Here is a 55,949-nt window from a genome sequence, read left to right as displayed (position 1 = left end):
ACATGCCCTGCATGCCCCAGCTCGTGATGCCACGGTCGCGCTTGAGCGCCTTCATCACCAGGTGCCCCAGGCTGCCCGCCACGCAGGCCAGCAGCGCCATGCCCAGCGCCTGCCCGGGCTTGAAGGGCGTGATGAAGGTGAGCAGCGTGCCCACCAGCCCGCCCACGCCCACGCCCGCCAGCCAGCTCGCCCACTGGAAGCTCTGGCTGACCTGCGGCGCCACGGGCTTGTGCGGAAAGCGCCGGCCCAGGAGATGCTGCACCACCATGCAGGTCTGCACCACGAAGACGAGGAAGAACACCAGGAAAGCGCCCTTGTCGCGGTAGCCCGGAAAGTCGAGCAGCAGCAGCGCGGGCACATGGCTCATGCCGTACACGCAGACCATGATGCCCCACTGCAGCTTGGCGTTGCGCTCCAGGAAGCGCTGCGGGTCGTTGGCCAGCGCGCTCACCACGGGCAGGGCCAGGAACACGTAGACGGGGATGAACACCGTGAACAGGTCGAAGTGCTTGCTGCCCACGATCCAGAACTGCAGCGGCAGCACCACGAAGAAGGCCAGCACCAGGCTGCGGTGGTCGCCCCGGCGCGTGGGCGAGAGCGTGATGAACTCGCGCAGCGCGAAAAAACCCACGATCGCGAAGAGCACGGTGGCCACGGTGTCGCCCAGCACCCAGCCCACCCAGAACACGGTGGCCATCATCCACGAGGTCTTGAGCAGGCCCCAGAAGCGCTTGGCCTCCAGCGCGCGCGCCTCGGATTCGGGATCGTCGCCCGCGTGCTCGCGCAGGTTGCGCACGAAGGCCCAGACGGTGACGATGGACAGGATGCCGAACACGACCAGGAACAGGGCCCCGATCTGCTGGGTGGCGGTGAGGTTGCGCAGGAAGTTGTTCATGTCCGTGCCGCCCCCGGGGGCGCGGCGATAGGCGAGGGCAGGGGCTTGGGGATCGTCATGGTCAGACTTCCCGCAGCGCGATCACGGCGCGGCGTGCGCGGTCCAGGAACGGACGGCGTTCTTCACCCGCTTCGAGCTGGACGGGTGCGCCAAAGGTCACGGAACACAGGATGGGCACGGGCACCACTTCGCCCTTGGGCATCACGCGCTGCACGTTGTTGATCCAGGCGGGCACCAGCACCACCTGCGGGAACATCTGCGCCAGCTTGAACAGGCCCGACTTGAACGGCTGCGGTTCGTCGCCATGGCCGCGCGTGCCCTCGGGGAAGATCACGATGGAGTCGCCGCTCTCCAGCGCGCGCACCAGCGGCGCCAGCGGGTCCGACTCGGGCAGCGCGGCGCGCAGCGCCTCGGGGCTGGGCGGGCGGGGCGGGGCTTCGGGCGAGGGTCGGGGCCGCCGGCCATGGCGGTGTCGGCATCGGCCGGGGCCGCGGGCGCGCCCCGGGCTCCGCCGCCACGGCCGCGGTCGGCCGCGCGGGCGTGGCCTGCCGGTCCACATAGACGGCGTTGAACACGGCCGTGGTGATCCATTGCCGCAAGGGCGTCTTGGTCCAGTAGTCCTTGGCCGCGATGGGGCGGGTGATGCTGCGCAGCTCCTCGGGCAGCGCGGCCCAGATCAGCACCATGTCGGCATGGCTCTGGTGGTTGGCGAAGTAGATACGCTGTTCGGCCTTGGGCGGGCAGCCATACCAGCGGGCCTGGGAGCCGGTGAGAAACCGCACGATCCCCAGCAGAAAAAGACTCATCAACTTGGCAAGCATGGCGGGGATGATACGTGGCGTGCGCCCTGCGGCGTGCGCCGCCGTGGCGGACTGCGGGCGGGCGGCCACCCCCGCTGCACCTACACCCAGATGCGGTACGCCCAAAACGCTTCGTCGCCGTAGATGCCGTCATACAGTGCCTGCGGTGCGTAGCCGGTGACGCGCCGGGTGACGCGGCACAGGTGCGACTGGTCCGAGAAACCTGCGCCCGCCGCCACATCGGCCCATTTCACCGTGCCGTGGACAGCCTCGGCCGCGATGGTGTCGAAGAACGCCTGCTCGGCCTTGCCGAAGCCGCGCAGCTCGCGCAGCGGCAGCCCTGCCCAGCGCTTGATGCGGCGCTCCAGCTGGCGCAGGCTGCGGCCTGGGGCCGACACGGCGGCGCGTTGCGCGAGGTGCATGGCCCAGTCGCCATAGCGCTGCGCCTGCAGCGCTTGCGCGGGGCGGCAGGCTTGCCAGCGGGGCTCCAGAAATGCTTCCAGGCACGCCATGCGGGCCGCGTCGTCGGTCTGGTGCTGCACGGCTTCGCACATCGCGATCCAGTCGGACGGCAGCACGGTTTGCGCGTCCACCATGCGGTCGGTCAGCGTCTCGGGCTCCAGACCGATGAGCTGGTGCAGCGCATCGGGCATGAACATCACCATCATGGCGTGGGTGGGATGGGCGCAATAGCTGGTGCTGGGCCGAGTGTGCGGGCCCGTCAGCACCCAGCGACCGGGGTAGGCCTCGCGCGGGCTGTGCAGGCCGGGCATGGTGTCGGGGCGCTCGGGCACCAGGCATTCGCTGCGACCCTCAAACCACCAGCTCAGGCTGCACAGGGGCGTGGCCGGAAAGCGGTTGATGCGTTGCTCGTCACGGAGCGCGTAGCCCAGCGTGCTGCGTACCATGGCACCGCGCAGGCAGGCCGACAGGCTGGCGCGCGGCAGCCACAGCTGGCCCGAGGGGATCAGCCCCTGTGGATGCCGTGCGGAAGGTGGGACCAGGGTTGCCATGGGGCGCGAGTGTAGGCCAGGGGCGATGTCGAATTCGTTCAATACCCGGCTGCTGCTGCATTGCACCATGCACGGCATGAACACCACGACCACCACTCCCGCCGCGACCGCTCCGATACCCCCCGCCACCGCCCAGGCCGCACGGCCTGGCGGCCCTGCCCGCCGCTGGTGGGGGCTGCCCCTGCTGCGCGACATGCGCGCCGACTACCTGGGCTTTGTCGTGCGGCTGCAGCGCCGCCATGGCGACCTCACCCGCATGCGCCTGGTTCATGAGGATGCATGGGACCTCATGTCGCCCGAGCTGGTGCGCGAGGCGCTGGTCACCCATGCCGACCCGCTGATCCGCTGGGAGCGCGGCATTGCCGTGTTCGAGCAGGTGTTCGGCCAGAGCGTGCTGGTCACCGAGGGCGACACCTGGCAGCGCCAGCGCCGCATGCTGATGCCCGCGTTCAGCCCCAGGCGCGTGGCGGGCTACGCGCAACTGATGACCGATGCCGCCCGCAGCGCGCTCGATGCCGCCGTGCCCGCCGGCCAGGCCGAGGCGCTGGTGCCCATGGACACATTGTGGACCGGCGTGGCGATGGACGTGATCCTGCGCACGCTGTTCAGCGAGTCGGCAAAGGCCGATGCGCGCGACGCCGCCTGGGCCACGCAGACGCTGTCGGAGACGGCGTTCCGCGAAATGTTCATGCCCTTCACGCTGCCCGACTGGCTGCCCCTGCCCGGCAAGTCCGCCAAGCGGCGCGCGCTCAAGGCGCTCCGGGGGCTGGTGCAGCGCCACATCGATGCGCGCAGGGGGGAAGAGGGCGGCCCGGCGGGCGCTCCGCCGCGCACCGACCTGCTGCACATGCTCCTGGCGCTGCGCGACGAATCCACGGGCGAGCCGCTGTCGCCGCAGGAGGTCTTCGACCAGTGCATGGTCAGCTTCCAGGCCGGGCACGAAACCAGCGCCACCACGCTGCTGTGGTGGAGCCGCCTGATGACCGAACACCCCGAGGCCGCGCAGCGCGCGCAGGCCGAGGTGGACAGCGTGCTGCCCCCGGGCCAGACGCCCGGCCCCGAGCATCTGGCCCGGCTGCCCTTTCTGGCCGCCACGCTCAAGGAGGCGCTGCGCCTGTACCCGCCGATTGCCGCGCTGATGACCCGGCGCACCACCGCGCCCATCACGCTGGGGGGCGTGGCCGTGCCCCAGGGCGCGATGCTGCGCATCACGCCTTGGGTGCTGCACCGGGATGAACGCTGGTTTGCCCAGGCCGACCGGTTCGTGCCCGAGCGTTTTCTGGACGATGCCCCGGCCATCCCCAAGGGTGCATGGATACCGTTCGGCGTGGGCCCCCGCGTGTGCATTGGCCAGCACTTCGCGATGCTGGAGATGACGCTGCTCGCGGCCATGCTGCTGCAGCGCTATCAGCTGCGGTTGCCTGGTGGGGCGCCCGCGTGCGCGCCAAGGCTGCACGTGACCTTGCGGCCTGACGGGCCGGTGATGGTGCGGCTGGCGCGGCGGTGCTAGGCGCGCCGCCCGGGCGGGTGCAGGGCCAGGTGCCCCCAGGCCCTGCGGTGGCGCAGGGCCCGTCCCGTCACGGCAGCTCCGCGCTGCCCATGCGCGCCAGAATCGTCCGCGACCGGCCCGCCAGATACGCGGACCCGGGTGTTTTCTCGAATCGCTTGGGGGCCGGGAGCATCACCGCCAGGCGCGCGGCCTCGCCGGCGGTGAGTTTGCTGGCGCTCTTGCGAAAGTAGTGCTGCGCGGCCGCCTCGGCGCCGAACACGCCTTCGCCCCACTCCACGCTGTTGAGGTAGATCTCCAGGATGCGCTGCTTGGAGAGCAGTTGCTCCAGCAGCAGCGTCAGCACGAACTCCTGGCCCTTGCGCAGCAGCGTGCGCTCGCCCGAGAGCAGCAGGTTCTTGGCCAGTTGCTGCGTGATGGTCGAGCCGCCCCGGATCTTCGGGGCGCGCACGGGGCGGTCGGGGGCGCGGGCCTGCGCCTTGCTGGCCTGGGCCTCGGCCTTGGCGTTGCGCTCCCAGGCCTTCTCGATGGCCGCCCAGTCCACGCCGTCGTGGCTCACGAAGCCATCGTCTTCCGACGCGATCACGGCGCGCTTGAGCGAGTCCGAGATGCTGGCGTAGGGCACCCATTGCTGGCGCCAGCGCACCTGGCCCGTGCTGGACAGCTGCGCCCAGGCCTCGGAGCGCTGGAAGCTGGTGGATTCCGGGTCGATGGCCACCATGGCCGCGATGCGGACCACGAAGAACAGCTGCAGCGCCACGAAGGCGAGCACCACCAGTCCCAGCCAGCGCAGCACGGCTTTCATCGCAGCGTGTCCTTGTTCCGTGGGTTCAGTCAGAGGGCGGATTGGAGTTCGGCCAGCACCTGCGCCGAGGGCGGGCGCACCCCGCGCCACAGCAGGAACGCTTCGGCGGCCTGCTCCACCAGCATGCCCAGGCCGTCGCGCGGCACGGCGCCGTGGCGCCGGGCCCAGTCCAGAAAACCCTGCGCTGCGGGGCCATACATCATGTCGTAGGCCAGGCAGCCCGGGCGCAGCACGTGGGCGGGCACCGGCACCTCGGCACCGGCAAGGCTGCTGGCCGTGGCGTTGATGATGACATCAAAATTGGCATCTAGCGCTTGTGGGGTAATCGCTAGCAGCTCTGATTTTTGTAGCAATGCGAGCGCGCTGTGCGATTGCACCAGGGCCTGTGCCTTGGCCAGCGTGCGGTTGGCCACGGTGATGTGGCGCGCACCGGCCCGCAGCAGCGGACCCAGCACGCCCGCAGCGGCGCCACCGGCGCCCACCAGCAGCACATCGCGCCCCGCCAGGGAAATGCCCGCGTTGCGCGTGATGTCGGCCACCAGGCCCAGGCCGTCGGTGTTGTCGGCATAGATGCCGCCGTCGGCGCGGAAGGTCAGGGTGTTGGCCGCACCGGCCAGTTGCACGCGTTCGCTGCATTCGGTGGCGAGACCGGGCGCCTCGGTCTTGAAAGGCACGGTGACATTGCAGCCGCGCCCGCCCTGGGCTGCGAAGTCGCGCACGCCCTGCGCAAAACCATCCATGGGCACCAGGCGGCGCTCGTAGGCGATGTGCTCGCCCGTCAGTTCGGCGAAGCGGGCGTGGATGGCGGGCGAGCGGCTGTGCGCCACCGGGTTGCCCATCACGCAGTACAGGTCGGGGGCGAGAGGCGAAGGTGTCATGGGAACAACAAGGGCTGCATGCAGGGAGCGGGGTCAGGCCGGGGCTGCCGCGGAACGGGCTTTGCCAGGCGGCTGGCGGCGTCGTCCTGGGGGGAAGGCGCCGCAGGCGACTCAGGGGGGTTACCGAACACTGGTTTCCAGGGTTTGGTCCCGCGTGAACTTGAAGCGCGCCACCATGGCGATCTGGTCGGCCTTCTTGCGCATGTCGGTGCCAAAGGCGCCAAAGGGCCCTGCGGCGCGGGCAATGGCCTCGGCGCGCCGGTCGAGTGTGGTGTTGCCCGAGCCTTGCACCACCTCGGTCTCCAGCACGCGGCCGTCGTGGTTGACGGTGACGATCATCGTGAGTTCGCCGTACAGCTTGCGCCCGCCCTGTTCGGGGAAGTTCTCGGTGCCCTTGTCTTCCACCTTGCGGCGCAGCGTGTCGTAATAGGCGGCGTAGGCTTCCTCGCGCGTGGCGGGGCTGATGTAGCGCTTCTTGGGGCGCGAGTTTTCTTCGTTGATGCGCTTTTCGATCTCGGCCAGCAGCTTGACGAGCTGGCGCCGCTTTTCCTGCTCGTTGGCCTGCTCGGCGCTCTGGCTGGGCTTGCGCGGGTCGGGCTCGGGCAGGGTGGCCAGCTGCTTGCGCAGCTGGGCCAGCAGCTGCGCCTGCTGCTCCTGCATCGCATCCATCTTGCGCTGAGCTTCCTCGAAATCGTCGCCAATGGCCGTGAGCGCCGAATACGGCAGGGGGCTGGTGGCGCGGCCCTTGTCGGCATCGCCGCCGCCCGCCAGGTTGGTCTGGGCGATGGCCTGGGCCTTGTCGGGGCGCTCGTTGGACTTGGCGTTGACCAGGATGACTTCGAGCGGCGTGTCCTGGAACACGCGGTTGAAGCCTTCGGGGTCGATGAAGCGCACCGAGATCAGCGCGGCGTGCACGGCGATGGACACGCCCAGCGCCAGCTGCAGCGTGCTGAAGGTGCGAAGGAAGGCGGGCAGTTTCATTTCAGGGATGCCCCCGGATCCAACGCGGCCCCCTCGGGGGGCCGCGGCCAGACGGGGCCGGGGAGCGTGGGGGCCATGTTCACGGGGTGGGATTATCAGCGGTGGCGGGTTCGGCCTCGTTCACATCCACGGCGATGGCGATGGGCCCCGCCACGGTGTCGTCTTCTTCCTCGGCGTCCTCCACCGGGCCGTCGTCGCTGCTATCGGCCGGGTCGTCCAGGCGCTCGATCACGGTGCCGTGGATGTCCAGGGTGATCTCGTCCACCTCGCCCAGCTTCACCAGGAGGCGCGCGCCGCGCGGCAGGTTCTGCGCGCCCAGCACCGGGAAGACCAGCGGAATGTCGTCCGCCCGCACCAAAAAGCTGCCGCTCGGGCCTTCCTTGAAGACGGTGGCGTTCAGCTCGGTGATGCCGTGCTGCTCCACATACTTGAGCGTCCAGAAGCGTTCCATGCCGGCCTGGTAGCCGTTGTAGGCGCTGTAGGCGCCGTCGAAGCTGCTGATGATGGAGAACAGGTCGGCGTCCTTGGGCTTGAAGGGCGCGGCCAGCGCGGCGGTCTTGCCGTGGCGGGCGCAGGCAATGATCTGCCACTGGTTGACCAGGTCGGTGTAGCGGCGCAGGGGCGATGTGGCCCATGAATACGCCTTCACGCCGATGCCCGCATGCGGCAGCGCCTTGGTGCCCATGCGCACCTTCACGCCCGGCGCCATGCTGGCCTGGCTGCGGTAGATGCCGGGCACGCCCAGCTCGGCCATCCAGCTGCCCCAGGTGCTGTTGGCCACGATCATGGCCTCGGCCACGATGAGGTCTAGCGGCGCGCCGCGCTGGCGCACGCTGATCTGCACTTGTTCATCACCCGTGGGCTCGGCGCCGTTGTTGCCGACCAGGCGGAAGTTGTAGTCCGGCCGGTTGAAGTTCTCGGGCTTGCCGCGCACGACTTCGCGGCGGGCCTTGAGGCTCTTGGCCAGGCGGTGCAAAAATGATAGCTGGGGACGCAGGTCGGACAAGCGCTGCGGGCCGTTTGGATGCTCGAACGCCGGGTTGGACAGCCATTCTTCGGTCACCACCGCATCGAGCTGGTCGTGGCGCAGGTTGGCCACCACGTGCACGCGCTCGAGCTTTGTCTCGGAGCTCTTGAACTCCAGCGTGGCCTCGTCGATGGTCACGTACAGCGACACGGCCGGGTTGGCGCGGCCCTCGTCCAGCGTGTAGGTCTGCACCACGTCGTCGGGCAGCATGGTGATCTTGTAGCCCGGCATGTACACCGTGGACAGGCGCGCGCGGCCGAGCTGGTCGATGGCGCTGCCCGGCTGGATCGCCAGGCCGGGCGCCGCGATGTGGATGCCCAGCACCACGGTGCCCGTACCCAGGCCCTGCACCGACAGCGCATCGTCGATTTCGGTGGTCTGCGAATCGTCGATGGAATACGCCTGCGCGGGCGACAGCGGCAGCTCGTCCGCAATGGCGGGCGCCGTGACGGCCGGAAAGCCCGTGCCCTTGGGGAAGTTCTCGAACAAGAAGCGCTTCCAGTGGAACTGGTAGGCCGAGTCGATGGCGCCGGCCTTTTGCAGCAGGTCGAGCGGCGCGGTGTGCGTGGCGCGGCTGGCGTCCACCACGGCCTTGTATTCGGGCGCGTTCTTGTCCGGCTTGAACAGAATCTTGTAAAGCTGGTCGCGGATGGGCTGGGGGCACTCACCGCGCCCGAGCGCTGCGGCCCATTCGTCGATCTGCGCGAGGACGGCCTTTTTCTTCTCGATGGCGGCCAGCGCCTGCTGCAGGATCTCGGCCGATGCCTTCTTGAAGCGGCCCTTGCCCGCGCGGCGGAAGTAGTGGGGCGCGTCGTACAGGCGGAACAGGGCGCCGGCCTGCTGGACCAGGGTGGCGTTCTCGGAGAAGTAGTCGCGCGCCAGGTCGGCAAAGCCGAATTCGTCTTCGGGCGCGAACTCCCAGGCCAGGTCCAGCTCGATGGTCTCGGCCACGGCCTGGGCCTGGGCGACCAGCTCGGCGGGAGCAGGTTTCTCGAATTTCAGGAGGAGGTTGGCGGCCTTGACCTTGACCCGTTTGCCCGAGTCGAGCTCGACCTGGGCGGAGGTGTCGGCTTCGGACAGGATACGGCCGGCCATGAACTTGCCGGCTTCTTCAAACAATGCATGCATGGCCGGCATTCTCCCATGGGCGCCGGGCGCCGATTGTCAGATCTCCAGGACCAGTCCGGGAGCGAACGCCTTGTTTTCCACCACGCCCTGGGGCGCGTAGCCCCGTGGATTGGCGACGACGCGCGTGGCGCCGATGGTGTAGTCGAAGCTGTCGTGCACGTGGCCGTGCAGCCACAGGCGGGGTTGCCAGCGCAGGATGCGCTCCTCCAGGTCGGAGACGAAGCAGGCATTGAGCGGCGAGCCGGCGAACTGGCTGGCAATGCTGCCGCGCGCCGGCGCGAAGTGCGTGACGACCACGCTGGGACCGTCAAACGGCTCGGCAAAACGCTCTTCCAGCCAGGCGACGGACTGGTCGAAGAGCATCTGCGACACCGCGGGGGTGAACGGCTGGGGAAATTCGGGCGCCACGCGGATGCGGGTGAAGTCGCGCACCAGCTCCACGGCCTTGGCCAGGGTCTCGTCGCGTTGCTGCGCCGAGTCAAAAAGCCGGTAGTCCGACCACAGCGTGCACCCCAGGAAACGCACGCCGCCGTGGCGCCACTCGCCACGTTCGAGCACCCGCACGCCGCTGCCCTCGGCATGCGCGCGCAGCTGCGCCATGGTGGTCACGAGGTCCGAGCCGTAGAACTCGTGGTTGCCCGCCACGAAGACCGTGGGCAGTCCCAGCTGCCGTGCCCACGCCATGGCCTGCGCGGGCCGCTGCAGGTCTCCGGCCAGCACCACCACGTCGGCGTCGGGCACGGCAAGGGCCAGGGGCTGCACGGACAGGTGCAGGTCGGAAAGCAGGGCGATTCTCATGGGGTGTGCGAGGAAGTTGCCTGGTGGAGATGTTACCGGCGGCCCGGGAGCTCCCGCCAGGCGGGAGGACGGCAGGGCAGGTGCGGGCAGGCGGCGGCGCGCGGGGTCCGGGGTGCGAAACCAGCCCCTATGATCCAGGGTCCTTCATGATGGCACGGTTCTATCGACATGCTTTTTGATGCCATTGCCGCACCGCTGGCGTTGCTCGCAGTGGTCTTGCCGTTCCTCTTCGCCTTCACCGACTCTCCGATCTCCAATTTCTGGCCCGTGCTGGTGTCGTGGGTGTGCGTGGCCGTGCTCCTGCTGCTGGGGGCCTGGTCGGTGCACGCGGAGGCACCCCGGCGCGGAGGGCGCGCCTGGTGGGGAATGCTGCTGGCGGGCGGGCTGGGCGCGGCCGCGGTCGTGGCCAGCGCCATCGGACTTGTCCAGTACGTGGCGGGCGATGTGGGCCTGGGCCCCTGGATCCACGCCTCCGTGCCCGGGCAGGCCGTGGGCAATCTGCGCCAGCGCAACCAGCAGGCGACCTTGCTCAGCCTGGGCACATGGGCCTGGCTGTGGTGGGCGCTGCATGCCCGGCCGTCCCACGCAGGGGAACGCGGCGGGGAAGCGCCGGGCCCGGGGCGGTGGCCGCCATCCACCGCGCTCGCGAACGTGCTTGCCGTGGCAGCGCTGGCGGGGATCGCCGTGGGCGAGGCCGCCACGGCGTCGCGGACAGTCGCCGTGCAGTGGCTGCTCATCCTGGGGCTGCTGGTGCTGTGGCGGGGGCCCGGCAGGGGCAGCGCGCTGCGCATGGGCGCGGTCGGGCTTTCGATTTTTCTCGCGGCCGCATGGCTGCTGCCCGAACTGCTCTGGCAGTTCCAGGGCGTCCGTGCAGATGCGCTGTTCCATCGCTTCACCGATGGCGCGCACGCGTGCACCAGCCGCCGGGTGCTGTGGTCCAACATGTTCACCCTGATCGCGCAAAAGCCCTGGCTGGGCTGGGGCTGGGGGGAGCTGGACTATGCGCACTACATCACGCTGTTCCCCGGCGAGCGCTTTTGCGTGCTGCTGGACAACGCGCACAACCTGCCCCTGCACCTGGCCGTGGAGCTGGGCCTGCCGGCGGCCCTGGCGCTGTGCGGGGCGTTCGTGGCCTGGTGCGTGCACGCCCGGCCGTGGCGCGAGACCGATCCCGCGCGCCAGCTGGCCTGGGGTGCCCTGGCGATCATCGGGCTGCACAGCATGCTGGAGTACCCGCTGTGGTACGGGCCTTTTCAGCTGGTGGCCCTGCTGTCGGTGGCGCTGCTGGCCTGGCCGCGGCGGGCGGCGGGCGGCCCCGCGCCGGGGGCGGGGCTTGCGGGGCTGGTGGTGGCCGTGGCGGTCCTCGCCGTGTGCGGCGTTGCCGCCTGGGACTACCACCGCGTGAGCCAGTTCTACAAGCCCAGCGCGCAAAGGGCCCCGGCGTACCGGGATGACCTCCCTGGCCGGGTGTCCTCTTCCGTGATGTTTGCGAGCCAGCTGGACTTCGCGCGCCTCACCACGATGGCGCTCTCGCGGGACAACGCGCAGCAGATGAATGCCCTGGCCCACGAGCTGCTCCATTACTCTCCCGAGCCCCGCGTCATCGAGGCACTGATCGAAAGCGCCGTGATGCTGGGCAAGGACGATGAAGCCGCGTTCCACATGAAGCGCTACCGCATCGCCTACCCGGACGACCATGCCCGCTGGATGGGGGCGGGTGGTGCCGGGGCGTCCCGCGCCCGCTGAGCACAGGCGCCCGCGTGGCGCTGGTGGTCAGGCCAGGCGCAGGAACTGCGCCACCTGGGGCAGGTGGTCGCTGAAATTGGCGAGGGCGTGTTCGCCCCCCTCCTGCACGATCCGCCGCGCATGCGGGTAGCGCGCCGCCATTTCCCGCCAGTCCAGCACTTCGTCGCCCTTGGCGATGATGGCCATCTCCGGGGCGGCGGGGGGCTGGTCCGAAGTGTCCAGCGCCCGCAGCTCGCCGATGTACTCCGGCTGGAAGTAGAACCGCTGTGCCGGGTCGTGCCAGGAGGTCTGCTCGCCGATGTGGCGCTCCAGGTCGCGCGCCGGGTGGACGGCGGGGTTGAGCATCACGCTGGGGCAGCCCTTGTGGTGCGCCACCCAGCTGGCATAGAAACCGCCGAGCGACGAGCCGACCACCGCCATGGCCGCGCCGGGCCAGTGGGCGATGCCCTGCGCCACCAGCGCCATCGCCGCCCGGGGCGACGGCGGCAGCTGGGGGCACCAGAAGGTGACGCCCGGATGGTGCAGCGCCACGTACGCCGCCATCTGCCGGGCCTTGGCGGACTGGGGAGAGGAGCGAAAGCCGTGCAGGTACAGGAGGTGGGTGGTGGTCATGGAGGGGGAAAACGACAAGGCAGGGGAATCACTGCTGCAAAGGGCGGTGGCCCAGACATAAGATGCGTGGCATGGGCGCCACACGGTGGAGCCCGCAGCCTTGATCCCCACCATGACTGATTTTGCCCCGCTTTCCACCGCCAAACGCTGGGCCCTGGGATCCGCCGAGAAGCCGCCCGCTTCATTGGGGAGGTTCGAGCTGAAAAGGCTTCTGGGCCGGGGCGCCCAGGCCACGGTGTGGCTGGCGCTGGACCCGCGCCTGCAGCGCGAGGTGGCCATCAAGCTCATGCGCCCCGTGCAGGACCAGGACCCGTCGGTGCTCGAACACTGGCTGCGCGAGGCCCGGCACGTGGGGCGCCTCGCGCACCCCTTCATCGTGCCGGTGTTCGAGGCGGACGTGCAGGGCCGCCAGCCCTACATCGTCTTCGAGTACGTGCCGGGCAGGACACTGGCCGAACACCTGGCGCAGCAGGGGCGCTGCACGCCCCACGATGCCGTGGCCCTGATGGTGGACGTGCTCGACGGCCTGCAGGCTGCGCACCAGGCGGGCATCGTGCACCGCGACCTCAAGCCGTCCAACATCATGATCGACGCCCAGCGCCACGCCCGGGTCATGGACTTCGGCATGGCGGCGCCCATGCAGGCCGCGCCGGATGCCCAGGTGGCCAGCGGCACCCCGGCCTACCTGGCGCCCGAGGCCGCGGCGGGCGCGGCGCCCGCGCCCGCCATGGATGTGTATTCCGCGGCGCTGGTGCTGGTGGAGATGCTCACCGGCCATCCGCTGGTCCACCAGAAGGACACCTGGCAGGCGCTGTACCACATCGCCAATGAAGCCCTGCAGTTGCCGCAGGACCTGGGCCCGGGCGTGGACGACGGGCTGCGGGCCATCCTGCAGCGCGCCATGGCCCGCGAGCCGGGCGGGCGCTACGCCTCGGCGGCGGAGTTTCGCGATGCCCTGCGCGCCTGGGCCGCGCCCGCGAGCGCGCCCACGGCGGCCAGCAACGCCACGCTCGACTTCCTGCTGCGGCGCATGCGCCACAAGAGCGATTTCCCGGCGCTCTCCGATTCGGTGGCGCGCATCCAGCGCGTCGCCAACTCCGAGGACGACAGCATCAGCGACCTCACGCACGAGATCCTGAAGGATGTGGCGCTCACCAACAAGCTGCTGCGCCTGGTCAACAGCGTGCACTACGCCCATGCGGGGCGCGGCACGATCAGCACCGTGTCGCGGGCGGTGAGCCTGGTGGGTTTCAACGCCGTGCGCAACATGGCGCTCAGCCTGGTGCTGCTGGACCACATGCAGGACAAGGCCCATGCGAGCCAGATGCGCGAGGAGTTCCTGCGCGCCATGATGGCCGGCTCGGTGGCGGCCGAACTGTGCGCATCGGCCCAGGCGGCCGAGGAGGCTTTCATCGGGGCCATGTTCCAGAACCTGGGGCGCATGCTGTGCGAGTTCTATTTTCCGGAAGAGGCGCGGCAGGTGCGCAGCCTGCTGGCGTCGGGCCGCGTGGAAGGCGGCGAAGAAGCCGCGGCGCTGCAGGTGCTGGGCCTGGGGTTCGAGGACCTGGGCGTGGGCGTGGCCCGCGTCTGGGGGCTGCCCGAGAGCCTGCAGCGCTGCATGCGAAAGCCCCTGGGCTCGCCGATGCAGCGCGCCCCGGAACAGGGGGTGGAGCGCCTGCGGTGGGTGGCCATGGCGGCCAACGAGGTGGCCAGCACGCTGCTGCTGAGCGAGCCGGCCGCGCTGGAAGGGCGCCTTGGCCAGATCGGCACGCGCTATTCGCGCACGCTGGCGTTGTCCGCCGACGCGATCTCCGATGCCACCCTGCGTGCCCGCCACAAGCTGGTGGCGCTGGCCGAGGCGCTGGACCTGCGCGTGGAACCGGGCACGCCCGCCGCGCGGCTGCTGAAGCTGCCGCCCCCGACGGGCGCCGCCATGCCGCAGGACGACCCTCTGGGCTCGCACGAGCTGCGGGCCAGCGAAACCCAGCCGCTGCCCGCGGTGCTCGAGTCCCAGGCCGGCGGCGCGGTGTCGGTGGCGCAGGTCAACGAGGTGCTGGCCGCGGGCATCCAGGATGTCACCAACGCCATGGTCGAGAGCTTTCAGCTCAACGACGTGCTGCGCATGATCCTGGAGACCATGTTTCGCGCGCTGGGGTTCCGGCGCATGGTGTTTTGCCTGCGCGAGGCGCGCACCGACCTGCTGACCGGCCGCTTCGGCCTGGGCGAAGGCAGCGAGGCCGCCGTGCGTGCCATGAAAGTGCCGCTCAAGGCCCAGGGAGACCTGTTCGCCGCCGTCTGCCTGCGCGGCGCCGACACGCTCATCAACGACGCGACCGAGCCCAGGATGCAGTCCCGCCTGCCCGAGTGGTACCGCACGGGGCTCAACGCACCCTCGTTCCTGCTGCTTCCGCTGCAGATCAAGGGCCAGACCTTCGCGCTCATCTACGCCGACCAGTCCATGGCCGGGGGCATCGTCGTGGACGACAAGGCCCTCGGGCTGCTGCGCACCCTGCGCAACCAGGCGGTGATGGCCTTTCGCCAGGCGGGGTGAACGCCGCCTGGTGCGGGCGGGCCCCGGGGCCACGATAATCCCGCGATGGCCGTTGTTTTTGAGAAACCCACGCTCGCCCAGCGTTTTCTTCCCCTGTTTCGCGGGTTCGACCTGCCGCTGCTCCTGGTGGTGGTGCTGCTGGCATGCGCCGGGCTGCTGGCCATGTATTCGTCGGGCTACGACCACGGCACGCGCTTCATGGACCATGGGCGCAACATGCTCATCGCGGGGGCGATCCTGTTCATGGTGGCCCAGGTGCCGCCGCAGAAGATCATGGTGTTCGCCGTGCCGCTGTATGCGGCGGGCGTGGCGCTGCTCGTGGCGGTGGCGCTGTTCGGCATCACCAAAAAAGGCGCGCAGCGCTGGGTCAACGTCGGTATCGTCATCCAGCCCAGCGAAATCCTGAAAATTGCCATGCCGCTGATGCTCGCGTGGTGGTTCCAGAAGCGGGAAGGGACCCTGCGCCCGCTCGACTTTGCCGCCGCGGGGCTGCTGCTGGCCCTGCCGGTGGGGCTGATCATGAAGCAGCCCGACCTGGGCACCTCGCTGCTGGTGCTGGCGGCGGGGCTGTCGGTGATCTTCTTCGCGGGCCTGTCCTGGAAACTGGTGCTTCCGCCGGTGCTGCTGGGGGGCATTGGCGTGCTGGCGCTGGTGCTCCTGGGCGACCAGCTGTGCGCGGACGGCGTGCGCTGGTCGGTGCTGCATGACTATCAGCAGCAGCGCATCTGCACCCTGCTGGACCCGACGCGCGATCCGCTGGGCAAGGGATTCCACATCATCCAGGGCATGATCGCCATCGGCTCCGGGGGCATGTGGGGCAAGGGCTTCATGGCGGGCACGCAGACGCACCTGGAGTTCATCCCGGAGCGCACCACCGACTTCATCTTTGCCGCGTTTTCCGAGGAATTCGGCCTGGCGGGCAACCTTTTTCTGCTGGTCTGCTTCCTGATGCTGGTCTGGCGCGGGCTGTCCATCGCCGCGGGGGCCACGAGCCTGTTCGGGCGCCTCATGGCCGGGGCGGTCTCCATGATCTTCTTCACCTACGCCTTCGTGAACATGGGCATGGTCAGCGGAATACTGCCCGTGGTGGGCGTGCCACTGCCCTTCATCAGCTATGGCGGCACCGCCATGGTCACGCTGGGCCTGGCACTGGGCATCCTGATGTCGGTCGCCCGCGCCCAGAAGCAGGAACCCAAGGACGCGCGTCCCGCGCTGTAGCGCCCCGTGCCGGGGCGGCGTGGCCCCGGATGAATCTTGGCAAGGCCCAGGGTCTCTGCCCGGGCGTTGCGTGGGCCGCCGCAAGAGGGTACAAACCGGCAGGCCAACTGTGCCTTGGCCTCAGAGCAACCGAAGGGATTCCCCATGGCGGCGAAGTTCGAGCTGAAGAAGTCGAAGAACGATAAATTTGTCTTCAACCTGCTGGCCACCAACGGCCAGGTGATCCTGACCAGCGAGCTGTACGAATCCCGGGCCAGCGCGCTGGGCGGGATCGAGGCCGTGCGCAAGAACGCGCCCGAGGGCGGCCGGTTCGGACGCCTGAGCGCCAAGGACGGATCCCCTTACTTCACGCTCAAGGCGGGCAATGGCCAGGTCATCGGGCAAAGCCAGATGTACTCCGGCGCCAAGGCGCGGGATGCGGGCATCGAATCCGTGCAGGCGCACGCCCCGCAGGCCGGCCTGGACGATCAGACGGCAGCCTGAGCATCGGGGTGGCCGCGTGATGCGGCATAGGGACATACCGCCTCGTGCCCTGCCGGGCATGGCCGCGCGCCTAAAATGCCCCGATGACTTCCCGCTCCACCACTGCCGCGCCCCAGCGCGCGGCCACCAGCCAGCGCATCGACGTCGCTCGCGAACTGCTGCTGACCCCCTTCGGGCTCGATGAGAGCCATCTCGCACGGGCATTGGCCGAGATCCGCACCCACCAGGTGGACGATGCGGACCTGTACTTCCAGTACACGCGCAGCGAGGGCTGGAGCCTGGAAGAGGGCATCGTCAAGACGGGCTCCTTCAGCATCGACCAGGGGGTGGGGGTGCGGGCGGTCAGCGGGGAAAAGACGGCGTTTGCCTACTCGGACGACATCTCGCAGGCTTCCTTGATGGATGCGGCCCGCACGGTACGATCCATTTCGTCTGCAGCGCAGGCGGGGAAAGCGCGGGTAGCTACTAAAAAGATAGCTGCTGGCCGCAGCCTGTACCCCGGCGTGGACCCGATCGCCTCCCTGGACAGCACCGCCAAGGTGGCGCTGCTCGAGAAGCTGGAACAGCGCGCGCGCGCGAAGGACCCGCGCGTGGCGCAGGTGATGGCGGGCCTGGCCAGCGAATACGACGTGGTGCTGGTGGCCCGGGCCGACGGTACGCTGGCGGCCGATGTGCGCCCCCTGGTGCGCCTGTCGGTGACGGTGATCGCCGAGCAGAACGGCCGCCGCGAGATGGGGTCCGCTGGCGGCGGAGGCCGCTTCGGCCTGGCCTACTTCGACGACGAGCAGATGGGCCGCTACGTGGACGAAGCGGTCCATGCCGCGCTGGTGAACCTGGAGTCCCGCCCCGCGCCTGCTGGCGAGATGACCGTGGTGCTGGGCCCTGGCTGGCCCGGCATCCTGCTGCACGAGGCCATCGGCCATGGGCTGGAAGGCGACTTCAACCGCAAGGGCTCCAGCGCATTCAGCGGGCGGATCGGCCAGCGCGTGGCGGCCAAGGGCGTCACGGTGCTGGACGACGGCACCATCGCCGACCGCCGCGGCTCGCTCAACGTGGACGACGAAGGCCACGCCAGCCAGCGCAACGTGCTCATCGAGGACGGCATCCTCAAGGGCTACATCCAGGATTCCCTCAACGCACGCCTGATGGGCGTGGCGCCCACCGGCAACGGACGGCGCGAGAGCTACGCCCACATCCCCATGCCGCGCATGACCAACACCTACATGCTGGGCGGCGACAAGGATCCCCAGGAGATCGTGGCCAGCATCAAGAAAGGCCTGTTCGCGAGCAACTTCGGCGGCGGCCAGGTGGACATCACTTCGGGCAAGTTCGTGTTCTCCGCCAGCGAGGCCTACTGGGTCGAGAACGGCAAGATCCTCTACCCCGTGAAGGGCGCCACCATCATCGGCAGCGGCCCCGAGTCGCTCAAGAAGGTGACCATGATCGGCAACGACATGCGCCTGGACAGCGGCGTGGGCACCTGCGGCAAGGAAGGCCAGAGCGTACCCGTGGGCGTGGGCCAGCCTACCTTGCGCATCGAGGGGCTGACGGTGGGCGGCACGGCCTGACATCCGCAGTATTCCTGGTAGCCACGGCTCATGCATGCGCAATTTAGTGGTTTGCTTGCGGTTGGAGTAGCCTTGCCTGATCGGTCAATATCGGCATCCGGCCGCGTTGCATTTTTAAAAGAAGGCATGAAACCCGGGGGGGCGAATAGTAGCAAGGCTGCTGATTTCCTGAGGCGCCTGGCTTGCCTTTTTGGGCTGCTCCTTCCCGCTATGTCTGCGCATGCTCAAACATGCATGACGCAGACTGCCAATCCGTCCGCGCCACCCAGGCAGCTATATGTCGTTGCTGGACAGTCGAATGCTGTTGGATTGGCATCTGTCAAGGACATTGATTCCAGGTATGCCCAAGAGAATACTACTTATTCCAATGTAAGTATTTATGGAATTTATGGTGCGCCTCCTGGGGTGGCAGGGAATGACGACGCTGCGCGATCCCGGGCGATCAATTGGAGTTACTTTGCCAGATGGAGAGTCGCAGGCCCAGGCTTTGGGTATAAAAATCTGGCTGGCAATTCTCAATTATTCCCATTTGGTACAAAATCCACGGACTTTTTTGGCCCGGAATTGTATCTTGCTCATTTCTTAAACAACAAGCCGCCACGCGATCATTATATTGCCAAATTGGCGATTTCAAATACATCGTTGAACTACACTGCATCTGCTGATAGCTGGATGCCCGGAGGTCGCTTGTATCATGAATTGCTGGCAGTGATTGCAGATGCTTATAATTCCAAACGGGCAAATGTGCGGCTCAGGGTGGGAGGGCTCTTTTTCATGCAAGGCGAAACTGATGCTTTAAATGAGGTATGGGCGAAAAATTATAAAAATAATCTAAAAAACTTTATTACAAGAATAAGGCGGGATGTGAGTGATATGGGATGTTCCGATGAAATGGAATTTCCTGTGATTATTGGTAGAATCCAAGACAATCCTGCCTGGACATATAGAAAATACGTGAGATCCGCTCAGATGGATGTGGCGCGGAGCTTGCCGCAAGTGGGCATTGTGGACACGGACGATTTCGCGGAGCATCTTGTGGCCGGAGGGGTTCACTTCAATGAGTATGGTCAATTTCACCTGGGTGCAAGAGCGTATCAGGCGCTTGTGGGCAGGGCTGCGACAGGAAGCCTTCAGAGTGTGGTGTGGAAAAAAGCGAAATCCAAACACGAGAACTTGACCCCCATCGCGGAAACGCTCGAGAGAGCACATTGCTGCAAGCCTGGTGATTTGATCGACAGGCAGCTTCAGAAGTACTTCCCCTGGACATACGGATATGGCGGGGCATGCCGAGGCTACGCATGTGCCCCAGCCTATTGAAAGGCCATGTGTAAAATGCGCACACTATTTATGTTTGCGGCACTTGTTCTGGTATTTTGATATAAAGGCTTGTACGTTGTGAATATATTGGGTATATCATCATACTACCATGATAGTGCCGCCGCGCTGTTGCAGTCGGGTCGGATAATTGCTGCGGCGCAAGAAGAACGGTTCACGCGGCAAAAGCATGATGCGCAGTTTCCCAGGCATGCTATTGAATATTGCCTGCAAGAAGCAGGGGTGCGCTCGCATGATCTGGATTCCATCGTATTCTACGATAAGCCCATTTTGAAATTCGAGCGCTTGCTGGATACGTATCTAAGCTATGCACCCCGTGGATTTCAATCATTTGTCACTGCGGTGCCGATATGGTTGAAAGAAAAGCTGTATTTAAAGAAAACTCTCAAGAGGGAGCTTGCCGGCCTGCTGTCGTGCAAGGAATCCGACCTGCCGCCGATCCTGTTTGCAGAGCATCATGAATCGCATGCGGCTTCTGCGTTTTATCCGAGCCCGTACAAGAAGGCTGCGGTATTGTGCCTGGATGGGGTCGGTGAGTGGGCAACGACGTCCGCCTGGCTGGGGGATGGTCCAGAATTGACTCCCTTGTGGCAGATCAATTTCCCGCATTCCCTGGGATTGCTGTATTCTGCGTTCACCTATTACCTTGGGTTCAAGGTGAATTCTGGAGAATACAAGCTGATGGGTTTGGCGCCATACGGCAAGCCAACGTATGTCGATCTGATTTTTGATAACCTGATCGATGTCAAGGAAGATGGGTCATTCCGCCTGAATCTGGAGTATTTTGATTACTGCACGGGCCTGCAGATGACCAATCGAAAATTCTCCGATTTGTTTGGTGGCCCGCCCCGTGGTGCCGAAACAGCCCCGACCCAGCGCGACATGGATATAGCTGCGTCCATACAGGTGGTGACGGAAGAGGTTGTACTGAAGTTGGCGAGGCAGCTGCAGAAAGAAACCGGCGCGGAGTACTTGTGCATGGCGGGGGGCGTGGCGCTGAATTGTGTTGCGAATGGGCGGCTGCTGCGGGAAGGCATTTTCAAGGACATTTGGATTCAGCCAGCCGCAGGGGATGCCGGCGGAGCGCTGGGTGCCGCTTATGCCGCCTTCCACAAATTCAGAAAAGAAGAACGGAAGTATTTCAACGGAGTGGATCAGATGCAGGGGTCTCTATTGGGGCCCAAGTTCGCGCAGCTGGATATTGTTGAAAAACTGGATGCTCTGGGGGCAAGCTACACGGTCTTGGATCAGACGGGCCTGTACGAGACGGTTGCAGGCTTGCTCGCAGATGAAAAGGTGGTGGGTTGGTTCCAGAACAGGATGGAATTTGGACCAAGGGCGCTGGGCGCCAGATCCATATTGGCGGACCCCCGTTCGACGGCGATGCAATCGCAACTGAATCTGAAGATAAAATTCCGCGAATCATTTCGCCCGTTTGCACCTGCCGTCAAAGAGGAAAATGTAGAAAAATATTTTGATCTTGACCGGCCCAGCCCCTACATGTTGCTTGTTGCACAGGTGAATGAAGATATTCAACGAAAACCCGATCAATCCCTGCAAGGCCTGGCGCAGCTGCATCAGGTGCGTTCGGATATTCCTGCGGTAACCCATGTGGATTATTCCGCGCGGGTCCAGACGGTGAGCAGGACTAGCAATCCAGAGTTTTACCAGCTTCTGAGCGCTTTTGAGCGCCAGACGGGGTGCTCGGTTCTGGTGAATACCTCTTTCAACGTCCGGGGCGAGCCCATCGTGTGCACGCCGGAGGACGCCTATCGCTGTTTTATGGGAACAGACATGGATTATCTCGTATTGGGCAATGTACTGCTGTCCAAGGATGCGCAGAACAATGCGTTGGTAGGTCAGCGCAAGGGTGCGCTCGCCCTGGATTGAGTATTCTTCATATGATGAAACCAGCTCTGGAAAAAAGCATGAATGAGCGCAAGCAGGAGCTGCGCAAATTCGGCTATGTCATGGGGGGCTTCGTTGCCCTGATTTTCGGCTTGCTGCTTCCCTGGTTGTGGTCGGCCAGATGGCCCCACTGGCCCTGGATCGTTGCGGGCATATTTTTCCTGGTAGCTACTGTTTTTCCTGTTGCGCTGAGCCTGGTTTATAAATACTGGATGCGCGTCGGCGACGTGCTGGGTTGGATCAACACCCGAATCATCCTGGGCATTGTTTATATTTTAGTATTTTTTCCGCTAGGTTTTTTGATGCGTCTCCTTGGCAAGGATACGCTGCAGAAGAAGTGGAATGGCGATTTGCAGACATATCGAATTAACAAGATGCCCCGAAAACCTGAACACATGGAGCGCCAATTCTGATGCTGGAACTTATCAAGGAGCTTATTTTATTTTTCCGCGAGCACAAGAGGTATGTGTTGATTCCCGTGCTGGCGGTCCTGTTGCTGCTGGGGGCTCTGCTCGTGTTCGGTCAAGGCTCGGTAATAGCTCCGTTTATTTATACTTTATTTTGAATGATGAAGAAATTTCTATATTTCTTCCTTCCTTCATTTCTGCTGTGCTCGCTGGTGGCTGTCGGATACTGGGCAGGAGGGTATGTCGCGGCGGGAAAATTCGAGCGAACCATTCGCTGGGTGGAACAAGGTGAAACCTTGGCGGGCGTGTTGTCTGCCACCAAGCTGACAGACGAGCAACGCAACAACTATCGCAATGCCTATAGCGACCCGTCTGTCGATACCGGCAAGATCAGCTGGTCGGTTCCTAATCAGCCCACGCCTTTTGTAGGGACGGCCCCGACACCGGGGCAGCACCACAATGCCCATATCAACTCCTGGCAGATGCGGAGCCAGCAGGAGCTGGTGAATCCGAAGCCCAATGGGTCCTATCGCATTTTCCTGACGGGGGGGTCAACCGCTTTTGGTTCTGGTTCTCCGAGCCAGGAACAGACTATTGGCAGTATTCTTGGTGATCTTCTCAATGCGAATGCAACGGAGAAGGACAAGGCCCGCTTCGAGGTTTTTACGTTCGCGAACCCCGCATGGTCTTCTACCCATGAGCGCATTGCCATTGAGAACTATCTTTCCGAGCTTCAACCAGATCTGGTCATCTCCCTCTCGGGAAATAACGATGTTTTCTGGGCTGATGCGGGGCGAAATGTGTTGTGGTTCAGCGCATTCGCCGATGACTACTACCGGTCTCTGGTGAACATCGCCCTGAAGGTGGCTGGAAGGCAGGAGTTGCCCGAGTTGGTCAATGCGCGTCCGGCCGCTCAGCCGGTGTCGCCGCAAATCGTAGCCCGCCGGATTGAAAAGAATGCACGCTTGGGTGCGTATGCACTGCAGGAAAGTAAAGTGGATTGGGTATTTTTCCTGCAGCCCACTCTTTCCGTGACGAAGAAGGATCTGACCCAGCGTGAAAGAGACTTCATTTCGGCTTCGAAAGATTATTACATTGACTGCTATAAGGCCATGTCTTCAAATCTCTCGAACCTGAAATTGGATAATTTCACTTTTGTGGATTTGTCCGGCATCTTCGACCGGTACTCGGCGAAGGATGACATGTTCCTGGATCAGTTTCATTTTGGAGACAAGGGCAATGCCGTGATCGCCAAAGCTATTTTTTCTGAAGTGTCCAAAAAGTTGAGTGCGGTGCGGCGGGCGCCATAGCCTCCGCCGGATCGCGTTTTCGCGGCATGGGGCAGGGCTGTTTGTTCTGAGGCCAGAGTGGTGGGCTTCTTGCGAGATTCAATCAAACGACCCGGCTCGCGCACAATACGTCCATGACTTCCACGCGTTTTGGCTCGCAGTATTCGGGCCAGTCGTTCGGTGACCTCAGCCGCTTCTTGCGGGAGGGGGTGGCTGACGAGGAGTCGCGGGAGCTGCGCGAAAGTCTCGGGCTGATGTCGCAACTCATTGACGAGGCCGTCAGGGCCCGGCGGGGAGGCGCTGACCCCCAGGCGATCCTTTCGTGTGTGGCCACGCTGGTTCGGGCGCTGCGCGAACACCAATTGCTTCTTACCGGCCTGGGATCGGCCTGGCACGCACTGTATGAGTTTGGCGCCTATCAGCGTGCGTTGCGGGAATTGCGGAACGCCATTGCAGCCTGGCAGCAGATGTTGGAGCGCCGCAGTGCCAAAGAAGGCGCCAGCTTCGATCACTTCGAACTCCTGGCCTGGCGCACGCTGGGCGAGGCGCTTTTGCTCATCGATATGTATGAACACCAAAGCGATCCCCTCAGTGATCTGCCAGACGCGCCACGGCGCAAGCCGTCCGCCTTGCAGCGCGCACGCGAATGGCTTCGCGGCTGGGGGCGGTAAACCAGAAGCTTGGCCGCGGCCATGCTGCTGGCTTGTAGTGAATTCACAACATTTCAAACTTGCTGCACTGCCGCACTCCTGTGCTACATTGGTCGCCATGCAAGTTCGCAGCGCGTTTTATTTTTGGGTTTTTATCTCGGTCCCCGGCGGATGAGAGGAAAACGCGCAAGCTGACACAACCTTCCCATACCAACCGCCGACGCTGCAAAGCCCGGCGGTTTTTTGTTTTTCCGCCCTCCCGTTTTTCCATCCACTTCAACTGACTCCACGAGGAAGCAACCATGACGGCCCCTACCACCCCCACCAGCGATGCCTGGTACCGCAGCGTCGAGAAAACCAGCCAGACCGACGACGAACGTATCAAGGACATCACCGTGTTGCCTCCTCCAGAGCACCTGATCCGCTTTTTCCCGATCCGCGGCACGCCGGTCGAGACGCTGATCACCCAGACCCGCAAGAACATCCACAACATCATGGCGGGCAAGGACGACCGCCTGCTGGTCGTCATCGGGCCGTGTTCCATCCACGATCCGGCCGCTGCCCTGGAATATGCACGCCGCCTGATGGCCGTGCGCGCGCAGTACGCCGACACCCTGGAAATCGTGATGCGCGTGTACTTCGAGAAGCCGCGCACCACGGTGGGGTGGAAGGGCCTCATCAACGATCCCTACCTCGATGAGACCTACCGCATCGACGAAGGGCTGCGCATCGCGCGGCAGTTGCTGATCGACATCAACCGACTGGGCATGCCGGCGGGCAGCGAGTTCCTGGACGTGATCTCGCCCCAGTACATCGGCGATCTCATCAGCTGGGGCGCGATCGGTGCCCGCACCACCGAGAGCCAGGTGCACCGCGAACTGGCGTCCGGCATCTCGGCGCCCATTGGCTTCAAGAACGGCACGGACGGCAACATCCGCATCGCCACCGATGCCATCCAGTCGGCCAGCCGGGGCCACCACTTCCTGTCGGTGCACAAGAACGGCCAGGTGGCCATCGTCAACACCAAGGGCAACAAGGACTGCCATGTGATCCTGCGGGGTGGCAAGGCTCCCAACTATGACGCCGCCAGCGTGGCCGCTGCCTGCAAGGACCTCGAGGCCGCCAAGCTGCCCGCGACGCTGATGGTGGACTGCAGCCATGCCAACAGCAGCAAGCAGCATGAAAAGCAGCTGGACGTGGCACGCGACATCGCGGCGCAGCTTGCCGGCGGATCGCGCAGCGTGTTCGGTCTCATGATCGAAAGCCATCTCATCGCCGGTGCCCAGAAGTTCTCGCCCGGCAAGGACCAGCCCGGCGCGCTGGAGTACGGCAAGAGCATCACGGACGCCTGCCTGGGGTGGGATGACTCGCTGGTGTCGCTCGCCGAGCTGTCCGACGCGGTCAAGGCGCGCCGCGCGCGTTGACGGCGGACCGGCCGATGGTCCGCGCCGCTGGCGGGAGGCCCTAAACTGCAAGCCTGTGGCGGCCCGCCCGATGACGCACGGGAAGCACCACGGCTTCAGAAGAAAGGCAAACCATCATGCACAGCGAAGTGTCGGTCCATCTGGCCGGAAACCAGGAATTCCGTTTCGATCTGGAGGGCGCCGAGCCCATGGGCCATGAGGCCGGAAGGCGCTGGCTCGACGACCAGTTCACCGCGCTCGATTGCGAACCCCTGCGCGCCAGCGGCAAGGTGCTGCTGGCCGACAAGGTGCTTACCGTCGCACGCGCGGCAGGGGCCTCGCTCCTGGCCGATCCGGCATGGTCACGCGACTTTGCGCGGGCCGCCAGCGCCGCCCTGGCCAAGCCGGTGGTGCGCGTGGACGTGCCGGGCATGGCCGTGTCGTTCTGACCCTTTTGAATAAAACAGGGTCCTGGCGCTTGTCATACAAGCGCAGGCAGCTATTTATTTTGTAGCGAATCCAGCAGCTTCGCATGGATTCCGCCAAATCCGCCGTTGCTCATGCACACGATGTGGTCACCCGGGCGGGCTGCCGCGGTGACTTGCTGCACCAGGGTGGCGATGTCGCCGGCAGTCTGTGCCCGCAGGCCGGGGCCCACGCCCAGGGGGGCGAGGGCTTCGGCTGCATCCCAGTCCAGCCCGGCCGTGTGGCAGAACGCGAGATCGGCGGGTTCCAGCGCCCACGGCAACTGCGCCTTCATCGCGCCCAGCTTCATGGTGTTGCTGCGGGGCTCGAATACCGCGAGGATGCGCACGCCGTGGCCCAGGCTGCGGCGCAGGCCGTCCAGGGTGGTTCTCAGGGCGGTGGGGTGGTGCGCGAAGTCGTCATACACGGCAATCCCGTGCACGGCCCCGCGCAGCTCCATGCGCCGCTTCACATTCTGGAAGGCCGCCAGTGCCGTGGCCGCCTGGTGGGGGCTGACGCCCACATGGTGCGCGGCGGCAATGGCCGCCAGCGCGTTGAGCTGGTTGTGCACGCCGGTCAGCGTCCATTCCACCCGGGCCACCTTGCGCCCCTGGTGCAGCACATCAAACGCCTGGGGATCGCCCTCGGCCGAAAAGTCGCTGACGGCCTCCCCAAAGCTGGCCACCTCGCTCCAGCAACCCGTGTGCAGGACGCGGGCGAGGCTTTCCTCGAGGCCGTTGACGACCACCCGGCCCGACGGGGGCACGGTGCGCACGAGGTGGTGGAACTGCCGCTCGATGGCTGCCAGGTTGTCAAAGATGTCCGCGTGGTCGAACTCCAGGTTGTTCAGCACGGCGGTGCGGGGCCGGTAGTGCACGAATTTGCTGCGCTTGTCGAAGAACGCGGTGTCGTATTCGTCCGCCTCGATCACGAACAGCGGCGCCGCACCGAGTGGCGAGGGCGCGGGCACCGGGCGCCGGGGTGCGCCCAGCCGGGCCGACAACCCGAAATTGAGGGGTACGCCGCCAATCAGAAAGCCCGGCTGCTGGCCCGCGCTTTCCAGGATCCAGGCCAGCATCGAGGTTGTCGTCGTCTTGCCATGGGTGCCCGCGACCGCGAGCACGTGGCGGCCTTGCAGCACCTGTTCGGCCAGCCACTGGGGGCCGCTGGTGTAGGGCAGGCCGGCGTCCAGGATGGCTTCCATCAGGGGAAACTTGGGCGATCCATCGGGCTGCCGAACCCGGCTGACCACGTTGCCGACCACAAACACATCGGGCTGCAGGTCAAGCTGGTCGGCCCCGAACCCTTCGATCAGGTCGATGCCCAGCGCGCGGAGCTGGTCGCTCATCGGCGGATAGACCCCCGCATCGCAGCCCGTCACCTTGTGGCCCGCCTCGCGTGCGAGTGCGGCGAGGCCTCCCATGAACGTGCCGCAAATGCCCAGTATGTGTATATGCATGGGCGCAGATTCTAAGGTTCAACAGAAAACGGGGCTCCAGCGCTTGGCTGGCAAGCGCAAGAAGCTATGAAAAATATAGTAAATGCGGGTGTGGCCGGAGTGGAGACTAGGGTCAACCCGTAGTCCTGGTGGGCGGTTCGGGCCACAATGCGGTTTCGTTCCTTGCCGCCTTCCCACTGCCATGCACACACCTTTGAGCGACGAAATCGCCCACACCACGGCCCGGCTGGTGGTGGAGGAAGGGCTTGAATGGGGCCCGGCCAAGCGCCGGGCGCTGCGCCAGATGGGGCTGCCCGCCCGCACCCCCCTGCCGGACAACGACCAGGTCGAGGCCGCGGTGCGGGAGTACATCCAGCTTTTCTGTGCCGACACCCAGCCGCGCGAGTTGCGGGCGCTGCGCCAGCTCGCCCTGGTGTGGATGGAGCGCATGGCGGCCTTCCGCCCCCATCTGGCAGGCGCGGTCTGGCATGGAACGGCCACGCGGTTGTCCGATATTTATCTGCAATTGTTCTGCGATGACCCGAAATCGGCAGAAATAGCCCTGATCGACCACCACGTCGACTATGAACCGCGCACGGTGACCGGTTTCCATGGCGAGTCGGTCGAAGCATTGAGCCTGGGCAGCAAATCCCCCGAACTCAATGAGATGATCGGGGTGCACCTGCTGATCTATGACCTTGACGACCTGCGCGGCGCCTTGCGCCCGGACGCGAAGGGACGTGTGCCGCGGGGCGACATGACTGCCGTACGGCGCCTGCTCCAGGAAACCCCAGCCCCATGACGACACCTTCTTCCGATCACCCTGCCTCTGCGGCCCCCGTCTCTGGCACTGCGCCCGTAGCCTCCCGCAGGCGCCTGCTCTATGCGGGCGTGGCGGGCGCCGCCGCGCTGGGCGGCGCGGGCCTGGCCTGGTGGAAATTCCAGCCCCACGCGATGGAGCAGGGGGCCGAGCAAGCGCTCTGGACCATGGAATTCGAAAAACCGGAAGGCGGCTCGGTGGCGCTCAAGTCGCTGGCCGGCAAACCCTTGTTGCTGAACTTCTGGGCGACGTGGTGCCCGCCTTGCGTGGAAGAGCTTCCCATGCTCAATGCCTTCTACCGCGAACATGGAGCGAACGGATGGCAAGTTCTTGGATTGGCCATCGACCAGCCGTCCGCCGTGCGCAAATTCCTGCAGCGCATCCCGCTGGAATTCCCTGTGGGGCTGGCCGGCCTGGGCGGCACGGACCTGGGCAGATCGCTGGGCAATCTCACGGGAGGTTTGCCGTTCACCGTGGTCCTGGGCGGCAGCGGCCGTGTCCTGCACCGTAAAATGGGGCAGATCACCCCGCAGGACCTGCAGCGCTGGGCTGCCTTGCGCTGACCCCTCGCACCGGTCGTCTGGCGGTTCCGCTGGGATATCCGGCGGTTATTGGCATGATGTAGTTCATGAAAAATACCCGTGGAAGACGGTGATAGGCCGAAATTGGAGTAAATTCGCGCCCTATTCAGTTTTATAGCCGTTGGAGCTCCCATGGATCTGCGAAAACTCAAAACCCTCATCGATCTCGTGTCCGAGTCGAACGTATCCGAACTCGAAATCACGGAGGCCGAGGGCAAAGTCCGCATCGTCAAGAGCGTGGGGGGCGTGGTTCAGCAGTATGTGCCCGCCCCGGTGCAGGCGCCTGCCGCCCCCGCACCCGCCGCCGCGCAGGTGGCCGAGCTGCCTGCGCCTTCCGCACCCGCAGCCCCTGCGGGCCACATCGTCAAGTCGCCCATGGTCGGTACGTTCTACCGCTCCTCCAGCCCCGGCGCGAAGGCTTTTGTCGAAGTGGGCAGCCAGGTCAAGGAAGGCGAGACCATCTGCATCATCGAGGCGATGAAGATCCTCAACGAGATCGAGGCCGACAAATCGGGCACGGTCACCCGCATCCTGGGCGAAAACGGCCAGGCCGTGGAATACGGACAGCCGCTGTTCGTGATCGAATAAGGCGCTCATGTTCAAGAAGATTCTTGTTGCCAATCGCGGCGAAATCGCGCTGCGCATCCAGCGCGCCTGCCATGAGCTGGGCGTGAAGGCGGTGATGGTCTACTCCGAGGCCGACCGCGACGCCAAGTACGTCAAGCTGGCGGAAGAAGCGGTGTGCATCGGCCCCGCCCCGTCCCCGCTGTCCTACCTCAACATGCCCGCCATCATCTCCGCCGCCGAGGTGACCGATGCCGAGGCCATCCACCCCGGCTACGGCTTCCTGTCCGAGAACGCGGACTTCGCCGAGCGCGTGGAAAAGAGCGGGTTCCAGTTCATCGGCCCCACGCCCGAGTCCATCCGCATCATGGGCGACAAGGTCTCGGCCAAGCAGGCCATGATCCGCGCGGGCGTGCCCTGCGTGCCCGGCTCCGAGGGCGAGCTGCCCGATGACCCGGTGCAGATCCGCCGCATTGCCAAGGCCGTGGGCTACCCCGTGATCATCAAGGCCGCCGGCGGCGGCGGTGGCCGCGGCATGCGCGTGGTGCACACCGAGGCCGCCCTGGTCAATGCCGTGCAGATGACCAAGGCCGAAGCGGGCGCCGCCTTCGGCAATCCTGCGGTGTACATGGAGAAGTTCCTCCAGAACCCGCGCCACATCGAGATCCAGATCCTGGCCGACAAACACCGCAACGCGGTCTACCTGGGCGAGCGCGATTGCTCCATGCAGCGCCGCCACCAGAAGGTCATCGAAGAGGCGCCGGCACCCGGCATCCCCCGCAAGCTGATCGAAAAGATCGGCGAGCGCTGCGTGGCGGCCTGTAAGAAGATCGGCTACCGCGGCGCGGGCACGTTCGAGTTCCTGTACGAGAACGGCGAGTTCTACTTCATCGAGATGAACACGCGCGTGCAGGTCGAGCACCCCGTGACCGAGTGGATCACCGGCGTGGACATCGTGAAGACGCAGATCATGGTCGCCGCGGGCGAGAAGCTGCCGTTCACCCAGCGCCAGATCGAGATCCGGGGCCATGCCATCGAGTGCCGGATCAATGCGGAAGACCCCTACAAGTTCATCCCCTCGCCCGGGCGCATCACCACCTGGCACCCACCGGGCGGCCCCGGCGTGCGCGTGGATTCACATGCGTACACCAACTACTTCGTGCCGCCCAACTACGACTCGATGATCGGCAAGATCATCGTGCACGGCGACACGCGCGAGCAGGCCCTGGCCCGCATGCGCACGGCGCTGAACGAGACCGTGATCGAAGGCATCAACACCAACGTGCCGCTGCACCGCGAGCTGATGGTGGACGCCAAGTTCATGGCCGGCGGCACCAACATCCACTATCTGGAAGAGTGGCTGTCGCAGCACAAGCGCTGAGATTGCGGCTGCGCACGGTCATTCGCATGCTGGCTCCTGGCGACGGGTGCCAGCATTTCATTTTTTCTGAGAGGCGCCTATGTTTGAGCTGAGCCTGATGTGCCCCGAGGACCGGATCGAAGCGGTCAGCGATGCCCTGGATGCACTGGATGCACTGAGCGTGTCGGTGGAGGATGCCGATGCGCAGACCGATGCCGAACAGGCCCTGTTCGGCGAGCCTGGCATGCCGCCGCCCAAGGATGGCTGGCAGCGCAGCCGGGTGACGGCGCTCTTCCCCTCCGAAGGGGCTGCGCGCGATGCGCAGCAGCTGCTGGCCGTGCAGGACTTCTTTGCCGGCTGCCAGGTCCTGGGTGTGTCCCAGGTGGCCGACCAGGACTGGGTGCGCCTGACGCAATCGCAGTTCGCACCCGTGGACATCACCCCGGACTTCTGGATCGTTCCCACCTGGCATGAACTGCCGGCGCAGGCGAAGCGCAGCATCCGGCTGGACCCGGGCCTGGCCTTCGGCACCGGCACCCATCCCACGACACGCATGTGCCTGCGCTGGATTGCCCGCAACGGTGCCACCGAGTCGTCCATGGGCAATCCGCTGGGCCGGGTTCTGGACTATGGCTGCGGCTCCGGCATCCTGGCGATTGGCGCGGCGAAGTTTGGCGCCACGGACATTGATGCGGTGGATATCGATCCTGCCGCCGTGGAATCCACGGCGCTGAATGCGCAAGCCAATGAGGTGCAGCTGCATGCCGGCCTGCCCGACAAGGCCCGGGGCGCATACCAGACCGTGCTGGCGAACATACTTGCCACCCCCTTGCGGGTGCTCGCGCCCCTCCTATGCGGGCATGTGATGCCGGGCGGGCACCTGGTGCTGGCGGGCATCCTGGAGCGCCAGGCCGATGAGCTGAAAGAAGCCTATGCACCCTGGATTCGGCTCGAGGTGGCCGACCTGGAGGACGGCTGGATCCTGATGACCGCACGGCGCGACGAGGCGGCGTAGGCAGAGCCACACGCCCGGCGGGGTTGCGTGCGCCGCTATCTACAATCCATCGCTGATGAGCCAGATCACTCGCTGCCCGTCCTGTCTTACCTCCTTCAAGGTGGTGGCAGACCAATTGCGCATCTCCGAAGGATGGGTGCGCTGCGGCCAATGCAAAGAGGTTTTCGATGCGTCGGCGCATCTGCTGCCAGCGGCCCCTCCCGCGCTTTTGCCGGATGTGTCCTTGACCGACGTGCGTCCGCCGCCGGTGCCCGTGGCGCGCAGGGCGGATGCCGAGCGCGCATGGGGCGAGCCTTTCTCTCCACCGCCTGCTTCACCGTCTCCGGCGGTGTCGCCGGCAAGCGGGCCCGCGCCGGCCACGCTTCCGCAATTGCCCGCAACCCCTGTCCTGGATGTCCCTCAGCCAGCGGTGCCTGCCTTTCTTGCCGCGGCAAGCGGGGACGTGGCTGACGGCGAGGACGCCCGCATGGCGCGCCTGACGCGATTTGCGTGGCGTCCGGAAGATTCTTCGTCGCCTGGCAGTCCCGATGGCGCGGCACCGGCACCGGCTCCGGCTCCGGTGCCGCCTCCCGCCGCCGTGGTCTCGGATCCCTTGCCCGCCGCACGGCCGGATGTGGCCGTTGAGTCCGTGCCGGGCGGGTATGAATTGCCGTACGCCGCGTTGCGAGACCCCGAGGAGGAGCCTGAACCGGTTTCGCCAGCGGCCCTGACCGACATGGGCTATCCAGCGCTCGAGTTGCCTGTGAAACCGGCGGCCGCCTCCGCGCCGGAGGAGGACGGTGGCGTCGAGGTGGCACCCGCCGCGCCGGAGGGCGCCGCAGAGCCCCTGCCGCCAGTGGAGTTTGTGCGGGAGTCCGTGGTGCTCGGGCCGGAGGCCTTGGCGCTCGTGGAGGACCGTTCTCCCGCAGCCGTCTTGCTGGCGCCCTCGCGCAATTCGCCCCGGGACGCGCCAGACCTGGATGACGACGAGGGCGAGGGAGTGGATGCCGGGCAGGAGGTCAGCTTTGTCGTCGCGGCGCGGCGAAAGGCGTTCTGGCGCAAGCCGATGGTGCGCGTGGGGCTTGCCCTCGTGCTGTTGTTGTCGGTCGCGGCGCTCGCGCTGCAGGTCGCCATTCAGGAGCGTGACCGCGTGGCGGCGATGGATCCGCGCACAAGGCCATGGTTGATGGCGTTGTGCGTTCCGTTGCAATGCCAGATTGCGCCGCAACGCCAGATTGCGGATGTGGTCATCGACAGCTCCTCCTTCAACAAGGCCCGGGGTGACAGCTATCAGCTGGCCCTGGCCATGAAGAGCAAGGCCTCGATACCCCTGGCCATGCCCGCCGTGGAGCTGACCCTGACGGACGCGCAGGACCAGCCCGTTCTCCGGCGTGTCCTGCTGCCGGCCGACCTGGGGGCTCCGATGGAGTTGCCGGCGCGCGGTGAATGGAGCGCCTCGGTGTCGGTGATCGTGACCACTGGCGGGGCGCGTGTGGCCGGCTATCGGCTGCTGGCGTTCTATCCCTGATACTGATTTCTACCAACCTACTTTTCTGATATGGCTGCCCTTATTTGCGGTTCCCTGGCATTCGACACCATCATGACCTTCGAGGGCCGCTTCGCCGAGCAGATACTGCCGGACCAGCTGCACATCCTGAATGTCTCTTTCCTGGTGCCTTCGTTGCGCCGTGATTTCGGGGGGTGCGCGGGCAACATCGCGTACAGCCTCAAGCTGCTGGGCGGCGAACCATTGCCCATGGCGACATTGGGAAGCGACGGAGCGGACTACTTGCAGCGGCTGCGAACGCTGGGCATCAGCACCGAATTTGTGCGGCAAGTGGACGACAGCTTCACGGCCCAGGCCATGATCATGAACGACCGTGACAACAACCAGATCACGGCTTTCCATCCCGGGGCGATGCAGCAGGCGCACATCACGCGCGTTGCCGCGCGCGGAGACATCCGCCTTGGCATCGTCGCACCCGACGGGCGTGAGGCGATGCTGCAGCATGCAGAGCAATTCAAGGCGGCGGATATTCCCTTTGTGTTCGATCCTGGCCAGGGCCTGCCCATGTTCGACGGCAAGGAGCTTGCGCATTTCGTGGATCTTGCCAGCTGGGTGGTGGTCAACGACTACGAGGGGAAAATGCTCTCGCAGCGCACGGGCTGGAGCCTGGCCGACATCTCCCGGCGTGTGCGCGGGCTGGTCGTGACCCTGGCTGCGGAAGGCTGCGAAGTCTGGATTGACGGCGAGCGCGAGCATGTGCCGGCCGCGAAGCCGGCCGCCGTGGTCGAGCCCACGGGTTGTGGCGATGCCTGGCGTGGCGCGCTGTTGTTCGGCTTGGAAAAGGGCTGGCCGTTGGCCCGCTGCGCCGAATTGGGCAACCGGGTCGGGGCCCTCAAGATTGCGCAGCGCGGCCCGCAGAACTACACGCTGGATTTCACTCCCGCGTGAGGGTTGAGGGTGCGGTGCCTGCGGGGCAGGCGGGTGGGGGCGGCTTCGGTTCGAGGTACCGCTTTGCCCGAAGCGCGTGTCTCGGCAGGCATAAAAAAACCCGGTGCAACGGCACCGGGTTGAGCGCGTAATACGTGCTGATTACGGCTTGTTGCCCGTAGGGAAGGGCCAGGCTGCCTGAGGGTTCAGGGTAGTCTGTGCTGCAGGAGCGGCCGCAGGGGCAGGCGCCTTGGGGGCCTTCTTGGCCGGTGCAGCTTTCTTCGCGGGGGCGGCCTTGGCGGGTGCAGCCTTCTTTGCTGCTGCTGCCTTCTTGGCGGGAGCGGCCTTCTTGGCTGGTGCTGCTGCCTTCTTGGCAGGCGCAGCCTTCTTTGCTGCTACTGCCTTCTTGGCGGGAGCGGCCTTCTTGGCTGGTGCTGCTGCCTTCTTGGCAGGCGCAGCCTTCTTCGCTGCTACTGCCTTCTTGGCGGGAGCGGCCTTCTTGGCTGGTGCTGCTGCCTTCTTGGCAGGTGCAGCCTTCTTCGCTGCTACTGCCTTCTTGGCGGGAGCGGCTTTCTTGGCCGGTGCAGCCTTCTTTGCCGCTACGGGCTTTGCCGATGCGGCCTTTTTCGCTGGGGGTGCCTTCTTGGCGGCCGTTTTTTTCGCAGTTGCCATCATGTTCTCCTTGGGTCAATTTGCAAAGAGCACTTCGTGTCTGCAGTGGACACGAAGCGATCCATGGCGATGGAGAAAACCCCCATCGCCATGAACACGGGAACGCCCTGCACGGCAACGCTCTGCGGCGCTGTCTGTGTGGGGCGTGGTGTAAAAATCCATGGTGGTGTGATGCGAAAGGCGCTAGTCCCAGGACAGCGCACCACCGGACTGGTATTCAATAACCCGGGTCTCGAAGAAGTTGCGTTCCTTCTTGAGGTCAATCATCTCGCTCATCCACGGGAACGGGTTCTCTTCGTTGGGGAACAGCGTTTCCAGTCCGATCTGCGTGGCACGGCGATTGGCGATGTAGCGCAGGTAGCCCTTGAACATGGACGCGTTCATGCCCAGCACGCCGCGGGGCATGGTGTCTTCGGCGTAGCGGTATTCCAGCTCGACCGCCTTGAGGAACAGCGCCTTGATCTCGGCCTTGAATTCGGCGGTCCAGAGGTGCGGGTTCTCGAGCTTGAGCTGGTTGATCAGGTCGATGCCGAAGTTGCAGTGCATCGACTCGTCGCGCAGGATGTACTGGTATTGCTCGGCCGCGCCGGTCATCTTGTTTTGCCGGCCCAGCGCCAGGATCTGCGTGAAGCCGACATAGAAGAACAGGCCTTCCATCAGGCAGGCGAAAACGATCAGCGACTTGAGCAGCGTCTGGTCGTTTTCGGCGGTGCCGGTGTGGAAATTGGGGTCCATGATCGCTTCGATGAAAGGGATCAGGAACTGGTCCTTGTCACGGATCGACTGGACTTCGTTGTAGGCGTTGAAGATCTCGGACTCGTCCAGTCCGAGCGACTCCACAATGTACTGGTAGGCGTGCGTGTGGATGGCTTCTTCAAAGGCCTGGCGCAGCAGGAACTGGCGGCACTCGGGCGCCGTGATGTGGCGGTAGGTGCCCAGCACGATGTTGTTGGCGGCCAGCGAGTCGGCGGTCACGAAGAAGCCGAGATTGCGCTTGATGATGCGGCGCTCGTCATCGGTCAGGCCGTTCGGGTCCTTCCACAACGCGATGTCGCGCGTCATGTTCACTTCCTGCGGCATCCAGTGGTTGGCGCAGGTGGCGAGGTACTTTTCCCACGCCCACTTGTACTTGAACGGGACCAGCTGGTTGACGTCGGTCTGGCCGTTGATGATGCGCTTGTCGGCGGCATTGACGCGCCGATGCACTGCAGTGGACTCCGCCACTTGCGGGCCGGCCGCGGCCGTTGCGGCCGCAGCAACGGGTTGCAGCGAGGGGGACTGAAAAGACAGAGGCGGTTGCCCCGCCGGGCGGTTGTTTTGCAGACCGCCGTCCAGTTGATTTTGCGATGAGGGCTTGACTTCTTCGTCCCAGGTCAACATAGATTTTCCAGTGTTCGGATTATGAAAGCAGTGCTGCGAAAAGAAAAGCACTGAAGCGTTGTGTGGCAACGATTTGTTGCTTCACAGCACATGCGCAACGCCTTGGATGTGTCGAGGCGTTGCGCGCGAAGTCCTTATTGGCAGGCTTCGCAGGTTGGATCGTCGATTGCGCAGAACTTGATGTCCGTGGCGGGCAGCGCGGCGGCCTGCTCGGCGGCCGCTGCCGCGGCGGCTTCCAGCGCGCTGGGCTTGGCCTGCGGGGACGCGGAGGCCTGTGGCGCACCGCCGTCGTTGCCGGACGAAACCGCGTTGAGCTGGCGCGTGTTCACGGTGCTCATCTCGACGTGCGTGGCGCTCTGCGTGCGCAGGTAGTAGGTGGTCTTCAGACCGCGCACCCAGGCCAGCTTGTAGGTGTCGTCAAGCTTCTTGCCCGATGCGCCAGCCATGTAGATGTTCAGGCTCTGCGCCTGGTCGATCCATTTCTGGCGGCGCGATGCGGCCTCCACCAGCCAGTGGGGCTCCACCTCGAAGGCGGTCGAATACAGCGCCTTGATGTCTGGCGGCACGCGATCGATGGGGTGCAGGGAGCCCTTGAAATGCTTGAGATCCATGATCATCACGTCATCCCACAGTCCCAGGCGCTTGAGGTCGCGCACCAGGCCGCCGTTGATGACGGTGAATTCGCCCGACAGGTTGGACTTCACGGACAGGTTGCCGAACGAGGGCTCGATCGATGCATCCACGCCGATGATGTTGGAGATGGTCGCGGTGGGCGCGATGGCCACGCAATTCGAGTTGCGCATGCCGTCCTGTGCGATCTTCTTGCGCAGGGCGTCCCAGTCCAGGGTGGAAGAGCGGTCCACTTCCACATACCCGCCCCGGGCATCCGACAGCATGTCCAGCGTGTCGAACGGGAGGATGCCGCGGTCCCACAGCGAGCCCTTGTAGCTGGAGTACTGGCCGCGTTCCCGTGCCAGTTCGGTGGAGGCCCAGTAGGCGTAGTAGCAGATGGCTTCCATCGACTTGTCGGCGAACTCCACGGCCTCTTGCGACGCGTAGGGAATGCGCAGCTCATACAGGCTGTCCTGGAACGCCATCACCCCCAGGCCCACCGGGCGATGGCGCAGGTTGGAGTCGCGCGCCTTCTTGACGGCGTAGTAGTTGATGTCGATCACGTTGTCGAGCATGCGCATGGCGACCTTGATGGTCCTCTTGAGCTTGTCATGGTCGATCTGGCCGTCCTTCAGATGCTGCAGCAGGTTGACCGAGCCGAGGTTGCACACGGCGGTCTCGGTGTCGCTGGTGTTCAGCGTGATCTCGGTGCACAGGTTGGACGAGTGCACCACGCCGGCGTGCTGCTGGGGCGAGCGCACGTTGCAGGCGTCCTTGAACGTGATCCAGGGGTGGCCGGTCTCGAACAGCATGGTCAGCATCTTGCGCCACATGTCGGTGGCCTGCACCGTCTTGGAAGGCTTGATCTCGCCGCGCGCGGCCTTTTCCTCGTAGGCCACGTAGGCTTTCTCGAAGTCGGCGCCGAAGAGGTCGTGCAGGTCGGGCACGTTGGAAGGGGAGAACAGGGTCCAGGTGCCCTTTTCCATCACGCGGCGCATGAACAGGTCGGGAATCCAGTTCGCCGTGTTCATGTCGTGCGTGCGGCGGCGGTCGTCGCCCGTGTTCTTGCGCAGCTCCAGGAATTCTTCGATGTCGAGGTGCCAGGATTCCAGGTAGGTGCAGACAGCGCCCTTGCGCTTGCCGCCCTGGTTCACGGCCACGGCCGTGTCGTTGACGACCTTGAGGAAAGGCACCACGCCTTGCGATTCGCCGTTGGTGCCCTTGATGTGCGAACCCAGCGCGCGCACCCGGGTCCAGTCGTTGCCCAGGCCGCCCGCGAACTTGGACAGCAGGGCGTTTTCCTTGATCGACTCGTAGATGCCGTCCAGGTCGTCGGGCACCGTGGTCAGGTAGCACGAAGACAGCTGCGAGCGCAGCGTACCGCTGTTGAACAGCGTGGGCGTGCTGGACATGAAGTCGAACGACGAGAGCACTTCATAGAACTCAATGGCGCGGGCTTCGCGGTCGACTTCGTTGAGGGCCAGGCCCATGGCCACGCGCATGAAGAAAGCCTGGGGCAACTCGATGCGCGTCTTTTTGACGTGCAGGAAGTAACGGTCGTACAGGGTCTGCAGTCCGAGGTAGTCGAACTTCAGGTCGCGGTCCGCCTGCAGGGCGGCGCCCAGGCGCTGCAGGTCATATTGCAGCAGGCGCTCGTCCAGCAGCTCGTTTTCCACGCCCTTCTTGATGAATTCGGGGAAGTAGTCGATATAGGCTTGTCCCATCGCGCTCTGGGTCACCTCGCGGCCCAGGACTTCGCGCACGATCGTGTGCAGCAGCAGGCGGGCGGTGGCGTAGGTGTAGTCGGGGTCTTTTTCGATGAGCGTGCGTGCCGCCAGGATGGAGGCCTTGTAGACCTCGTCCATGGGAACGCCGTCGTACAGGTTGCGCATGGTTTCGGCAACGATGGGGTCTGCGCTGACGTCCGCGCCAAGATTCACGCAGGCCGACTCGATCAATGCCTGCAGCCGGTGGAGGTCGAGCGCAACGCGTTCTCCGCCGTCCAGCACGTGGAGCAGCGGAGCGGGGGCGGACGGAGCCTGCTGCTCGACCTGGCGTGCACGCTCCTGGGTGCGGCGCTCGCGGTACAGCACGTAGGCGCGGGCAATCTCATGGTGGCCGCCACGCATCAGTCCGAGTTCCACCTGGTCCTGCACATCTTCAATATGAAAGGTGCCGCCTCCGGGGCGCGACCGCACCAGGGCGCGGGTGACATTCTGGGTCAGGGTGTCCACGACTTCGCGCACGCTGGCGGACGCGGCGCCTTGTGTGCCATGCACCGCCAGGAAGGCCTTCATCATCGCCACCGCGATCTTTTGCGGCTCAAACGGCACCACCGCCCCGTTGCGGCGGATGATCTGGTAGTGCGCCAGCGAGTTGGCCGCCGACGTTGGCGCGGGCTGCGAAGCCGGAGCTTGCGCTGGGTTGGCGTGGGTGGTGGAAGGCGTAGTCAAAGCAGCTTGCATGGGTGTCCTCTTCTGTGGGCTGTCTGGGATGTGTGGCGCGGGGCGTGAAGCCGCCGCAAGGTGTGAGTGATGGGCCGGACTTCTGTCTGCCGCACACTATATATGGTGTGTCAGGTGCATTCAAGACACTACCGGTAGTGTACCGCCCCAAACCCCTGGGAAAAGGGAAACAGCATGTTTTCAATGCTGCGAGTTCTTGCGATGACCCCGCTGGAATCCCTTGTCCCACCGAAAAAGCAGCAGCGAATCCGCGCCGCGGCGGGCGATTCGGGCGGTTTTTCTTCGCGAGGCCGCGTGGAGCTTGGCGATGCGGCTTTGTGCGGTTGCACAAAGAAAAAGTTGCTGTGACGCGGCGCTGCGACAGCGCGTTCAGCTGGCGGCCAGGATGGTGGGCCGGGTCGCCGCGGGAAAACGGTGCGGAGGCCAGCGCAACGACTTTTGTACCTTCACCCAGTCGAAGCCGGGGCCGGGATCCTGCTTGCGCCCGGGCGCTATGTGCTCATGTCCCGCAATGTGCGCGATGGGATAACGCCGCGCGATGTCCTGGCAGAGCGTGGCCAGCGTCCGGTACTGGGCGGGTTCGAACGCCAGGCCCTCCAGGCCCTCCAGCTCAATGCCGATCGAGTCGTCATTGCACTGGCTGCGCCCGCGGTAGGCCGACTGGCCTGCGTGCCAGGCCCGCAGATCGCAATCCACGAACTGCCAGAGCGCACCGGTGCGCTCGATGAAGAAATGCGACGACACCGCCAGTCCGCGGATGCTCTGGTAGTAGGGATGGGCATCCCAGTCCAGGGTGTTGGTGAACAGCTGTTGCACTGCACCCCCCCCGTACTCGCCCGGCGGCAGGCTGATGGAATGCACCACGATCAGGTCGATGGCGGACCTGGCCGGTGCCGGGCGCGTGCCATGGTTGGGGGATGGGAGCCTCGTGGCCGCGCGGTGCCATCCGCCGTCCCACGGCGGTGGGTCCGCCGGCGCTGCCTCCTCAGCCCACGTCGTCATGCGGGTCCTGGTCGTTGGGCACGGCGATGTTCAGCCGGGCGATCCTGTAGCGTATCTGGCGCAGGCTGATGCCCAGCCGGGCGGCGGTGGCGGTCCGGTTGAAGCCCGCCTCGCGCAGGGCGCGGATCAGGATGTCGCGCTCCTGCTGGTCAAGCCATGCCTGAAGATCGCTGGGCAGCGTCACCAGGCTGCCCGCGCCGGGCGGCGGCGCGGCCGGGTAGGCGCTCTGCGGGTCGGCGGGGGACGGCATCGCGGGCGCTGGCGCCGCCCGTGTCCTCGGGGACTCGGCGGTCCCCCCCGAGGGCCCGTCCACATGCAGCTCTTCCCCATCGCTGAGCGCCACGGCCCGGTGCAGCAGGTTTTCAAGTTCCCGGACGTTGCCGGTCAGCGGGTGCGCGGCGATGGCGTGGAGCGCGCTGTCGGTCAGCGGGGGGACCGGCATGCCCGATTCCTGCGCGATGCGCGAGAGCAGCGCGGCGCACAGCACCGGCAGGTCCTCGCGCCGCTCGCGCAGAGGGGGGATCAGGATCTCGATCACGTTGAGCCGGTAGTACAGATCCTGCCGGAAGCGGCCCGATTGCACATCGGCGGCCAGGTCGCGGTGCGTGGCGCTGACGATGCGCACATCCACCGTCTCCTCCTGCGTCGAGCCCAGGGGCCGCACGCTGCGCTCCTGGATCGCACGCAGCAATTTGGACTGCATGGCCAGGGGCAGGTCGCCGATCTCGTCGAGAAACAGCGTGCCGCCACGGGCCGCCTGAAAGTAGCCGTCGCGATCCTGGGCGGCGCCGGTGTAGGAGCCCTTGCGGGCGCCGAAGAACTCCGCCTCGAGCAGGTTCTCGGGAATGGCACCACAGTTCACGGCCACCAGCGGGCCATCCGCGCGCTGGCTGCTGGCATGCAGGGCCTGCGCCACCAGTTCCTTGCCCGTGCCTGATTCACCGTGAATCAGCACGGGCGCCATGCCGCGCGCGACCTTGGCCACCCGCTGCTTGACGTTGCGGATCGCCTCGGAGGTGCCCACCAGCCGGTCCAGGGCGGTGCCCGCCGCCAGGGGATCCGCGCCGGCCGGCGCCGGCCGGCCTTGCACTCCACCGCTGCGCGCGGCCCGGGGCGCGGGGACACCACCCGTGCCCTGCACCGCGGAGGCGACAACCGACCGGAACTGCTTGAGGTCCACCGGCTTGGTCATGTAGTCGAACGCGCCGGAGCGCAGGGCCTCCACGGCGTTCTCGGCCGACCCGTAGGCCGTCATGACCACGCAGCGTTCGCGGCGCTGCTGGTCACGCAGGTCCTGCAGCAGTTCCATGCCGAACCCGTCGGGCAGGCGCATGTCGGTGATGACGGCATCGAACCGGTGGGCCTTGAGCTGCTCGCGTGCCTCCTGCACGCTGGACGCAGTCTCCACACGATAGCCTTCGCGCAGCAGCGTCAGCTCGTACAAGGTGCGCAGGTCGGGTTCGTCGTCCACGACGAGGATGGAGGCGGCAGGGGCGTTCATGGCAATGTGTTTCAGACCACGATGGTGTCAAACAGCGTGGCGGCTTCGGTGGGGCGTGTGGTGCGGCGAAAGCCCACGGTGAAGGCGTTGCCTCCCACCTCGCCCCGCAGGGTGGTGCGGGTAAGCCGCTGGTAGCTGATGGACGCCCCATGGCGCTGGCACAGCTCGCGGCAAATATACAGGCCCAGGCCGCTGGAGCGGCTTTCGGATGAAAAGAAGGGCTCGAACAGGTGGCGCTCCACCGATTTGTCCATGGGGGCGCCGTCGCTCCAGACTTGCAGGCTGATCTGTCCCGACGGCAGGGCCCGGGTGGTCACCGTGAGCGAATCGGGCTCCTGGCCCATGTAGCGCAGCGCATTGTCCAGCAGGTTCACGAGCACGCGGCGCAGATGCTCCGTGTCGAATTCCACCTGGGTATTGCCCGCTTCGAGCATCACCACCGCGCGGCGCTGCAGGGGGTCCTGCGCCTGCCAGTCATTCCAGACCAGCGCCACGGTTTCATCCAGCGGCAAGGTGGATGCCGGCGCGTGGCTGATCTGGTGCTGCACGCGGGCGATGTCCAGCACCTCTTCGGCGATGCGGGCCAGGCGGTCCGCATTCTGCTGCACCATGCGCGCCAGGCGTTTCTGGGCGGGGTCGTGCAGGTCTTCCTCGAGCAGGGCGTTGGCCTGCACGATGGCGGCCAGCGGGTTGCGGATCTCATGCGCCACGGCGGCGGACATGCGGCCCATGGCGGCGAGCTTTTCCGTGCGCAGCCGGGCTTCCATCTCCCGCAGATCGTGCAGGAACATCACGCACAGGCGCTCGGTCTGCGCCTGGCGCGCGGCTTCGCGCGTCGAGGTCAGCCAGGTGCGCACATGCAGTCCGGTGGGGCTCTGTCCAGGATGGAGCAGGTCCACGTCCGCGGTCTGGGAATGTTCCTGGCGGAAAGTCCTCCGTGCCAGGGTGACCAGCGGGTTCCAGGGCGTCTCGGACGACAGGATGAAGGGCAGTTCGGGCAGGGCCGAGCCGCCGAGAAGCTGGAGCCCGGCGGGATTGGCAATGCGCACCACATCGCTTTCGTCCACCACCAGCACCCCGTCGGTGAGGTTCTGGATGACCAGCGCGCTGACCTGGGTCTGCACCCGGGCGGCGACCTGGCTTTGCTGCGCCACTTCCTGCTCGCGGGCCAGGCGGCTCGCGAGCTGGTGCACGAGGTAGCTCACGATGAAGTAGCCCGTGCCAGTCAGCGCGCTTTGCAGGTAGCGCGGCGCATCGTCGCCCGCGGTGCCGGAGCCCATCCACCAGGCCCAGCCCAGCAGCAGCAGCGTCACGCCCGCCGTGGTGCCCAGTGCCAGGGTCAGGGTCCCCAGCACGGCCGCCATCAGGATGGGCAGGCCAAACAGGGGGGTGTAGTTCATGGTGCCCGCATGCAGCAATTGCAGCGCGGCGATGGCGGCAAGGTCCACCCCGATGGAGGGCAGCCATTGCGGGCCGGCCCCCGGCGACGGGGGGCGGTGCCTTGCCAGGATGCGCAGCAAGGTGGTGGCCGCGAGATACAGCGCACACACCACCAGCACGGTCGGCTCCGTGGCCTGGTTGATGGCCTGACCCGCACCTTGCAGCACGAGGAGAGCCAGTGCCACCATGACGCGGCCGGTCAGGAATCCCCGCCACAGCCGCACGAACGGCGCATCGACCACGGATGTGAAGGTGCTGGCGGACAGCGCTGGCATGGCCGGTCTCAGGCCGGGCCCAAGCGCCGGTGCTCGGCGCAGCAGTAGGCCTGGGGGCCGACCATCAGCGCTTCGGCCTGGGGAACGTGAACGCCGCAGTGGGCACAGGCAAGCATGTCTTGCGGAAGCGCCAGGGGCGGGGGGCTGGAAGACTCCGCGCCGGTCGCGCGGCGTCCGCGCCAGATACCGATGGCAACGACCAGCACCACCAGCAAGACCAGGTATTTCATGCGTTGCGGCCCAGAACGACTTCCATGACAAAGCGGGATCCCACGTAGGCCAGCAGCAGCAACGCCGAGCCTGCGTACAGCACGCGCACCGCATTGCGGCCCCGCCACCCGAAGCGCGCACGCCCCACCAGAAGGGTGGCGAACGTGAGCCAGGACAGCAGGGAGAACACGGCCTTGTGGTCCCACCGCCAGGCCCTTCCATACAGCGTGTCGCCAAACAGCCAGCCCGCCAGCAGGGTTGCGGTCAGCAGGATGAAGCCCGCGGTCACGAAGCGAAAGGTCAGGCGTTCGAGGGTCAGCAACGGAATGCCGCTGTGCGGATCTTCGGCCTGCCGGATATGGCGCTCGGCGCGGGTCATGAGCCATGCATGCACCACGGCGGCGCCAAAGAGGCCGTAGCAGGCGATGCCCAGCGCCAGGTGCAGGGGCAGCCAGGCGGAGGCCGCGACATGCAGGGGCTGGCCCGGGAAAACCAAGGCCAGCACCACGGCGATGGCGCCGAGCGCGGCCAGGATCCACCGGGCCTGCATCTGCGGAAACAGCTGCCGCTCCACCGCATACACCGTGAGCACGAGCCAGGCCGTCATCGACAGGGCGGGGGCAAAGCCAAAGCGGGGCGCCTCGCCCCAAAGCCCCCACACCAGCACCGCGCCATGCAGTATCCAGGCGACCAGCAGCGCATTGCGTGCTGCCGCGGCCCCCAGCCGCGAGGCGGCTGCGGCGGGCACGGCGTATGCCACGGCCGCGGCCAGGGCCAGCAGCCAGCTGACGGGGGAAGCACTGGGTAAAATCATGGGTACAGTTTAGCCTTTCGCCCCACCGCCAGCGCCCTGGCGGGCCCGCGTGCACAACGACAGCGTTGATGGCGCGCAGGCAATACCGGAACTTCTCCTATGGCCTCCGCCCTTACCGACAAACTCACGCGCCTCGTCAAGGAGATGCGTGGCCAGGCCCGCATCACCGAGTCCAACGTCACGGACATGCTGCGCGAGGTGCGCATGGCCTTGCTCGAGGCCGACGTGGCCCTGCCCGTGGTGCGCGACTTCATCGCGCGCGTCAAGGAAAAGGCACTGGGCCAGGAGGTGCTGGGCTCGCTCAAGCCGGGCCAGACGCTGGTGAGCATCGTCAACCGCGAACTCGCCGCCACCATGGGCGAAGGCGTGGCCGACATCAACCTGGCTGCGCAGCCGCCGGCCGTGATCCTGATGGCCGGCCTGCAGGGGGCGGGCAAGACCACCACCACGGCCAAGCTGGCCAAGCACCTGATCGAAAAACGCAAGAAGAAGGTGCTCACCGTCTCGGGCGACGTGTACCGCCCGGCGGCCATCGAACAGCTCAAGACGGTGACGAAGCAGGCCGGTGCCGAGTGGTTCCCGAGCACGCCGGACCAGAAGCCGCTCGATATCGCGCACGCCGCGCTCGACTACGCCAAGAAGCACTACTTCGATGTGCTGCTGGTCGATACCGCGGGCCGCCTGGCCATCGATGAAGCCCTGATGAAGGAAATCAAGGACCTGCATGCGGCGCTGAACCCGGTCGAGACCCTGTTCGTGGTCGATGCCATGCAGGGCCAGGATGCGATCAACACGGCCAAGGCCTTCAAGGAGGCGCTGCCGCTCACCGGCATCGTGCTCACCAAGCTCGATGGCGATTCGCGCGGCGGTGCGGCGCTGTCGGTGCGGCAGATCACGGGCGCGCCGATCAAGTTCGCGGGCGTGTCCGAGAAGCTCGACGGCCTGGAGGTGTTCGATGCCGAGCGCCACGCGGGCCGCATCCTGGGCATGGGCGACATCGTGGCGCTGGTGGAGCAGGTCACGGCGGGCGTGGACATGGAGGCGGCGCAAAAGCTGGCGGCCAAGGTCAAGAGCGGTGACGGCTTCGACCTGAACGACTTTCTTTCCCAGATCCAGCAGATGAAGCAGATGGGCGGGCTTTCCAGCCTCATGGACAAGCTCCCGTCCCAGCTCACCGCCAAGGCCGGCGCCATGGACATGGACAAGGCCGAGAAGGACATCAAGCGCAAGGAGGGCATCATCCAGAGCATGACGCCGCTGGAGCGGCGCAAGCCCGACCTCATCAAGGCCACGCGCAAGAAACGCATCGCCAACGGCGCGGGCGTGCATGTGCAGGAAGTCAACCGCCTGCTCAAGGAGTTCGAGCAGATGCAGGGCATGATGAAGAAGATGAAGGGCGGCGGCCTGATGAAGATGATGAAGAAGATGGGCGGCATGAAGGGCCTGGGCGGGGGCGGCATGCCCAAGATGCCCTTCTGAGATAGAGGCATTTCGGCCTCTGGCGCTGATGGATAAAGCGCGAAAAGCTATAAAAAATATAGCAAAATAAAAAGCCGGCATGCATGCCGGCTTTTTTTGTGGGCGATGTGATCGCGAGGAGGCGGCGGACTAGGCTGCCTTCAGCATCGGCTGTGCCAGGCGGCTGGCATGCAGCCATGCGCGGCGCAGCACGGGGGGCGACCAGGACTCCTCGGGAATCAGCAGCAGGCGCTGTGCGCGCATCGCCTTGCCCAGCGCGATCTGGCTGGTGAGCACGGCCAGCGGAATCGCCAGCGCCAGGGGCAGGCCCACGGGCATCAGCCACAGGAGGGCGCTGCTGTCGATCAGCGCAACACCCAGCGCCAGCAGGCCGATCACCACGCTCATGGGGGCCAGCTGGCGCACGGCATGGAGCCAGGGCACGGCGTGGGCCTCGCGCGGAGGCGATTTCCATTCCAGCTTCAGGCCCGTGAGCGCGATCAGTACGAACAGCGAATGCGCCAGCATGCGGATGGGGGCCTGCAGGATGGCCAGCACGCTTTCGAGCGCGGCGCTCTTGAGCAGGCTGAAGGCGCCGCCGTACTCCTTTTGCTCGCGGCGCATGAACACCGCGGCCACGCCCAGGATGCGAGGCAGGAACAGCATGCACAGCGTCCATGCCCACAGCGAGAGCAGTTCGGCCGGCAGGATGTGCCAGTCGGCCACGAGCTTGGCGCCCGAGAGCCACAGCGCCGTGCCCAGGGTGAGGAAGGCCAGCCACAATGGGGCCGAGAGGTAGGCCATGGCGCCCGTGATGAACATCGAGCGGTGCACGGCGTGGAGGCCGGGCTCGGCCATGAGGCGAGCGTTCTGCAGGTTGCCCTGGCACCAGCGGCGGTCGCGTTGCAGTTCGGCCAGCAGGTCGGGAGGCTGTTGCTCGTAGCTGCCGACCAGGTCGGCCACCAGCCACACGTGGTAGCCCGCGCGGCGCATCAGGGCTGCTTCCACGAAATCGTGCGACATGATGCCGCCCGCCAGACCGCCCTTGCCCTTGATGGGCGCGAGTGCGCAATGCTCCATGAAAGGAGCTACGCGGATGATGGCGTTGTGGCCCCAGTAGTGGGATTCGCCCAGTTGCCAGTACTGCATGCCCAGGGTGAAGAGGCGGCCTGTGACGCGCGAGGCGAACTGCTGTGCGCGGGCGTGCAGCGTGACGTGGCCGATGGCCTGCGTGGCTGTCTGGATGATGCCGGCGCCCGGGTTGGCTTCCATCAGCTTGGCCATCGAGACGATGCAGTCGCCGCTCATCACGCTGTCGGCGTCCAGCACCACCATGTAGCGGTAGTCCTTGCCCCAGCGGCGGCAGAAGTCGGCCACATTGCCGGCCTTGCGGTGCGTGCGGCGGGTGCGCAGGCGGTAGTACACCTGCACTTGCGGCTGCTGGCCGTGCTGGGCGAGGGCATCGCGCAGCGCCTCCCATGCGGCACGCTCGGCCTGGGCGATGGCGGGGTCGTAGCTGTCGGACAGCACGAACACGTCGAAGGTGGCACCGTGGCCGGTGGATGCGACCGACTCGCACGTGGCCCGCAGCCCGGCAAACACCGTGGCCACATCTTCGTTGCAGATCGGCATGATGATGGCCGTGCGCGCGTCGGGCGCCAGTTCGTGCTCCAGCACGCTGCGCACGGACAGCGCGTGCCGGTCACCGCGCAGCATCACCCAGAAACCCATCAGGCCGGTAAGGAAACCGGTGACCACCCAGGCGGAGAGCAGCGCAAACAGCGCGATCTGGCCGTACCCCAGCCAGGCGTTTTCATAGTCGGGCTGCACGCCCGCAAACAGAAAGCTGGCCAGGGCCGTGGTCAACGCGGTCAGCACGGCAAAGGTCCAGCGGCGGCGCTGCGCGGCGCCCTCCCAGGCCTGGGCCACGGCGGGGGCCGCGGGCAGGGCCGGGTGGGGCGCTGCGCTGCGGCCTGTCAGGCGCAGCAAAAGGGCGGTGCCCATGCTGTTCCAGAAGCCGCGCCAGGGAAGCGGTGCCATGGAGCCCCGGTTGACCGGGGGCGCGGTCACGGCATTGGGGTGCCGTTCCTCGCGCAGCGTGCTGCGCGGGATGCCGACAGTTCGGTGCTGCTGTAGGGGGCTTACTCGGGAAGAATGATGTGCGTCCATGTTTCACTCACAGCGTGGTTGTCGTGTTGAAGAAAAGCGCGCAGCTCGATCGGGCGATCGGCCTTTTGGCGCTGTACGCGAACGGTCATGCGCCACTGCTCGGTGGCGGGATTGCGGTAGACGATGTTTTCAAGCACCTTGCCGTTGGCATCGCTGGTCACCACGGCCTTCACGGGGGCGTCGGCGGGCAGGGCCTTGAGGGCGGGGCCGTCGAAATCGACCACGTACTGGGCCTGCTGGCGCAGGGCCTCGGCGGTTTGTTTGGTGTAGCCCATGCCCCGGCGCGATTGCGTGGCCCAGGCCCCGGGGGGGCGCTGCTGCTCGTCGCCCTGCCAGCTCAGCTCATAGGCAAATTCCAGGGGCTGGCCGGGAGCCGGCATCTGGGCCGGAACCCAATACGCAACGATGTTGTCGTGTGTCTCGTCGGGGGTGTGGAGCTGCACCAGTTCCACACGGCCAGCGCCCCAGTCGTGCAGGGGGCGCACCCAGGCGCTGGGGCGGCGCTCATACCGGGCTTCCACGTCCTCATAGTTCGACCACTGGCGGTCGCGCTGCATCAGGCCAAAACCCTTGGGGTTTTGGGTGGCAAACGATGTGACCAGTGTCTGCCTGGGGTTCTGCAGCGGCCGCCACAGCCATTCGCCCTCGCCCGTGGCGATCATCAGGCCGTCGGAGTCATGCACTTCGGGCCGGAAGTCGTCCTTGCGGGGCTGGTTCTCGCCAAAGAAGAACATGCTGGTCAGCGGCGCGACCCCGAGCGCGGCGATGGGCTTGCCGGAGCCGGGCCGAACAAAAATGCGGCTGCGCACGGTGGTGGTGGTCTGCGCGCCGGGCTGGATGTCGAAGCGGTAGGCGCCGGTGGCGCGGGGCGAATCCAGCAGCGCGTACACCGTGACCTGTGTGGACAAGGGGTCGGGCCGTACCAGCCAGAACTCGGTGAAGCGCGGGAACTCCTCGCCACTGCCGCCCACGGTGTCGATGGCCAGCCCCCGGGCCGACAGGCCGTACTGCTGGCCCTTGCCCAGCGCGCGGAAGTAGCTCGCGCCCTGGAAGACCACCAGCTCATCCTTGTAGGCGCTGGAGTTGAGGTGGTTGTGCAGGCGAAAGCCTGCAAAGCCCAGGTCGCCCCAGGCCTCAGGCCGCACCTGGTTCTTGCCATAGTCGAAGTCCGCACGGCTGTAGCCGATGTGGCGCGCGCCCTGCGGCGTGATTTCGTTGATCAGCACCGGCTCTTTCTGGTACAGGCCCAGGTGGAAGAACATGGCCTCGAACGGCAGCTTCTCGGTGCGCCACAGGGCGCGGTCGGGGCGCCAGCGGATGTCGCGCACCTGGTCGTAGTTGAGTTTTGCGAGGTCGGCGGGCAGCTTGTCGCTGGATGCGCGATACGGCTTCTGTGCCCGCTCCCGGGCGAGGCGGGTGACGCTGTCGAAATCGAAGCCTTGCGCCTGCGCAGTGCCTGCGAGCAGGGCGGCGGCCAGCGCCATCACGGCCCGCGGGAGGCGGCCGATGGCGCGTGAACGGAGAGAAAAAACAGCTTGCATGCCGGAACTAGGGCAAACCCTGTGCCAGCTTGAAAAAACTGTTCTAAATCAAATGCTTAGGCCATCAATTGCATGTAAGCAGATGTGCAACCCCGCCATGGGAGCCGAAATGCCGTCTTTTTGTCGCCATCTGGCGACAGTGAATGGGGTCGCGGCTAAAAAACTCAGATAAATCAAATGCTTAGTCGTGTCGCCCATCGGCGACGTCGTCGTTGTCCGGGGCGTCATTCTTGAAGTTTCCGGGGGTCAGCGCGTGTTTTTGCAGCAGCCGGTAGAACTCCGTGCGGTTGCGCTGCGCCAGGCGCGCCGCATCGGCCACGTTGCCGTCCGTCATCTTGAGCAGGCCCACCAGGTACTCGCGCTCGAAGCGTTGCCGGGCTTCGGCAAAGCTCAGCACCTGGGTGGACGGCGTGCGCAGTGCGCGCTGCACCAGCGTCAGGGGCACCAGAGGGGTGGTGGACAGCGCGCACACCTGCTCGACAACGTTGTAGAGCTGGCGCACATTGCCGGGCCAGGCGGCCAGGGTCAGGGCCTTGAGCGCCTCGGGCGCAAAGCCTGACAGGCGCTTGTCGTACTTGCGCGCCAGCTTGTCCAGAAAGTGGTTGGCCAGCAGCGCGATGTCCTCGCGCCGGTCTGCGAGGGTGGGCAGCATCAGCGTGACCACGTTCAGGCGGTAGTACAGGTCTTCGCGGAACTGGGCCGTGGCCATTGCTGCCTCCAGGTCGCGGTGCGTGGCCGAGATGATGCGCACGTTGATCGGGATCGCCTGGCTGGCCCCCACGGGGCGCACCGCGCGCTCCTGCAGCACCCGCAGCAGCTTGACCTGCAGTGCGGGGGGCATGTCGCCGATCTCGTCCAGCAGCAAGGTGCCGCCTTCGGCGGCCTGGAACAGCCCCTTGTGGTTGCTCACCGCGTCGGTGAAGGCGCCCTTGACGTGGCCAAACAGTTCGGACTCCAGCAGGGCCTCGGGGATGGCGCCGCAGTTGACCGCCACAAAGGGGTGGCTCGCACGGGGGCTGGCGCGGTGGATGGCCTGGGCCAGCAGCTCCTTGCCCGAGCCGCTGTCGCCCAGCAACAGCACGCTCGCATCCGACTGGGCCACCATGTAGGCTTCGGCCAGCAGGTCGGTCATGCGGTTGGAGCGGCTCACGATCTCGGCGCGCCATGCCTCGTTGGCATGGGCATGTGCCACCGCAGGGGCGCTGAGCGCCAGGGCCTGGGCGATTTTCTCGAGCAGCTCCTTGCCGTCGTAGGGCTTGGTGAGGTAGGTGAACACCCCGCGCGACGTGGCTTCCACCGCATCGGGAATGGTGCCGTGGGCGGTGAGCAGGATGACCGGCAGCGAGGGGTGGCGTGCACGCACTTCGTCGAACAGCGCGAGTCCGTCGCGCCCTGGCAGGCGCACGTCGCTCAGCACGAGCTGGGGGCGCGCCATGTCGAGCTGGGCCAGCGCGGCCTCGGCCGAGCCCACGGCCACCACGTCGTATCCGGCGGCATGGAGCCGCAGGGACAACAGCCGCAGCATGTCGGCGTCATCGTCCACCACAAGAATGCGGGCGGCGGGCGTTGCGCGGGAGGGGCGGGGAGTGGCTGCCATGGTCGTTGTCTCGCAAGCTCAGGGGGCCGGGCGCTGCGGGCTGCTGCCCGGGGTTGATGCCGGTGTGGCAGGAAGCGGGGCGGGGCGCGTGGTCAGGCTGCGTTCGATGGCGCGCACGGCCTCCAGCCGTTCGTTGAGCTGGTCGTTGCGGCGCTGTGCATCGCGCAGTTGTTGTGCCTGCCGCTCCAGCTGGTCTTCAAGCCGGCGTTGCTGCAGCAGCCGTGCCTCCATGAGGCGCGCCAGGGGGTGCAGGGGCTGCGCCGCGGCAGCGGTGTTGCCCATCACGCGCTGCACCAGCCCGAGGGCACGTGCCGTATCGACGGGCTGGCGTGTCTGCGCAAGCGCAACAGCCAGAAGAAGCGGGGTTTCCGCCGTCGCGTCTTCCGCCTCGCCGAGGCGGGCGATTTCCCTGGCCAGTTCTGCAGCGGGCATGCGCAGCGTCCGGTCGGCCTGGGCCAGCACCTGCAGCACCGGTTCGGCGGCCTGGGTTGTGCCGGCGGCCGCGGCCTCGCCCGCCGGGAAGGACTCCGGTGCGTCCGGGGCCGGGGCGGCAACCGCCACGATGGGGGCGGGCGCTCCTGCCGCCGCTGCTGCCGCCTTGGGCGAGGTGGCATTGCAGCCCGTCAGCACGAGCGCTGCGGCCAGCGGCAAGATCCATGCAGGGGAATTCAGCGCTTGCTGGCCGGCAGGGCGGCAAGGGACATAACTAGGCGGCATGTGGTAGTTCCATGCGAAAAAAGGAGTGGACGCCGTCTTCCACCAGCCGCACGCGGCCACCGTGGGCAACAACGTACTCGTGGACGATCGAAAGCCCGATGCCGGTGCCTCGCACTGCATCGTCGGGCTGGCGTATACCCCGGTAAAAGGGTTCAAACACGCGGTCGCGGTCGGCGCTGGCCACCCCGGGCCCCTGGTCGGAGACATCCACGCGCACGTGGTCGGCGTGGCGCGAGAGGGACAGCCGCACCGTTCCGCCCTTGGGGGAGAAACGGATGGCGTTGGACAGCAGGTTGCTGACGGCCGAGGCGATTTTGTCGGCATCGATCTGCAGAGACACAGCCGGTCCCTCCACCAGCACGCGCAGGCCACGGGCCTGCCATTGCAGGCGCTGGGCCTCCACCTGGGCCTCCAGCAGCGCAAGCAGATCGGTGTCGCGCCGCTGCAGCTGGCGTGCCTCGAACGCCGCGGCATTGAAGCGCAGCAAGGCTTCGATCTCCCCCTGCAGCACCAGCGTGTTGTGGTGCAGGATCTGCGTTACTTCGCGCTGGCCGGCGTTGAGCTCGCCGGTCACGCCGTCCTGCAGCAGCGCCACGCCTTCCCGCAGCGCGGCCAGGGGGGTCTTGAGCTCGTGCGAGACATGGCGAAGAAAGCGGGCCTTGTCGGCGTCCAGCTCCAGCAGCCGCAGCCGCAGCCATTCCAGTTGCTGCCCGACCCGGCGCACGTCGTCGGGGCCCGAGATCACCACGGGCGCCTCGAGCTGGTTCTCTCCCAGCCGCCGGATCGTGCCTTCGAGCCGCTTGAAGGGGCGGGCGAGCCAGATGCCCAGCGCCAGGGCCAGCACCAGGGCCAGGACGATCACCCCCACCACCTGGTGGGTCACGCTGCGGCGGCTCGCCTCGACCCGGTCCTGCAGTTCACGGTTGCGTTGGGCATTGATGTCCTGCACCGATTGCGCAATGGTGGTGTGCAGCGCCTCCAGCGTGATGAATTCTTCCGCCACCATCCGCTCGTTCTCCAGCGCCCGCTCTGGCGGGGCATCGAGCAGATCCTTGACGGCGTCCAGATGCCTGCGCCATTGCGCGGACTGCTCTTCGGGGAGTCCGCCCTTGTGCAGTTGGTCGAGAACGGCCAGCGCCTCCACGGACATCTCGTTGAAGCTGCGGCGCAGCGGCGCGTCCCGCAGCACCAGGGACTGGCGGGCCGCGCGCTCCAGCGCCTGCCCACGCTGGTTCAGCGTTTGGGCGGCCGTGCTCAGGGCTGTTGCCTCCGCGCCGCCGTGGCGGCTTTGCACCATGAGCTGTTCCAGCGTATAGAGCGCCCGCAGGGAGCTCACGCCCAGCAGGCCCGCTATGAGCAGGAACGCCAGGAGCAGCAGTTGCTGAAACGAGAGGCCATGCAGAGGGCCGTCGACCTTCTGCGAATCCGCGTGTGGCAGGTGTTCAGGCATTGCCACGGGTGTCTGCTGCGTCTCAGGCGGCGTATGCCGCCTCGCGGGTGCGCACTTCGCCGCGCAGCGTATAGGCCTTGGCCTCGGTGATCGTTACATCCACCATCTGCCCCACCAGGCGCGGCTGGCCCACGAAGTTGACCACGCGGTTGCACTCGGTGCGGCCCATGAGCTCGGTGGCGTCGCGCTTGGAGGCGCCTTCCACCAGGATGCGCTGCACCGTGCCCACGCGGCTTTCGCTGATGGACTTGATGTTGGCGTTGATCACGGACTGCAGGTGCTGCAGGCGGCGCAGCTTCACGTCGTGCGGTGTGTCGTCGTGCAGGCCGGCGGCGGGCGTGCCGGGGCGCGGGCTGAAGATGAAGCTGAAGCTGTTGTCGAAGTGGATGTCGTCGATCAGCTTCATCATCTTGTTGAAGTCGTCCTCGGTCTCGCCGGGGAAGCCGACGATGAAATCGCTGCTCATGGCCAGGTCGGGGCGGATGGCGCGCAGCTTGCGCACCGTGCTCTTGTACTCCATGGCCGTGTAGCCGCGCTTCATGGCCATCAGGATGCGGTCGCTGCCGTGCTGCACCGGCAGGTGCAGGTGGTTGACCAGCTTGGGGATGCTGGCGTAGGCCGCGATCAGGCGCGGCGTGAACTCGTTGGGGTGGCTGGTGGTGTAGCGGATGCGTTCGATCCCGGGGATCTCGGCCACATACTCCAATAGCAGCGCGAAGTCGGCGATCTCGGCGGTGCCGCCCATCTTGCCCAGGTAGGCGTTCACGTTCTGGCCGAGCAGCGTGATCTCCTTGACGCCCTGGTCGGCCAGGCCCGCGACTTCCACCAGCACGTCGTCGAAGGGGCGGCTGACCTCCTCGCCGCGCGTGTAGGGCACCACGCAGTAGCTGCAGTACTTGCTGCAGCCTTCCATGATGGAGACGAAGGCGCTCGCGCCCTCGACCCGCGCCGGAGGCAGGTGGTCGAACTTCTCGATTTCGGGAAAGCTGATGTCCACCTGCGGGCGGTCCAGGCGCTCGCGCTGGTTCAAGAGCTCGGGCAGGCGATGCAGGGTCTGGGGGCCGAAGACCACGTCCACGTAGGGCGCGCGCTTGATGATCTCGGCGCCCTCCTGGCTGGCCACGCAGCCGCCCACGCCGATCTTCACGCCGCGTGCTTTCAGGTGCTTGAAGCGGCCCAGGTCGCTGAATACCTTCTCCTGCGCCTTCTCGCGCACCGAGCAGGTGTTGAACAGGATCAGGTCGGCCTCCTCGGCGTTCTGCGTGGGCTCGTAGCCCTGTGCCGCGTGGAGCACGTCGGCCATCTTGTCCGAGTCGTACTCGTTCATCTGGCAGCCGAAGGTTTTGATAAAGACTTTTTTGGCCATGGCGGGCTCGCGATCAGGAAAGGGATAAGGCGGGGCGCCCGGCGCTCCGCAAGCATGCAATCGGCTGCGCCGTTGCGCAGGGCGCAGCCGCCGTGTTACTTCTTGATGGGGTCGGATTCCGCGCGGTAGTTGCGCTCGACCGTGTCACTGCCCTTGCGGGGTTGTTCGGCTTCACCCTGGGTCAGGATCCAGGCGGTGATCAGCATGCCGGTGCTGTTTTCGATGACGTAGTTCACCTTGTAGCTCTGGCCCAGCACCGTGTGCGCCATCACCAGCGTGTTCTGCGGGCTCAGCAGGCGCATGCCGGGTGCCATGCGGATGGTGCGGCCGTTGAGCGTGGCTTCCGACACCGTATTGAGGGTCAAGGTGCCGCGCAGGGCCGCATCAGGGAACGTGCGCATGCCTCCGAGGCCAGGCTGTACCTGGGCGGTGGCGGGCAGAGCGGCGTACACGAGGGCGCAAGCGAGCCCGGCGACGATGTGGTGGCGTAGGTTCCGTGCGGGAACGCGGTGGGGAACAGTGCAGCGATTCATGGTTTACATCCAGGGGCTGAAGGGAGAATTCTAGGGCGGACCTGCCGTTGGGGGTGCGTGAGCCAGCAAACCGTCCGAGGCGGGAAATGACCCCATCGGCTGTGGAGGGGCCTGCGCATTGTCAGGGCCAGCCCAGGCAACACGAAAGCCCGGCACCAAAGAAAAACCCACAGTGGGTTGCCGCACTGTGGGTTGGATGTGGTGGTCGTAGGTGGACTTGAACCACCGACATCAGCATTATGAATGCTGCGCTCTAACCAACTGAGCTATACGACCGTAGCCCCAGATTATAGAACAAAAATTATTGGTGTGTGAAGTTCGCTGTGCGTTTGTTCATGAAAGCGTCCATGCCTTCCTTCTGGTCCTGGGTCGAGAACAGGGCGTGGAAGAGGCGGCGCTCGAACATGACGCCGTCCGACAGGCTGCCTTCGAAGGCGCGGTTGACGGACTCCTTGGCCGCCATCACGGCGATTTGCGAGAAGCCTGCAATGATGATCGCGGCGCCCAGCGCCTCGTCCATGAGCTTGTCGTAGGGCACCACGCGGCTGACCAGCCCGGCGCGCTCGGCTTCCGCGGCGTCCATCATGCGGCCCGTCAGGGCCATGTCCATGGCCTTGGCCTTGCCGACGGCGCGCGGCAGCCGCTGCGTGCCACCCGCGCCAGGGATCACACCCAGCTTGATTTCAGGCTGGCCGAACCGGGCGTTGTCGGCGGCGATGATGAAGTCGCACATCATGGCCAGCTCGCAGCCGCCCCCCAATGCAAAGCCGCTGACGGCGGCGATCACGGGCTTGCGGATGGACCGGATGGCCTCCCAGTTGCGGGTGATGTAGTCGCCCTTGTAGGTGTCCGCAAAGCTGTACTTCGCCATCGCTCCAATGTCCGCGCCCGCCGCGAACGCCTTTTCGCTTCCCGTGACGATGATGCAGCCGATCTTCTCGTCCGCGTCGAAGGCCTTCAGCGCGGTGCCCAGTTCGTTCATGAGCTGGTCATTCAGCGCGTTGAGCTGCTTGGGGCGGTTGAGCGTGATGATGCCAACCTTGTCCGCCTCGGTGCGGACCTCGATGGTTTCGTAGGACATGGAAATCT

Annotated in this window: 48 protein-coding genes, 1 tRNA gene and 1 pseudogene (1 of these 50 cut by a window edge); 23 read left to right on the top strand and 27 right to left on the bottom strand. The window is 65.9% G+C overall.

The annotated features are described in order from the left end of the window. The 3 genes and pseudogenes from AC3RCE_RS20955 to AC3RCE_RS20945 all read right to left on the bottom strand — a co-directional run. Positions 1-895, bottom strand: partial view of a phosphatidate cytidylyltransferase gene (locus tag AC3RCE_RS20955; RefSeq protein ID WP_218296088.1) — the 5' portion only. It extends 98 nt beyond the left edge of the window; 895 of the gene's 993 nt are visible here — the first part of the coding sequence; it begins with the start codon at positions 893-895; its stop codon lies beyond the left edge, outside the window. A gap of 61 nt (positions 896-956) precedes the next feature. Continuing rightward, a pseudogene (locus AC3RCE_RS20950) lies at positions 957-1,716 on the bottom strand (lysophospholipid acyltransferase family protein). A gap of 80 nt (positions 1,717-1,796) precedes the next feature. Beyond that, positions 1,797-2,708 (bottom strand): AraC family transcriptional regulator, encoded by a 912-nt coding sequence (locus AC3RCE_RS20945; protein ID WP_492253852.1) that lies wholly within the window; start codon positions 2,706-2,708, stop codon positions 1,797-1,799. 25 nt (positions 2,709-2,733) lie between these two features. Here AC3RCE_RS20945 and AC3RCE_RS20940 point away from each other — a divergent pair, with 25 nt between their 5' ends. Next, positions 2,734-4,218 (top strand): cytochrome P450, encoded by a 1,485-nt coding sequence (locus AC3RCE_RS20940; RefSeq protein WP_492253851.1) that lies wholly within the window; start codon positions 2,734-2,736, stop codon positions 4,216-4,218. A gap of 67 nt (positions 4,219-4,285) precedes the next feature. Here the strand turns inward: AC3RCE_RS20940 and mtgA are convergent, their stop codons facing one another. The 5 genes from mtgA to AC3RCE_RS20915 all read right to left on the bottom strand — a co-directional run bounded on the left by mtgA (position 4,286) and on the right by AC3RCE_RS20915 (position 9,832). Further along, positions 4,286-5,020 (bottom strand): monofunctional biosynthetic peptidoglycan transglycosylase, encoded by a 735-nt coding sequence (gene mtgA / locus AC3RCE_RS20935; protein WP_492253850.1) that lies wholly within the window; start codon positions 5,018-5,020, stop codon positions 4,286-4,288. A gap of 29 nt (positions 5,021-5,049) precedes the next feature. Next, on the bottom strand, positions 5,050-5,898 hold the full coding sequence (aroE, locus tag AC3RCE_RS20930; protein ID WP_492253849.1) for a shikimate dehydrogenase: 849 nt from the start codon (positions 5,896-5,898) through the stop codon (positions 5,050-5,052). A gap of 120 nt (positions 5,899-6,018) precedes the next feature. Then, positions 6,019-6,879: a TonB family protein gene (locus AC3RCE_RS20925; protein WP_218296082.1), complete on the bottom strand. Its 861-nt coding sequence runs from the start codon at positions 6,877-6,879 to the stop codon at positions 6,019-6,021. Positions 6,880-6,958: 79 nt separating this feature from the next. Beyond that, a complete protein-coding gene (locus AC3RCE_RS20920) occupies positions 6,959-9,034 on the bottom strand; it encodes a ribonuclease catalytic domain-containing protein (RefSeq protein WP_492253848.1) in 2,076 nt (691 codons plus the stop codon). 36 nt (positions 9,035-9,070) lie between these two features. Beyond that, positions 9,071-9,832 (bottom strand): metallophosphoesterase, encoded by a 762-nt coding sequence (locus tag AC3RCE_RS20915; RefSeq protein ID WP_492244571.1) that lies wholly within the window; start codon positions 9,830-9,832, stop codon positions 9,071-9,073. Between the two features lie 168 nt (positions 9,833-10,000). On the opposite strand from AC3RCE_RS20915, the gene AC3RCE_RS20910 reads away from it, so the two are divergent. Continuing rightward, entirely contained in the window at positions 10,001-11,578 is a 1,578-nt protein-coding gene (locus AC3RCE_RS20910; protein ID WP_492253847.1) for a Wzy polymerase domain-containing protein, read from the top strand. Between the two features lie 27 nt (positions 11,579-11,605). On the opposite strand, the gene AC3RCE_RS20905 is transcribed toward AC3RCE_RS20910, so the two are convergent. Next, positions 11,606-12,190 (bottom strand): YqiA/YcfP family alpha/beta fold hydrolase, encoded by a 585-nt coding sequence (locus AC3RCE_RS20905; protein WP_218339699.1) that lies wholly within the window; start codon positions 12,188-12,190, stop codon positions 11,606-11,608. A 112-nt stretch (positions 12,191-12,302) separates the two neighbouring features. Between AC3RCE_RS20905 and AC3RCE_RS20900 the strand changes: the two genes are divergently transcribed. The 12 genes from AC3RCE_RS20900 to AC3RCE_RS20845 all read left to right on the top strand — a co-directional run bounded on the left by AC3RCE_RS20900 (position 12,303) and on the right by AC3RCE_RS20845 (position 25,451). Then, positions 12,303-14,741, top strand: a complete 2,439-nt coding sequence (locus tag AC3RCE_RS20900) for a protein kinase domain-containing protein (RefSeq protein ID WP_492253846.1) — start codon at positions 12,303-12,305, stop codon at positions 14,739-14,741. Between the two features lie 45 nt (positions 14,742-14,786). Beyond that, a complete protein-coding gene (gene rodA / locus AC3RCE_RS20895) occupies positions 14,787-15,959 on the top strand; it encodes a rod shape-determining protein RodA (RefSeq protein ID WP_218296076.1) in 1,173 nt (390 codons plus the stop codon). Positions 15,960-16,103: 144 nt separating this feature from the next. Further along, complete coding sequence (locus AC3RCE_RS20890; protein WP_218296075.1) at positions 16,104-16,442, top strand: YegP family protein; 339 nt, start codon at positions 16,104-16,106, stop codon at positions 16,440-16,442. An 83-nt stretch (positions 16,443-16,525) separates the two neighbouring features. Beyond that, positions 16,526-18,010 carry a metalloprotease TldD gene (gene tldD, locus AC3RCE_RS20885; RefSeq protein ID WP_218296074.1) on the top strand — a complete coding sequence of 495 codons (1,485 nt, stop codon included), beginning with the start codon at positions 16,526-16,528 and terminating at the stop codon, positions 18,008-18,010. A 30-nt stretch (positions 18,011-18,040) separates the two neighbouring features. Then, positions 18,041-19,327: a sialate O-acetylesterase gene (locus AC3RCE_RS20880; protein ID WP_492253845.1), complete on the top strand. Its 1,287-nt coding sequence runs from the start codon at positions 18,041-18,043 to the stop codon at positions 19,325-19,327. Positions 19,328-19,405: 78 nt separating this feature from the next. Then, on the top strand, positions 19,406-21,235 hold the full coding sequence (locus tag AC3RCE_RS20875) for a carbamoyltransferase family protein (protein WP_370627782.1): 1,830 nt from the start codon (positions 19,406-19,408) through the stop codon (positions 21,233-21,235). Between the two features lie 38 nt (positions 21,236-21,273). Beyond that, a complete protein-coding gene (locus AC3RCE_RS20870; RefSeq protein ID WP_492253844.1) occupies positions 21,274-21,666 on the top strand; it encodes an SxtJ family membrane protein in 393 nt (130 codons plus the stop codon). Next, positions 21,666-21,818, top strand: coding sequence for a DUF5989 family protein (locus tag AC3RCE_RS20865; protein ID WP_218296070.1), 153 nt, complete (start codon positions 21,666-21,668; stop codon positions 21,816-21,818). The genes AC3RCE_RS20870 and AC3RCE_RS20865 overlap by 1 nt, the downstream gene beginning before the upstream one ends. A gap of 3 nt (positions 21,819-21,821) precedes the next feature. Beyond that, positions 21,822-22,970 carry an SGNH/GDSL hydrolase family protein gene (locus tag AC3RCE_RS20860; RefSeq protein ID WP_492253843.1) on the top strand — a complete coding sequence of 383 codons (1,149 nt, stop codon included), beginning with the start codon at positions 21,822-21,824 and terminating at the stop codon, positions 22,968-22,970. A gap of 113 nt (positions 22,971-23,083) precedes the next feature. Next, entirely contained in the window at positions 23,084-23,620 is a 537-nt protein-coding gene (locus AC3RCE_RS20855) for a hypothetical protein (RefSeq protein WP_218339694.1), read from the top strand. A 281-nt stretch (positions 23,621-23,901) separates the two neighbouring features. Then, positions 23,902-25,023: a 3-deoxy-7-phosphoheptulonate synthase gene (locus AC3RCE_RS20850; RefSeq protein WP_218296067.1), complete on the top strand. Its 1,122-nt coding sequence runs from the start codon at positions 23,902-23,904 to the stop codon at positions 25,021-25,023. A gap of 116 nt (positions 25,024-25,139) precedes the next feature. Next, positions 25,140-25,451 (top strand): hypothetical protein, encoded by a 312-nt coding sequence (locus tag AC3RCE_RS20845; RefSeq protein WP_218296066.1) that lies wholly within the window; start codon positions 25,140-25,142, stop codon positions 25,449-25,451. Between the two features lie 50 nt (positions 25,452-25,501). On the opposite strand, the gene mpl is transcribed toward AC3RCE_RS20845, so the two are convergent. Further along, on the bottom strand, positions 25,502-26,926 hold the full coding sequence (gene mpl / locus AC3RCE_RS20840; protein ID WP_492253842.1) for a UDP-N-acetylmuramate:L-alanyl-gamma-D-glutamyl-meso-diaminopimelate ligase: 1,425 nt from the start codon (positions 26,924-26,926) through the stop codon (positions 25,502-25,504). 181 nt (positions 26,927-27,107) lie between these two features. Here mpl and AC3RCE_RS20835 point away from each other — a divergent pair, with 181 nt between their 5' ends. From AC3RCE_RS20835 to AC3RCE_RS20805, 7 genes are all read left to right on the top strand, one after another. Continuing rightward, positions 27,108-27,707 carry a hypothetical protein gene (locus AC3RCE_RS20835; protein ID WP_218296064.1) on the top strand — a complete coding sequence of 200 codons (600 nt, stop codon included), beginning with the start codon at positions 27,108-27,110 and terminating at the stop codon, positions 27,705-27,707. Next, the gene (locus tag AC3RCE_RS20830) at positions 27,704-28,288 is read left to right on the top strand and encodes a TlpA family protein disulfide reductase (protein WP_492253841.1); all 585 of its coding nucleotides are present in this window, start codon (positions 27,704-27,706) and stop codon (positions 28,286-28,288) included. The genes AC3RCE_RS20835 and AC3RCE_RS20830 overlap by 4 nt, the downstream gene beginning before the upstream one ends. A 150-nt stretch (positions 28,289-28,438) precedes the next feature. Then, positions 28,439-28,894 carry an acetyl-CoA carboxylase biotin carboxyl carrier protein gene (gene accB, locus AC3RCE_RS20825; RefSeq protein ID WP_218296062.1) on the top strand — a complete coding sequence of 152 codons (456 nt, stop codon included), beginning with the start codon at positions 28,439-28,441 and terminating at the stop codon, positions 28,892-28,894. A 7-nt stretch (positions 28,895-28,901) separates the two neighbouring features. Further along, a complete protein-coding gene (gene accC, locus AC3RCE_RS20820; protein ID WP_218296061.1) occupies positions 28,902-30,251 on the top strand; it encodes an acetyl-CoA carboxylase biotin carboxylase subunit in 1,350 nt (449 codons plus the stop codon). 79 nt (positions 30,252-30,330) lie between these two features. Beyond that, positions 30,331-31,245 carry a 50S ribosomal protein L11 methyltransferase gene (prmA, locus tag AC3RCE_RS20815; RefSeq protein ID WP_218296060.1) on the top strand — a complete coding sequence of 305 codons (915 nt, stop codon included), beginning with the start codon at positions 30,331-30,333 and terminating at the stop codon, positions 31,243-31,245. 55 nt (positions 31,246-31,300) lie between these two features. Continuing rightward, the gene (locus AC3RCE_RS20810) at positions 31,301-32,752 is read left to right on the top strand and encodes a zinc-ribbon and DUF3426 domain-containing protein (RefSeq protein WP_492253840.1); all 1,452 of its coding nucleotides are present in this window, start codon (positions 31,301-31,303) and stop codon (positions 32,750-32,752) included. A gap of 30 nt (positions 32,753-32,782) precedes the next feature. Next, entirely contained in the window at positions 32,783-33,679 is an 897-nt protein-coding gene (locus AC3RCE_RS20805) for a carbohydrate kinase family protein (protein WP_218296058.1), read from the top strand. A gap of 141 nt (positions 33,680-33,820) precedes the next feature. Here the strand turns inward: AC3RCE_RS20805 and AC3RCE_RS20800 are convergent, their stop codons facing one another. The 3 genes from AC3RCE_RS20800 to AC3RCE_RS20790 all read right to left on the bottom strand — a co-directional run bounded on the left by AC3RCE_RS20800 (position 33,821) and on the right by AC3RCE_RS20790 (position 38,787). After that, positions 33,821-34,330, bottom strand: coding sequence for a histone (locus AC3RCE_RS20800; protein ID WP_492253839.1), 510 nt, complete (start codon positions 34,328-34,330; stop codon positions 33,821-33,823). A 183-nt stretch (positions 34,331-34,513) separates the two neighbouring features. Beyond that, positions 34,514-35,710, bottom strand: a complete 1,197-nt coding sequence (locus tag AC3RCE_RS20795) for a ribonucleotide-diphosphate reductase subunit beta (protein ID WP_492253838.1) — start codon at positions 35,708-35,710, stop codon at positions 34,514-34,516. A gap of 134 nt (positions 35,711-35,844) precedes the next feature. Beyond that, positions 35,845-38,787, bottom strand: a complete 2,943-nt coding sequence (locus AC3RCE_RS20790; RefSeq protein ID WP_369643327.1) for a ribonucleoside-diphosphate reductase subunit alpha — start codon at positions 38,785-38,787, stop codon at positions 35,845-35,847. A gap of 174 nt (positions 38,788-38,961) precedes the next feature. On the opposite strand from AC3RCE_RS20790, the gene AC3RCE_RS20785 reads away from it, so the two are divergent. Further along, positions 38,962-39,135, top strand: coding sequence for a hypothetical protein (locus AC3RCE_RS20785; RefSeq protein WP_218296054.1), 174 nt, complete (start codon positions 38,962-38,964; stop codon positions 39,133-39,135). Positions 39,136-39,156: 21 nt separating this feature from the next. Here the strand turns inward: AC3RCE_RS20785 and ampD are convergent, their stop codons facing one another. The 5 genes from ampD to AC3RCE_RS20760 are packed head-to-tail and all read right to left on the bottom strand — an operon-like array spanning position 39,157 to position 44,029. Further along, positions 39,157-39,789, bottom strand: a complete 633-nt coding sequence (gene ampD / locus AC3RCE_RS20780; RefSeq protein ID WP_492253837.1) for a 1,6-anhydro-N-acetylmuramyl-L-alanine amidase AmpD — start codon at positions 39,787-39,789, stop codon at positions 39,157-39,159. Next, positions 39,773-41,290 (bottom strand): sigma-54-dependent transcriptional regulator, encoded by a 1,518-nt coding sequence (locus AC3RCE_RS20775; protein ID WP_218296052.1) that lies wholly within the window; start codon positions 41,288-41,290, stop codon positions 39,773-39,775. The genes ampD and AC3RCE_RS20775 overlap by 17 nt, the downstream gene beginning before the upstream one ends. Before the next feature lie 11 nt (positions 41,291-41,301). Beyond that, positions 41,302-43,005 carry a two-component system sensor histidine kinase NtrB gene (locus tag AC3RCE_RS20770; RefSeq protein ID WP_492253836.1) on the bottom strand — a complete coding sequence of 568 codons (1,704 nt, stop codon included), beginning with the start codon at positions 43,003-43,005 and terminating at the stop codon, positions 41,302-41,304. 8 nt (positions 43,006-43,013) lie between these two features. Then, the gene (locus tag AC3RCE_RS20765; RefSeq protein WP_218296050.1) at positions 43,014-43,235 is read right to left on the bottom strand and encodes a PP0621 family protein; all 222 of its coding nucleotides are present in this window, start codon (positions 43,233-43,235) and stop codon (positions 43,014-43,016) included. Further along, a complete protein-coding gene (locus AC3RCE_RS20760) occupies positions 43,232-44,029 on the bottom strand; it encodes a cytochrome C assembly family protein (protein WP_218339681.1) in 798 nt (265 codons plus the stop codon). The genes AC3RCE_RS20765 and AC3RCE_RS20760 overlap by 4 nt, the downstream gene beginning before the upstream one ends. 99 nt (positions 44,030-44,128) lie before the next feature. On the opposite strand from AC3RCE_RS20760, the gene ffh reads away from it, so the two are divergent. Continuing rightward, entirely contained in the window at positions 44,129-45,508 is a 1,380-nt protein-coding gene (gene ffh, locus AC3RCE_RS20755; RefSeq protein WP_218296048.1) for a signal recognition particle protein, read from the top strand. Positions 45,509-45,637: 129 nt separating this feature from the next. Here ffh and mdoH read toward each other — a convergent pair whose 3' ends face one another. The 9 genes from mdoH to AC3RCE_RS20710 form a co-directional block, all read right to left on the bottom strand. Further along, entirely contained in the window at positions 45,638-47,656 is a 2,019-nt protein-coding gene (mdoH, locus tag AC3RCE_RS20750; protein ID WP_369643322.1) for a glucans biosynthesis glucosyltransferase MdoH, read from the bottom strand. After that, on the bottom strand, positions 47,629-49,140 hold the full coding sequence (locus AC3RCE_RS20745) for a glucan biosynthesis protein G (protein WP_492255418.1): 1,512 nt from the start codon (positions 49,138-49,140) through the stop codon (positions 47,629-47,631). The genes mdoH and AC3RCE_RS20745 overlap by 28 nt, the downstream gene beginning before the upstream one ends. Before the next feature lie 238 nt (positions 49,141-49,378). Then, a complete protein-coding gene (locus tag AC3RCE_RS20740; RefSeq protein ID WP_218296047.1) occupies positions 49,379-50,794 on the bottom strand; it encodes a sigma 54-interacting transcriptional regulator in 1,416 nt (471 codons plus the stop codon). Between the two features lie 18 nt (positions 50,795-50,812). Continuing rightward, entirely contained in the window at positions 50,813-51,445 is a 633-nt protein-coding gene (locus tag AC3RCE_RS20735) for a hypothetical protein (protein ID WP_492244553.1), read from the bottom strand. Positions 51,446-51,500: 55 nt separating this feature from the next. After that, positions 51,501-52,961: a sensor histidine kinase gene (locus tag AC3RCE_RS20730; protein ID WP_492255417.1), complete on the bottom strand. Its 1,461-nt coding sequence runs from the start codon at positions 52,959-52,961 to the stop codon at positions 51,501-51,503. 22 nt (positions 52,962-52,983) lie between these two features. Further along, a complete protein-coding gene (miaB, locus tag AC3RCE_RS20725; protein WP_492253835.1) occupies positions 52,984-54,327 on the bottom strand; it encodes a tRNA (N6-isopentenyl adenosine(37)-C2)-methylthiotransferase MiaB in 1,344 nt (447 codons plus the stop codon). A gap of 95 nt (positions 54,328-54,422) precedes the next feature. Continuing rightward, positions 54,423-54,860: a hypothetical protein gene (locus AC3RCE_RS20720; RefSeq protein ID WP_218296044.1), complete on the bottom strand. Its 438-nt coding sequence runs from the start codon at positions 54,858-54,860 to the stop codon at positions 54,423-54,425. A gap of 199 nt (positions 54,861-55,059) precedes the next feature. Continuing rightward, positions 55,060-55,136: transfer RNA gene (locus AC3RCE_RS20715), tRNA-Met, on the bottom strand. A 25-nt stretch (positions 55,137-55,161) separates the two neighbouring features. Next, on the bottom strand, positions 55,162-55,941 hold the full coding sequence (locus tag AC3RCE_RS20710) for an enoyl-CoA hydratase (RefSeq protein ID WP_218339678.1): 780 nt from the start codon (positions 55,939-55,941) through the stop codon (positions 55,162-55,164). Positions 55,942-55,949: the final 8 nt, after the last annotated feature.

The sequence above is a fragment of the Acidovorax sp. GW823-FHT05D11 genome (genome assembly GCF_058795695.1).
Note: the sequence above shows the minus strand (reverse complement) of the source record. Positions and strands in the feature narration are given on the sequence as shown.

What these genes read in the sequence shown, in the direction of transcription:
- AC3RCE_RS20790 (WP_369643327.1), bottom strand. Translation starts at nt 38,787, where the DNA reads ATGCAAGCTGCTTTGACTACGCCTTCCACCACCCACGCCAACCCAGCG.
- mdoH (WP_369643322.1), bottom strand. Translation starts at nt 47,656, where the DNA reads ATGGACGCACATCATTCTTCCCGAGTAAGCCCCCTACAGCAGCACCGA.
- AC3RCE_RS20720 (WP_218296044.1), bottom strand. Translation starts at nt 54,860, where the DNA reads ATGAATCGCTGCACTGTTCCCCACCGCGTTCCCGCACGGAACCTACGC.
- AC3RCE_RS20775 (WP_218296052.1), bottom strand. Translation starts at nt 41,290, where the DNA reads ATGAACGCCCCTGCCGCCTCCATCCTCGTCGTGGACGACGAACCCGAC.
- AC3RCE_RS20835 (WP_218296064.1), top strand. Translation starts at nt 27,108, where the DNA reads ATGCACACACCTTTGAGCGACGAAATCGCCCACACCACGGCCCGGCTG.
- AC3RCE_RS20880 (WP_492253845.1), top strand. Translation starts at nt 18,041, where the DNA reads ATGCATGCGCAATTTAGTGGTTTGCTTGCGGTTGGAGTAGCCTTGCCT.
- mtgA (WP_492253850.1), bottom strand. Translation starts at nt 5,020, where the DNA reads ATGAAAGCCGTGCTGCGCTGGCTGGGACTGGTGGTGCTCGCCTTCGTG.
- AC3RCE_RS20905 (WP_218339699.1), bottom strand. Translation starts at nt 12,190, where the DNA reads ATGACCACCACCCACCTCCTGTACCTGCACGGCTTTCGCTCCTCTCCC.
- AC3RCE_RS20810 (WP_492253840.1), top strand. Translation starts at nt 31,301, where the DNA reads ATGAGCCAGATCACTCGCTGCCCGTCCTGTCTTACCTCCTTCAAGGTG.
- AC3RCE_RS20745 (WP_492255418.1), bottom strand. Translation starts at nt 49,140, where the DNA reads ATGGCGCTGGCCGCCGCCCTGCTCGCAGGCACTGCGCAGGCGCAAGGC.
- AC3RCE_RS20710 (WP_218339678.1), bottom strand. Translation starts at nt 55,941, where the DNA reads ATGTCCTACGAAACCATCGAGGTCCGCACCGAGGCGGACAAGGTTGGC.
- AC3RCE_RS20945 (WP_492253852.1), bottom strand. Translation starts at nt 2,708, where the DNA reads ATGGCAACCCTGGTCCCACCTTCCGCACGGCATCCACAGGGGCTGATC.
- AC3RCE_RS20830 (WP_492253841.1), top strand. Translation starts at nt 27,704, where the DNA reads ATGACGACACCTTCTTCCGATCACCCTGCCTCTGCGGCCCCCGTCTCT.
- AC3RCE_RS20845 (WP_218296066.1), top strand. Translation starts at nt 25,140, where the DNA reads ATGCACAGCGAAGTGTCGGTCCATCTGGCCGGAAACCAGGAATTCCGT.
- tldD (WP_218296074.1), top strand. Translation starts at nt 16,526, where the DNA reads ATGACTTCCCGCTCCACCACTGCCGCGCCCCAGCGCGCGGCCACCAGC.
- AC3RCE_RS20890 (WP_218296075.1), top strand. Translation starts at nt 16,104, where the DNA reads ATGGCGGCGAAGTTCGAGCTGAAGAAGTCGAAGAACGATAAATTTGTC.
- miaB (WP_492253835.1), bottom strand. Translation starts at nt 54,327, where the DNA reads ATGGCCAAAAAAGTCTTTATCAAAACCTTCGGCTGCCAGATGAACGAG.
- mpl (WP_492253842.1), bottom strand. Translation starts at nt 26,926, where the DNA reads ATGCATATACACATACTGGGCATTTGCGGCACGTTCATGGGAGGCCTC.
- accC (WP_218296061.1), top strand. Translation starts at nt 28,902, where the DNA reads ATGTTCAAGAAGATTCTTGTTGCCAATCGCGGCGAAATCGCGCTGCGC.
- AC3RCE_RS20795 (WP_492253838.1), bottom strand. Translation starts at nt 35,710, where the DNA reads ATGTTGACCTGGGACGAAGAAGTCAAGCCCTCATCGCAAAATCAACTG.
- ampD (WP_492253837.1), bottom strand. Translation starts at nt 39,789, where the DNA reads ATGACGACGTGGGCTGAGGAGGCAGCGCCGGCGGACCCACCGCCGTGG.
- accB (WP_218296062.1), top strand. Translation starts at nt 28,439, where the DNA reads ATGGATCTGCGAAAACTCAAAACCCTCATCGATCTCGTGTCCGAGTCG.
- aroE (WP_492253849.1), bottom strand. Translation starts at nt 5,898, where the DNA reads ATGACACCTTCGCCTCTCGCCCCCGACCTGTACTGCGTGATGGGCAAC.
- prmA (WP_218296060.1), top strand. Translation starts at nt 30,331, where the DNA reads ATGTTTGAGCTGAGCCTGATGTGCCCCGAGGACCGGATCGAAGCGGTC.
- AC3RCE_RS20900 (WP_492253846.1), top strand. Translation starts at nt 12,303, where the DNA reads ATGACTGATTTTGCCCCGCTTTCCACCGCCAAACGCTGGGCCCTGGGA.
- AC3RCE_RS20920 (WP_492253848.1), bottom strand. Translation starts at nt 9,034, where the DNA reads ATGCATGCATTGTTTGAAGAAGCCGGCAAGTTCATGGCCGGCCGTATC.
- ffh (WP_218296048.1), top strand. Translation starts at nt 44,129, where the DNA reads ATGGCCTCCGCCCTTACCGACAAACTCACGCGCCTCGTCAAGGAGATG.
- AC3RCE_RS20940 (WP_492253851.1), top strand. Translation starts at nt 2,734, where the DNA reads ATGTCGAATTCGTTCAATACCCGGCTGCTGCTGCATTGCACCATGCAC.
- AC3RCE_RS20870 (WP_492253844.1), top strand. Translation starts at nt 21,274, where the DNA reads ATGAATGAGCGCAAGCAGGAGCTGCGCAAATTCGGCTATGTCATGGGG.
- AC3RCE_RS20925 (WP_218296082.1), bottom strand. Translation starts at nt 6,879, where the DNA reads ATGAAACTGCCCGCCTTCCTTCGCACCTTCAGCACGCTGCAGCTGGCG.
- rodA (WP_218296076.1), top strand. Translation starts at nt 14,787, where the DNA reads ATGGCCGTTGTTTTTGAGAAACCCACGCTCGCCCAGCGTTTTCTTCCC.
- AC3RCE_RS20760 (WP_218339681.1), bottom strand. Translation starts at nt 44,029, where the DNA reads ATGATTTTACCCAGTGCTTCCCCCGTCAGCTGGCTGCTGGCCCTGGCC.
- AC3RCE_RS20855 (WP_218339694.1), top strand. Translation starts at nt 23,084, where the DNA reads ATGACTTCCACGCGTTTTGGCTCGCAGTATTCGGGCCAGTCGTTCGGT.
- AC3RCE_RS20765 (WP_218296050.1), bottom strand. Translation starts at nt 43,235, where the DNA reads ATGAAATACCTGGTCTTGCTGGTGGTGCTGGTCGTTGCCATCGGTATC.
- AC3RCE_RS20785 (WP_218296054.1), top strand. Translation starts at nt 38,962, where the DNA reads ATGTTTTCAATGCTGCGAGTTCTTGCGATGACCCCGCTGGAATCCCTT.
- AC3RCE_RS20730 (WP_492255417.1), bottom strand. Translation starts at nt 52,961, where the DNA reads ATGCCTGAACACCTGCCACACGCGGATTCGCAGAAGGTCGACGGCCCT.
- AC3RCE_RS20740 (WP_218296047.1), bottom strand. Translation starts at nt 50,794, where the DNA reads ATGGCAGCCACTCCCCGCCCCTCCCGCGCAACGCCCGCCGCCCGCATT.
- AC3RCE_RS20805 (WP_218296058.1), top strand. Translation starts at nt 32,783, where the DNA reads ATGGCTGCCCTTATTTGCGGTTCCCTGGCATTCGACACCATCATGACC.
- AC3RCE_RS20865 (WP_218296070.1), top strand. Translation starts at nt 21,666, where the DNA reads ATGCTGGAACTTATCAAGGAGCTTATTTTATTTTTCCGCGAGCACAAG.
- AC3RCE_RS20850 (WP_218296067.1), top strand. Translation starts at nt 23,902, where the DNA reads ATGACGGCCCCTACCACCCCCACCAGCGATGCCTGGTACCGCAGCGTC.
- AC3RCE_RS20800 (WP_492253839.1), bottom strand. Translation starts at nt 34,330, where the DNA reads ATGGCAACTGCGAAAAAAACGGCCGCCAAGAAGGCACCCCCAGCGAAA.
- AC3RCE_RS20915 (WP_492244571.1), bottom strand. Translation starts at nt 9,832, where the DNA reads ATGAGAATCGCCCTGCTTTCCGACCTGCACCTGTCCGTGCAGCCCCTG.
- AC3RCE_RS20860 (WP_492253843.1), top strand. Translation starts at nt 21,822, where the DNA reads ATGAAGAAATTTCTATATTTCTTCCTTCCTTCATTTCTGCTGTGCTCG.
- AC3RCE_RS20910 (WP_492253847.1), top strand. Translation starts at nt 10,001, where the DNA reads ATGCTTTTTGATGCCATTGCCGCACCGCTGGCGTTGCTCGCAGTGGTC.
- AC3RCE_RS20770 (WP_492253836.1), bottom strand. Translation starts at nt 43,005, where the DNA reads ATGCCAGCGCTGTCCGCCAGCACCTTCACATCCGTGGTCGATGCGCCG.